We start from the raw sequence: 57,671 nt of genomic DNA on the forward strand, positions 1-57,671 counted from the left end.
GGCTCACCGGAATCACCGGATACGACGCGGTGTCACTGCAACCCAACGCCGGATCGCAGGGGGAGTACGCGGGCCTGCTCGCGATCCAGGCCTACCACGCGGCGCGCGGGGACACCGGTCGCGACGTCTGCCTCATCCCGTCCAGCGCGCACGGCACCAACGCCGCGTCGGCCGCCCTGGCGGGCATGAAGGTCGTCGTCGTCGGGTGCCGCGCGAACGGCGATGTCGACCTCGACGATCTGCGCGCCAAGGTGGCCGAACACGCCGATCGCCTGTCGGCGTTGATGATCACCTATCCCTCCACGCACGGCGTGTACGAGCACGACGTCGCCGACATCTGCGCGGCCGTGCACGATGCCGGCGGACAGGTCTATGTCGACGGCGCCAACCTCAACGCGCTGGTCGGTCTCGCGCGCCCTGGCCGGTTCGGCGGCGATGTCAGCCACCTGAACCTGCACAAGACGTTCTGCATCCCGCACGGCGGCGGTGGTCCCGGCGTCGGACCGGTCGCCGTCCGCGAGCACCTGGCGCCGTATCTGCCGGGCCACCCGCTGGCCGACGAACTGTCCGACACGCTCACCGTGTCGGCCGCGCCGTACGGTTCGGCGTCGATCCTGCCGATCACGTGGGCCTACATTCGCATGATGGGGGCGCCGGGCCTGCGCGCGGCGTCGCTGGTGGCCATCGCGTCGGCCAACTACATCGCCCGCCGGCTCGACGAGTACTACCCGGTGCTCTACACCGGCGAGAACGGCATGGTGGCCCACGAGTGCATCCTCGATCTGCGGGGCATCACCAAGGCCACCGGCGTCACCGTCGACGACGTGGCCAAGCGCCTGGCCGATTACGGCTTCCACGCCCCGACGATGAGCTTCCCCGTCGCGGGCACGTTGATGGTCGAGCCCACCGAGAGCGAGTCACTGACCGAGGTCGACGCGTTCTGCGAGGCGATGATCGCGATCCGCGCCGAGATCGACCAGGTCGGCTCCGGGGCCTGGCCCGCCGACGACAACCCGCTTCGCGGTGCGCCGCACACCGCGGAGTGCCTCGTGGTCGGCGACTGGAACCACCCGTACACCCGGGAGCAGGCGGCCTACCCGCTCGGCACGTCCTTCCGGCCGAAGGTCTGGCCTCCAGTGCGTCGGATCGACGGCGCGTACGGCGACCGCAACCTGGTCTGCTCGTGCCCACCGGTCGAGGCCTTCGCCTAGCGGCCGGTACCCTGACCCGCATGACAGAAGGGGCTTCGGGCGCCACGCCGCGGTTGTTCATCTTCCCGCACGCCGGCGGATCGCCGCAGTACTACGTCCCGTTCGCGAAGACCTTCGCCACCGACATCAAGAGGGTCGCGGTGCAGTACCCCGGGCAGCGGGGCAAGCAGGACTTCGCGTCGTTCACCAGCCTGCCCGCGCTGGCCGACGAGGTCTGCAAGATGGTCTCTCCCGACAAGAACCACGGCGGGCCCGTCAGCTTCTTCGGGCACAGCATGGGCGGGTTGCTGGCGTTCGAGGTCGCCCGCCGCTTCGAGGAGGCCGGGAATCCGATCACGGCTCTGTTCGTCTCGGCGTGTGCGGCGCCCGGCCGGGTCGGTTACCAGGACATCCCGGAGACCGACGACGGCCTGCTGGCCGCGGTCAGCACGATGACCGGCGCCAGCCCGGAGTTCATGCAGAACCCGGAGTTCGCCGCGGCGATCCTGCCCACGCTGCGGGGGCTCAAGGCGATCGCGAACTACGACTGCCCGCCCGAGGTCACACTGTCGTGCCCGATCCACGTCTTCTACGGAGACGACGACGAGATCGCCACCGCCGACAAGGTGAGCGGGTGGGCGCAGCGGACGACCGCGGGCGCCACGTTGCGGGAGTTCAAGGGCCACCACTTCTATCTCAATGACCATCTGGGCGACCTGGTGCCCGACCTCGAGCAGAAGATTTGGGCGCGCTGCGGCGTCTGACCGGGTCAGACGGTGTGGTGTTCGCCACACCTGCGAACGTCGCTGTGGGCGGCTCGGAGCACACCTGCGCACACCGAATAAGGCCCGTGGGCGAGCCCGCGTCAACGCCATACGACCTGGTTCTTACCGGGGAGTCAGAAAAAAACTCGACACGGTGCTGCGATCTCGGCAAACCGTTTACGCACGCGTCAAGGCGAGACGAGCACTGTTTTAAGCCCCCGTGCCCGCGTACTCGCGCACCCGGCACTTGCAGGGTGGAGCAACTAAAAACCCCGGGACTAGGTGGGCCGTTACAGTACGTGGCAAAACTGTGAACGCGCTGTCGGGAATAAATTGCACACCCGCGTTGTCACTCTGCCGGCGAAATATGGCGGAAACTGCCCGCTTCCCTCTGGCAAGCAATTCGTGGTCTAATCCTTCCTCGGATTAGCCAACATTATTGACGGGGCGGTGCTAGCCTTCGGGGCGAGCGGGGGATGCGTGGCCATGAGCTGCAAGTCGGTTTGCCACCACGGCAACGAGGCCGAGGCGCAGAGACATTTGATGAAAGGACGTCGCCATGCCGTTGCTTGAGTCGACCATTCCTGGCCTGCTTGCCGATCGAGCGCGGCAGCAGCCCGATGATGTGGCCTATACCTTCATCGACTACGACGTCGATCCCGCCGGCTACGCGGAGAGCCTGACCTGGTCTCAGATGTATCACCGCGTCCAGGTCGTCGCAGAGGAACTTCTGCGCCACGGATCCAAGGGCGACCGCGCGGCGATCCTCGCGCCCCAGGGCCTCGAGTACATCATCGCCTTCTACGGCGCGATGACGGCCGGCTTCATCGCCGTGCCGCTGCCCGTGCCCGCCATGGGCCAGCTCGACGAGCGGGTGAACGGCGCGCTGCGCGACTGCCAGCCGGTGGCTGTGCTGACGACCTCCGCCGCCGTCGGAGAGATCATGACCTACGTCGGGGCGCAACCGGGCAGTGCGGCACCCGCGGTGATCGAGGTCGACGCGCTCGACTTCGACTCGCCGCGCACCGTCGAGGTCAACGTCGGGCCGCTGCCCAAGACGGCCTACCTGCAGTACACCTCGGGGTCGACGCGTGCGCCCGCCGGCGTGATCATGACCCACAAGAACGTGATCAGGAACCTCGACCAGATCTTCACTGACTACATGGAACACCGCGGCGGTGTGCCGCCGCAGGACACCACGATGGTCTCCTGGCTGCCCTTCTACCACGACATGGGCCTCATCCAGGGTGTGTTCGCGACCCTGCTGTGCCCGCCGGACGGCCCGGACGGAACCTGGGGCCGACCCGCGGTGCTGATGAGCCCGGTGGCGTTCCTGCAGAAGCCGGCCCGCTGGATCCAGCAGCTCGCGATCAACACCCATGCGTGGTCGGCTGCGCCGAACTTCGCGTTCGAGCTCTCCGTGCGCCGGACGTCCGACGCCGACCTGGAGGGCATGGATCTCGGCGGCGTGCTGGGGATCATCAGCGGCAGCGAGCGGATCCACTCCGCCACCATCAGGCGGTTCAACGAGCGCTTCGCGCCGTTCAACATGCCCAGCACCACCGTGCACCCCTCCTACGGCCTGGCCGAGGCCACGCTGTACGTCATCTCGGCGCCCACCGGCCACTCGCCGGCGACGGTGCGGTTCGACTACGAGAAGCTCTCGGCGGGTCACGCCAAGCGATGCGGTGCTGAAGGCGGCTCGGAGCTGGTGAGCTACGGCGCCCCGCGTTCCTCGACGGTGCGCATCGTCGATCCTGAGACGCGCCTGGAGAACCCGGACGGCAAGATCGGTGAGATCTGGGTTCACGGTGACCAGGTGGCGATGGGGTACTGGCGCAACCCGCAGGCGACCGAGCGCACCTTCGGCGGCGAGATCGTCGACCCGTCCCCGGGGACCCCGCCGAACACCTGGCTGCGCACCGGCGACCTCGGCGTAATGTCCGAGGGCGAGATGTTCATCATCGGCCGCATCAAGGATCTGCTGATCGTCGACGGGCGCAACCATTACCCGGACGACATCGAGGCGACCATCCAGGAGATCACCGGCGGGCGCGTCGCCGCGATCTCGATCCTCGACGAGACCAGCGAGCAGCTGGTCGCGGTCGTCGAGATGAAGAAGCGCGGCAGCTCCGAGGCCGAGGCGCTCGACACGCTTCGCGCCGTCAAGCGTGAGGTCGCCTCGGCGATCAAGAAGTCCCACAGCGTCCGGGTGTCCGATCTGGTCATGGTGGCACCCGGCTCGATCCCGATCACCACCAGCGGAAAGATACGGCGCTCGGCCTGCGTAGATCGCTACAGGCAGGACGAGTTCAGCCGACTGGACGTCACTACATGACCTCTGCTTTCGACGAGGACGCTCTTCGGCATTGGTTGGTCGACTATCTGGTCACCAACATCGGTTGCAGCCCCGACGAAATCGATCTCGATGCACCACTGAACGATCTGGCCGTCGGCTCGAGCGATGCGGTGGTGCTGACCGGCGAGCTGTCGGAGTTGCTGGGCCGCACGGTCTCGCCGGTGGAGTTCTGGCAGTACCCGACGATCAACGCGCTGGCCAAATTCCTCACCGGCGGTGAAGTCGAACCGGTGGCGGAGGCGGTCGTGAGTCGCGACTACAACACCGACGACGAGCCGATCGCGGTGATCGGTCTCGGCTGCCGGTTCCCGGGCGATGACGGCAACATCGAGGGCCCGGAGGCGTTCTGGGAGTTTCTGTCCGAGGGCCGCTCCGCGGTCCGCGAGGTCCCGGCGGAGCGCTGGGAGTCCTTCCAGGTGGATTCCCCGGAGGCTTCGGCCGCACTGGCGGGCACCACCCGATGGGGTTCGTTCCTGCGCGACATCGACGCCTTCGACGCGGAGTTCTTCGAGATCTCGCCCAGCGAGGCCGACAAGATGGACCCGCAGCAGCGGCTGCTTCTCGAGGTCACCCAGGAGGCGCTGGAGAACGCCGGCATTCAGGCCCACACGCTGCGGCATTCGCAGACCGGGGTGTTCGCGGGCGCATGCCTCGGCGAGTACGGGTACCTGTCGACCGTCGATCTCGGCGACGTGGACTCCTGGTCGGGCACCGGGGGTGCGCTGAGCATCATCGCCAATCGGGTGTCGTACTACTTCGATCTGCGCGGACCGTCGGTGACGATCGACACCGCGTGCTCGTCGTCGCTGGTGACCATCCACCTGGCTTGCCAGAGCCTGCGAGCGGGCGATTCCAACCTCGCGCTGGCCGCCGGGGTGAACCTGCTGCTGTCACCCGCGGTGACGCGCAGCTTCGATCAACTCGAAGCGATGTCAAAGACGGGCCAGTGCCACTCCTTCGACGCGAGCGCCGACGGGTTCGTCCGCGGCGAGGGCTGCGGCGTGACCGTTCTGAAGCGGCTATCGGACGCCCAGCGCGACGGCGACCGGATCCTGGCGGTGATCCGCGGTTCGGCGGTCAACCAGGACGGTCGCTCCAACGGCCTGATGGCGCCCAACCCCGCCGCCCAGATGGCGGTGCTGCGCGCGGCCTACGCGACCGCGGGCATCGAGCCGCGCGACGTGGACTACGTCGAGACCCACGGCACCGGCACGCTGCTGGGTGATCCGATCGAGGCGCGCGCGCTGGGCACCGTGCTGGGCCGCGGCCGTGCCGCCGACGCCCCGCTGCTGATCGGGGCGGTCAAGTCGAACCTCGGGCATCTGGAAGCCGCGGCGGGTATCGCCGGGTTCACCAAGGCCGTGCTGGCGATGCAGCACGACACGATCCCGGCCAACCTGGGCTACGAGAAACCCAACCCGCACATCCCGTTCGACAACCTGAGGCTGAAGGTCGTCGCCGAGCACACCGACTGGGCACAGGCTGGGCGCCCGCGCCGCGCCGGGGTGTCGTCGTTCGGGTTCGGCGGCACCAACGCTCACGTGGTGATCGAACAGGCACCCTTCACGCCATTGCCTGCCGAGGTGCCCGCACCGGCGGTCACGACGTTGGTGGTGTCGGGCAAGACGCCCGAGCGCATCGCCTCCCAGGCCGGCATGCTGGCAGACTGGATGGCCGGCGAAGAGGGGTCCCTGACGTCGTTGTCACAGGTGGCCCACACCCTCAACCACCACCGCTCCCAGCACTCCCGGTTCGCGACCGTCGCTGCCCGCGACAAGGCGCAGGCCATCGCCGGGCTGCGCGCCCTGGCCGCCGGCCAATCCGCGCCCGGCGTCGTCGCCCCCCACACCGGGTCGCGCAAGCGGGGCGTCGTGTTCGTGTACTCCGGACAGGGCTCGCAGTGGCCGGGCATGGCGCAGCGTCTGCTCGCCGACGAATCCGCGTTCGTGGCGGCGCTGGCCGAGATCGAGCCGGTGTTCGTCGAACAGGTCGGCTTCTCGCTATACGACATCATCGCCAACGGCGAATCCATCAGCGGTGACGCGCAGGTCCAGCCGGTCCTGATGGGTCTGCAGCTGGCCCTGACCGAGCTGTGGCGCTCCTACGGTGTGCACCCCGACGCCGTCATCGGCCACTCCATGGGCGAGGTCACCGCCGCCGTCGTCGCCGGCGCGCTCGGCCTCGCCGACGGTCTCAAGGTCATCGCCCAACGCTCGGCCATCATGTCCCGGCTCGCCGGCCAGGGCGCCGTCGCGCTCGTCGAGCTAGACCCCGATGCGGCGGAGGCGTTCGTCGCCGGCTATCCCAGCGTCGAGGTGGCGGGGTACGTCTCCCCGCGCCAGACCGTGATCGCAGGCCTGCCCGAACAGGTCGACGCCGCCATCGCCGCAGTCACCGCGCAGGACAAGTTCGCGCGCCAAGTGAACATGGAGGTGGCCTCGCACACCGCGCTGATGGACCCCGTGCTGCCCGATCTGCGCGAGGCCCTGGCGGACGTGACACCCAGGGCGCCGAGCATCCCGTTCCTGTCGACCGTCACCGACCCGGACGGCGAGCCCGCGCTGGACGCCGACTACTGGGTGGCCAACGTGCGCCAGCCGGTCCAATTCAGCCGCGCGATCACAGCCGCGGCCCAGGAGATCGGCACGTTCATCGAGGTGAGTGCCAACCCGATCCTGACGTACGCCATCAACGACACGGTGGACGCGGATCAGCACCACAGCTCGGGCACGCTGATCCGCGACACCGACGACACGCTGACGTTCCACACCGCTCTGAACGCGACGTTCACCAGCCATGCGCCCGAGACCCTGCATCTCGACGAGCCGCACACCCCGCTGCCGACCACGCCGTGGCACCGCACCCGGCACTGGGCGATCAAGAAGCGCGCACCGTCGTCGGGTGCGTCGGCGCCGCGTCCCGGCACCGTCCTGGGCTCCCACACCGCGGTCGCCGGTCCCCGCGCGGGACATCTGTGGCAGGCGCGGCTGGTGCCGCAGGCCAAGCCGTATCCGCACTCCCATCGGTTCGCCGGGGCGGAGATCGTCCCGCTGTCGGTGTTGCTCCAGACACTGTCGCTGGCCGCGGCGGAGTGCGGGGCGTCCGCGCTCAGCGATGTGCGGTTCGACTTCCCGATCTCCGTCGACCAGCCGCGCGTGGTGCAGGTCTTCACCGAGGGCGACGTCATCACCGTGTCCTCGTCGTCCCACGCGGGGGAGACGTCCCACAGCGCGCGTGATCCGCACTGGGTCCGCCATGTCTCGGCTCGCGTCTCCTACGAGCCGCTCCCCGAAGCCGGCGGCGGGGCCGCCGGTGATCAGGAGGACGTGGCCGGCTACGACCCGTCGGCGCTGTCGGAACTGCACACCGCCTGGGGCATCGACGGGCTCGCCTACCCGTGGTCGGTCAGTTCCCACGAGTCATCGCCGGGACGGCTGCGCGCCGTCGTCGACCTGCCGGACGAATCCCCGGTGGCGCTGCTCGATGCCGCGGTGAACCTCGGCCGTCTGGTCGACGCGTCCGGCCCCGGGCTGAAGGTGCCGTCCTCGGCAGAGGCCGTCGTCTTCGGCACCGGATCGCCGGTGGCGCAGGGAGTCGTCGACGCGCGCCTGCGCGCTCGGGACGGGGACGACCTGCTGGTCGACCTCGAGATCAGCGCCGCGGACGGCACGCCGTATGCGGAGATCCGCGCGTTGCGCTACACGGCAGTGGAAGCGGGAGCCGTCGCGGCGGTCGACGCCGAGCCCAAGCGCGTCGCCCACGTCCTGGACTGGCAGCAGTGGAGCGCCGACGCCGCGTCAGCACCGTCCGACGCCGCGTCCATCGCGGTTCTCGGTGACAGTGACCTCGCGGGGACGGTCAGGGACGGGTTGCTCGGTGCGGGCCACCGCAGCGCCGACGTCGCCGACGCCCGCCATGTCGTCTACGTCGCCGATCCGGGCTCCGGCGGCCCGGAGTCCGATCTCGACGTCTCCGTCCGCCTCACCACCGAGGTGTCCGACCTCGTCGGCCGCCTCACCGACCGGGACGCACGCGACCCGGTGACACTGTGGGTCCTCACCCGCGGGGTCCACGAAGCGGCCTCCGACGCGGCCGTGCGCCAGAGCAGCCTGTGGGGCCTGGCCGGGGTCATCGGCGCGGAGCAGCCACAACTGTGGGGTGGCCTGATCGACCTGGCCGCCGACGACGACGTGGCCGACGCTGCGGCCGCGCTCGCCGCAGTGCTGTCGACGCCCATCAAGACCATCGCGGTGCTTCGGGACGGACGGTTCCTCACCTCGACGCTGGCCGAGATCACGGCCGAACCGGTCCGGGAGACACTGCGCTGCCATCCCGACGCCGCCTACCTGATCACCGGCGGTATGGGTGTGCTCGGCCTGCTCATGGCGGACTGGATCGCCGACCGGGGCGCGCGGCGCATCATCCTGGTGGGCCGCACGGCCTTGCCGCCACGCAGGCAGTGGTCCGCTCTCCTGGGGTCGGAAGCCGCCGGCACCGACGCCGACACCGCGCGCAGGATCGCCGCGATCCGCGCGCTCGAGCGGCGCGGGGTGTCGGTCGAGACCGTTGCGCTCGACATCGGCTCCTGCGACGCATTGGGTGCTCTGCTCGACAAGCGCGACGGCGAGGGCGCACCGCCGATCCGCGGTGTCCTGCATGCCGCAGGCGTGACGGAGGCGCAGCTGCTCACCGAGATCGACGAGCAACGGGTGCACCGCACCCTGTTGCCGAAGGTCGCGGGCGCGCAGGCACTGCACCGGGTCTTCCCCCCGGGCAGCCTCGACTTCCTCTATCTGGCCGCCTCGGCGGGCGCGGTCTTCGGTATCCCCGGGCAGGGTGCCTACGCCGCTGCCAACGCCTATCTCGACGGTCTGGCGCGCGCCCGCCACCGGCAGGGGTGCAACACCGTCAGCCTGGACTGGGTGGCCTGGCAAGGCCTCGGGTTCGGAGCCGAGGCGCAGATCGTGATCTCCGAGCTCGAACGCGTGGGGTCACGACCGGTCGTCGCCTCCGAGGCGTTCGCGGCCTGGGACTTCGTCAGCCGCTTCGACGTCGATCAGGTCGTGATGGCCCCGATGCGGTCCGCCGAGGATGCCGCGGCAGTCACCTCCGACGCCCATCGCCCATCGGCACCCACCCGCGCGTGGGCGTCGATGGCCCCGGAGGAACTGCTGGCCGAACTGCAGAGCGGGCTGCGCGCCATTCTGGCGGCCGAGCTTCGGCTGCCCGAGAGCGACGTGCACACCGATCGCCCGTTCGCCGAGATGGGGCTCAACTCGGTGATGGCGATGTCCATTCGCCGCGAGGTCGAGCGGTTGGTGGGGCTGGAGCTGTCGGCGACGATGCTGTTCAACCACCCCACCATCGCCACGTTCGCGACCTACCTCGCCAACCTGCTGGTACCCGGCACCGACATCGACGACGCGGCGGCCGAGGATCCAGGAGACAGCCTTCTCGACTCGCTGTTCGACAGTGTCGAGTCGACCTGAGGCGGTGCGACGAATTGCCCTCGATTTCTCGGATTCACCCGATGCGCGAGACCATGTCGGGAGTCTGTTCAGAAAGGACCACTGATGCCAGCACTGACGGCGCCGTCCGTGGCGACCATTCCCGCGCTGCTCGCTGAGCGCGCGCAGCAGCAGGCCGAGGACACCGCCTTCACGTTCGTCGACTACGAATCCGACCCGGCCGGCGTCTCCGAGAGCCTCACCTGGTCCGAACTTCGTGACCGCGTGCTGGTGGTCGCCGAGAAGCTCGCGAAGCTCGGCTCGCCCGGCGATCGCGCCGTGATCCTCGCCCCGCAGAGCCTCGAGTACATCATCGGGTTCCTCGGTGCCATCGAGGCCGGCTTCATCGCCGTGCCGTTGACGATGCCGCAGCTGCGCCAGCACGACGAACGCGTCACCGGAGCGATGAAGGATGCCGAGCCGGTCGTCGTGCTGACGACGTCGGCCGTGGTCGACGACATCCGCAGGTACGGGGCCGACGCGCGGCAGCGGGCGCCGAAGTTCCTCGAGGTCGACACGCTGGACTTCGATTCACCCGCCAAGCCCGCGGCGCCGGTCGCGCTGCCCAAGACCGCCTACCTGCAGTACACGTCGGGCTCGACCCGGACGCCCGCCGGTGTGGTCATCAGCCACAAGAACGTGCTGATCAACGTCCACGAGTTGCTCACCGATTACTACGAGAGCTTTCCGGACGGGCCTCCCGAGGACAGTACGGTCGTCTCGTGGCTGCCCTTCTATCACGACATGGGGCTGATCGTCGGGGTGTTCATGCCGATCATGCTGGGCTGTCCCGGCGTGTTCATGAGCCCGATCGCGTTCATGCAGAAGCCGGCGCGCTGGATGCAACTGCTGGGGTCGAACCCCAACGCGTTCACCGCGGCCCCCAACTTCGCGTTCGAGTTGGCGGTCAAGCGCACCACCGACGAGGACATGGCGGGCAAGGACCTGAGCACGGTGGCCGTGTTGATCAACGGCGCCGAGCGGGTGCACGGGACGACGGTGCGCCGCTTCAACGAGCGGTTCGCCGCGTTCGGTCTGGCCGACCATGCGATGCGCCCGTCCTACGGTCTGGCCGAAGCGACGGTGTACGTGGTGGCCTCGGCGGGGGGGGCGTCCGCCCACCTCGGTGCGGTTCGACTACGAGAAGCTCGCCGCCGGGCACGCCGAACGCTGCGACGACGACGAGAGCTTGCGCGCCGAGAATTCGCCCGACAGCGGCGCCGAGCAGATCGGTCTCGGCGCGCCGCGGTCGACCACGGTCCGGGTCGTCGATCCGGACACCTGCGTGGAGAACCCCGCGGGAAAGATCGGTGAGGTGTGGCTGCACGGTGAGCATGTGGCCGGCGGTTACTACCGGAACCCGGAGCTGACGGCAAAGCTGTTCTCCGGGCAGCTCGCGGAGCCGACCGCGGACACACCGAAGGGTCCGTGGCTGCGCACCGGCGACCTGGGCGTGATGTTCGACGACGAGCTGTACATCATCGGCCGCATCAAGGACCTGCTCATCGTCGACGGACGCAACCACTACCCGGACGACATCGAGGGCACCGTCGCCGAATTCACCGGCGGCCGGGTCGCGGCGATCTCGGTGCCCGACGACGCCAGCGAGCGCCTGGTGGTGATCGCCGAGCTGAAGAAGCAGATCGACCACGCCGCGGCGAGCCGCGACTACCACGCCGAACTGGAGTCGGTGAAACAGCAAGTCACAGCGGCGATTTCGATGACACACAGCGTGCGGCTGTCCGATTTCGTGTTGGTCGCCCCCAGCTCGCTGCCCCTGACCACCAGCGGCAAGGTGCGTCGCGCCGTGAGCGCGGACATGTACCGCGACGGCGCGTTCAACCGGTTGGACGCCATGAGATGACCTCCGCTTTCGACGAGGCTGCTGTTCGTCGGTGGTTGGTCGACTACCTGGTCACGAATAACGGTTGCAGTCCCGAGCACATCGATCGCGGGGCCTCGATGCACGACCTCGGCGTGGGCTCCCGCGACGCCGTGGTCCTCACCGGGGTGCTGTCGGAGTACCTCGGCCGCACCGTGTCACCGGTCGACTTCTGGCAGTACCCCACCGTCGATTCCCTGGCGAAGTTCCTGACCGGCGGCGAGGTCGAGCCCGCGTCCGGCTCCGAGGACGCCAGGCCCGCCTCGACCGACGAGCCCATCGCGGTGATCGGTCTGGGTCTGCGGTTTCCCGGCGGCCCCGACCTCGACGGCAACATCGAGGGACCGGACGCGTTCTGGGACTTCCTGACCGAGGGCCGGTCGTCGGTGGTGGAGGTGCCCGCCGACCGGTGGGCGTGGTTCGACGACGGCACCGCCGAGGGTTCGGCGGCGCTGGCGGGCACGACGCGCTGGGGCTCGTTCCTGCGTGACATCGACGCGTTCGACGCGGAGTTCTTCGAGATCATCCCGCGTGAGGCGACACGGATGGATCCGCAGCAGCGACTCCTGCTCGAGGTCACCCACGAGGCGCTGGAGCACGCGGGCATCCCGGCCGATTCACTCGCCGAGACCCGTACGGGCGTGTTCGCCGGGGCGAGTGCGGGGGACTACGCCCAGATGGGCTCGACCGACCTGAGCCAGGTGGACGCGTGGTACGGCACCGGCGGTTCGATCAGCATCATCGCCAACCGGGTGTCGTACTTCTTCGACTTCCGGGGACCGTCGGTGACGATCGACACGGCGTGTTCGTCGTCGCTGGTGGCGATCCATCTGGCCTGCCAGAGCCTGCGTTCCGGCGACTCCGAGGTGGCGCTGGCCGCCGGGGTGAACCTGCTGCTCTCGCCCGCGGGCACCCGCAGCCTCGACCAGGCCGAGGCGATGTCGAAGACCGGACGGTGCCATGCGTTCGACGCCGGTGCCGACGGGTTCGTGCGCGGCGAAGGCTGCGGTGCGGCCGTGCTCAAGCGGCTGTCCGACGCGCAGCGTGACGGAGACCGGGTGCTGGCGGTGATCCGCGGTTCGGCGGTCAACCAGGACGGCCGCTCCAACGGCCTGATGGCACCGAATCCGTCGGCGCAGATGGCGGTGCTGCGCGCCGCGTACGCGACCGCAGGGGTGGATCCCCGCGAGGTGGACTACGTCGAGGCGCACGGCACCGGCACGCTGTTGGGCGACCCGATCGAGGCGCGCGCGCTGGGCACCGTGCTCGGCAAGGGGCGTGGCGCCGACAGCCCGCTGCTTCTCGGTGCGGTGAAGTCAAACCTCGGCCACCTCGAGGCCGCCGCCGGGATCGCCGGCTTCGCCAAGGCCGTGCTCGCGTTGCAGCACAACACGATCCCGGCCAACCTCGGCTATCAGAACCCGAACCCGCACATCCCGTTCGAGAAGCTGCGGCTGAAGGTCGTCGCCGAGCACACCGACTGGGCCCCCGCGGGCCGACCCCGTCGCGCGGGCATCTCGTCGTTCGGGTTCGGCGGCACGAACGCCCACATCGTGATCGAGCAGCCCCCCGTGACGGTGCCCGCACAGGCAGACCAGACCGAACCGGCGGTGACGACGCTGGTGGTCTCGGGCAAGACGCCTGAACGCATCGCCTCCCAGGCCGGCATGCTGGCCGACTGGATGGCCGGCTCCGAGGGGTCCCTGGCCTCGTTGTCACAAGTGGCCCACACCCTCAACCACCACCGCTCCCAGCACCACAGGTTCGCCACCGTCGTGGCCCGGGACAGGGAGCAGGCCATGGCCGGGCTGAAGGCCCTGGCCGCCGGCCAGTCCGCACCGGGAGTGGTCACGGCCGCGACCGGCAATCCCAAGCCCGGGACGGTGTTCGTGTACTCGGGCCAGGGTTCGCAGTGGGCCGGCATGGCCCGCCGGCTGCTTGCCGACGAACCCGCCTTCGCCCGAGCGGTGGCCGAGATCGAGCCGGTGTTCGTCGAACAGGTCGGCTTCTCGCTGCACGACATCATCGCCAACGGTGAATCCATCAGCGGTGACGCGCAGGTCCAGCCGGTCCTGATGGGTCTGCAGCTGGCCCTGACCGAGCTGTGGCGCTCCTACGGCGTGCACCCCGACGCCGTCATCGGCCACTCCATGGGCGAGGTCACCGCCGCCGTCGTCGCCGGCGCGCTCGGCCTCGCCGACGGTCTCAGGGTCATCGCCCAACGCTCCGCGATCATGTCCCGGCTCGCCGGCCAGGGCGCCGTCGCGCTGCTCAATCTCGATCCCGAGGCCGCCGCCGAACAGACCGCCGGTCATCCGAGCGTCGAGATCGCGGGATACCTGTCACCGCGCCAGACGGTGGTGGCCGGTCTGCCCGACCAGGTCGACGCCGTCATCGCCGCGGTCACCGCGCAGAACACCTTCGCCCGGCGGGTCAACATGGTGGTCGCGTCCCACACCGCCCTGATGGACCCGGTGCTCCCGGACATCCGCGCGGCGCTGGCCGACGTGGTGCCGAGCGTCCCGACGCTGCCCTTCCTGTCCACGGTCGCCGATCCGGGCTCGTCGCCGGTGCTCGACGCCGACTACTGGGTGGCCAACGTGCGCAGGCCCGTCAAGTTCAGCCAGGCCATCACCGCCGCCGCCGCGGACCACGGCACGTTCATCGAGATCAGCCCGCACTCCACGCTGGGCCAGCCGATCGCCAACACGCTCGCCGCCGAGACGGACGTCCTGACCATCGGCACGCTGGCCCGCGATACCGACGACACGGTCACGTTCCACGCCAACCTCAACGCCACCCACACGACCCGTCCGCCGCACACCGTGCACCACGGCGAGCCGCACGTGGTGTTGCCCGCGACGCCGTGGCACCACACCCGCCATTGGGTCGACGTCCGGCCGGTGCGCCGCGCCGGCGGGCAACGCACAGGCGCCCTGCCCGCCGATAACACGGTGCCCGCCGAGTGGTTCTGTGAGTTGACCTGGCCCGCCAAACCCCTTGCCGGACAGGCGGAATCGACCTCCAGCGGCGACAGCTGGCTGGTGATCGGTGACGCCGCGATTGCGAGCGAGATGGGCCGGCTGCTCGACGGATCGGCGGTGACGGCGCTTCCCGCCGCCGACGCCGGCCTTGCCGAGGCCCTCGCCTCCGCCACCCACGTGCTGTACGCGCCGGGTGCCGATGACGGCGACGAACTGGGCTACGAGTTGTTCGAAGCGGGGCGCACGATCGCCGCCGCGGCGAGCCGCGCAACGGACCCAGCGGCGAGCCGCGCAACGGACCCGCCCAAGGTGTTCCTGCTCACCCGCAACGCCCAACCGGTCAGCGAGGGCGACCGGGCCAACCCGGCGCACGCCGTGCTCTGGGGGCTGGGCCGCACCCTGGCGCTCGAGCACCCCGAGATCTGGGGCGCGGTCATCGACGTCGACACCTCCGTGCCTGCCCCTGTGGTGGCCCGCTGGGTTCTCGCCGAAGCCCATGACGGCGACGGCGAGGATCAGCTGGTCTACCAGGCCGGCACACGCCGGGTGGCCCGCCTGGTGCATCAGTTGCCGCGGACCGCGGCTCCGCCGCCTGCGCTGAACCCCGAGCGGGCCCACCTCGTCATCGGCGCCACCGGAAACATCGGTCCCCGCCTCGTCGAGCAGCTCGCGGCGATGGGCGCGACCACCGTTGTCGCGGTGTCCCGCAATCCCGGTTCGCGCCTGGACGAACTCACCGACCGGCTCGCCACCACCGGCACGACGGTGGTGACCGCCGCCGCTGACGCCGCCGACGAGACCTCGATGCGCGCGGTGTTCGACCGGTTCGGCGCCGACCTGCCGCCGCTGGGTGGCGTCTACCTGGCCGCGATGAGCGGGGGACCGGTGACGCTCGCGGACATGACGCACGACGACGTCGTCGCGATGTTCCGCTCGAAGATGGATGCGGTGGCGCTGCTGCACACGCTGTCGATCGGCCACCCCGTCGAGCAGTTCGTGGTGTTCTCGTCGATCTCGGGAGTGCTCGGTTCCCGCTGGCTGGCGCACTACGCGGCGACGACGACGTTCCTGGACACCTTCGCGTTCGCGCGGCGCGCCGCGGGCCTGCCCGCCTGCGCCATCAACTGGGGCCTGTGGAAATCGCTGGCCGACGTACAGACCGGGTTCGAGCGGCAGGCGACGGAGGAGTCGGGTCTGGAACCGATGGACGACGCCGTCGCCATCTCGGCACTGCGGCTGTTCGTCGGGCCGGACGCGCCTGCGCGCGCCACGGTGGTCGCCGCCGACTGGCCCCGGCTGGCCGCGGCGTACCACACCCGGGCCCGGCTGCACATCCTCGACGACCTCCTCGCCGACGAAACCGAGAGTGCGCACGCGGCGCTCACCGGCGACACGAAGTTCCGAGAAGCGCTGCGCGACACCGACGCGGAAGGCCGCATCGATTTGCTGACCGACCACGTGCGGGCCCAGGTCGCGGCCGCGATGGGCCTGGCCTCGGCCCACACCCTGGAGTCCACGGTCGGGTTCTTCCAATTCGGCATGGATTCGCTGATGAGCGTAACGTTGCAGCGTTCGCTGAGCGAAAGCCTTGGAGAGGTACTGCCGGCCTCGGTGGTCTTCGACTATCCGACGGTGGAAGCGCTCACCGATTATCTGGCGTCGATCCTGCCTGAGATAATCGAGACCGCCGGTAACGACAACGAGGTCGCGGGCGGCGAGGGCACCCCCACGAACGCCGCCGAGGACGCGGACGAAGACGCCTACGACGACCTGGCCGAGGACGAATTGCTTGCCAGACTTTCGGAAAGATTGAGTTGACTGAGATGACTGCTGCATCCCCAGCGTCGCCCGCCACGCCGGACCGGCGGGCGATCATCACCGAGGCACTGCGCAAGATCGACGATCTGACCGCGCGGCTGGCGGAGGCGGAGAAGACCGAGACCGAACCCATCGCGGTGGTGGGCATCGGCGCCCGGCTGCCCGGTGGCGTCGACAACGCGGGCGACTTCTGGCAGTTCCTGGTCGACGGCGGCAACGGCGTGGTCCGGGTGCCCGCCGACCGGTGGGACGCCGACGCGTTCTACTCGCCCGACTACACCGTGCCCGGCACCATCTGCAACCGCGAGGGCGGCTTTCTGACCTCGTGGCAGCCCGACGAGTTCGACGCTGAGTTCTTCTCGATCGCTCCGCGCGAGGCCGCCGGGATGGACCCGCAGCAGCGGCTGCTGCTCGAGGTCGCGTGGGAGGCCCTCGAGGACGCCTGCATCAATCCCAGGACGTTGCGCGGCTCGGCGACCGGTGTGTTCATCGGCCTGACGGCCAACGACTACTACCACTCGGTGGTCGGCAAGCTGCGCCCCGCGGACATCGACCCCTACATCCCGTTCGGCAACGCGTCGAACTTCGCCGCCGGACGGCTGTCCTACTTCCTGGGCGTGCGCGGTCCCGCCGTGGTCAGCGACACCGCGTGCTCGTCGTCGCTGGTGTCCATCCACCTGGCCTGCCAGAGCCTGCGCCGCGGTGAGAGCGACCACGCGCTGGCCGCCGGCGTCAACCTGATCCTGAGCCCGGAGAACAACATCGCGTGCTCACGCTGGGGCATGCTCGCCCCGGACGGAAAGTGCAAGACGTTCGACGCAGGCGCCGACGGCTACGTCCGCAGCGAGGGCTGCGGTGTCGTGGTGCTCAAACGCCTCACCGACGCGCTGCGCGACGGAGACCGGGTGCTGGCCGTCGTGCGCGGCTCGGCGGTCAACCAGGACGGCGCGAGCAGCGGCCAGACCGTGCCCAACGGCCCGGCCCAGCAGGAGCTGATGCGCAAGGCGTTGCAGACGTCGCGGTTGGCACCGTCGGACATCGACTACATCGAGGCGCACGGCACCGGCACCGGGCTGGGTGACCCGATCGAACTCGACGCGCTGGCCGCCGTGTACGGCGATCGCAAGGACTCCGCGCCGCTGGTGCTGGGCTCGGTCAAGACGAACCTGGGCCACCTCGAGTCCGCCGCCGGCGTCACCGGATTCATCAAGACCGTGCTGAGCGTGCACCACGGGTTCATCCCCAAGCAGCTGTACTTCACGAAACTGACCCCGCAGGCCGGTGAGGGGGCATCCCGCTTCAAGATCGCCTCGGAACCTCTCGACTGGCCCGCGGTGAGCAGGCCGCGCCGTGCGGCGGTGTCGTCGTTCGGTGTCAGCGGCACCAACGCCCACATCGTGATCGAGCAGGCCCCTGAGGCGGAAGCCGTTGCGGCCCAACCGGAACCGCCGGTCAGCACGCTGATCGTGACGGGCAAGACCCCGGCCAGGATCGCGTCGCAGGCCGGCAGCCTGGCCGACTGGCTGGAGACGCCCGCCGGGCAGGCCGTCAGCCTCGCCGACTTCGCGGAAACCCTGAACCACCGCCGCGCCCAGCACGCCAAGTTCGCGACCGTCGCCGCGGTCGACCGCGCGCAGGCGATCGCCGGCCTGCGTGCCCTGGCCGGCGGGTATCCCGCGCCGGGCGTCGTGGCCGCGCACGACGGGGCCTGCACGTCGGGGACGGTGTTCCTGTACTCCGGGCAGGGCTCGCAGTGGGCCGGCATGGGCAGACGGCTGCTGGCCGACGAGCCGGCGTTCGCCGCCGCCGTCGATGAGCTGGAGCCGGATTTCGTCGCACAGGTCGGGTTCTCGCTGCGCGACGTGCTGTCCTCGGGCGAGACCGTCGTCGGCATCGACCGCATCCAGCCGGTCCTGGTCGGCGTGCAACTCGCGCTGACCGCGCTGTGGCGTTCCTACGGGGTCAAGCCCGACGCGGTGATCGGACACTCGATGGGCGAGGTGACCGCCGCGGTGGTCGGCGGCGCGTTGAGCCCGGCCGACGGACTGAAGGTGATCGCGACACGCTCGCGGCTGATGAAGCGGCTGTCCGGCCAGGGCGCGATGGCGCTGCTCGAACTCGACGCGAGCGCGGCCGAGGAGCTGATCGCCGGCTACGACGGATTGACCGTCGCGGTGTACGCCTCGGCGCACCAGACCGTCATCGCCGGGCCGCCGGATCAGGTCGACGCCGCGATCGCGGTGGTGGACGCGCAGGATCGGCTGGCCCGCCGGGTCGACGTCGACGTCGCGTCGCACCACCCGATCGTCGATCCGATCCTCGACGACCTGCGTGCCGAACTGGCGACGCTGCAGCCCAGACAGCCGAGCGTGCCCGTCATCGTCACCACCGACCAGCGGCCCACCGACGGCACGTGCGTGTTCGACGCCGACCACTGGGTGGCCAACCTGCGCAACCCGGTGCGATTCGCCAGGGCCGTGGCCACCGCGGGCGCCGACAACGCCGTGTTCGTCGAGGTCAGCCCGCATCCGCTGCTCGGCTACGCGCTCAAGGACACGCTGGCCAGCCCTGTCGGAGACGGGAATCCGGCCAGCCCCGTCGGAGACGGGAATCTGGCCAGCCGCCATCACCACAGCATCGGCACGCTGCAACGCGACGCCAACGACACGCTGACGTTCCGCACCAACCTCAACGCCACGCACACGGTGCGCCCGCCCAAGACACCGAAACGGCCGGGACCGCGGGTGCAGATCCCGGCAACGCCGTGGCACCACACCCGCCACTGGATTCACACCGCTCAGAAGCCGGAACCGTTGCAGCACAACGGCGTTGAGGTCGCCACCGGCAAGCCTGACGGCGGCTACCACGAGTGGTTCCATCAGCTGAGCTGGCCGGTGCGCGAACTCGGCCTCGCCGCACCACAGGGTTCGTGGCTGGTGCTCGCCGACGACTCCGGAACCGACCTCGCACAGCTGCTCGGGCCGAATTCCCGCGCGCTGCCGCTGTCCGCACTCGACGACGCCGCATCGCTTCGCGCCGCACTCGGCGGCGTCGACCACATCGTCTTCGCGCCGCCGTCGCCGTCGGGACGTCTCGACTCCGCGGCGAGTTATCGCGTGTTCGGTGAGTTGCGCCGCCTGGTGGTCGCGTTGGCCGCAGCGGCGACTGCGCCGAAGTTGTTCGTTGTCACCCGCAACGCCCAGCCGATCGCCGAGGGTGACCGGGCCAATCCCGCGCACGCCGTGCTGTGGGGGCAGGGCCGCACGCTGGCGCTCGAGCATCCCGAGTTCTGGGGTGGTCTGCTCGACGTCGACGACATGGTGCCGCCGGAGCTGCTCGCGCAGTACCTGCAGGCCGAGGCCGAGCTCGCCGCGACCACCGACGGCACCGACCGTGACGACCAGGCCGTGTACCGCAGCGGGGTGCGCAGGGTGCCGCGGCTGGAGCCTCGCCCGCTGCCCGCGGTCCCGCTGACACGGTTGGAGAGCGGGACCAGCCACCTGGTGATCGGCGCCACCGGCAACGTCGGCCCGTATCTGATCCGCCAGCTCGCCGAGATGGGCGCCTCGACCGTCGTCGCGGCGTCGCGGCGCGGCACCGGGCTGGCCGACCTCGCCGACGAACTCGCCGCACGCGGGACGACGCTGGTCGAGGTCGCCGCCGACGCCGCCGACGAAGCCTCGATGGCGGCGGTGTTCGACCGTTTCGGCGCCGACCTGCCTCCGCTGGAGGGCATCTACCTCGCCTCCCTGGCCGGCGGTGAGGCGCTGCTGACGGAGATGACCGACGACGATCTGGCGCCGATGTTCCGGTCGAAGATCGACGCCGCGGTGGTGCTGCACAAGCTGTCGCTGACCTGCCCGGCCGCCCAGCCGGTGCGCCGATTCGTGCTGTTCTCGTCGATCACCGGGCTGCTCGGGTCCAGGGCGGTGGCCCACTACACCGCGGCCAACGCCTTCTCCGACACGTTCGCCTACGCGCGCCGGGCGCTCGGCCTGCCCGCGACGGTCGTGGACTGGGGCCTGTGGAAGTCGTGGGCCGACGCGCAACCGCAGATGACGGCGGCCGGGCTGGAACCCATGCCCAACGACGTCGCGATCCGGATGCTGCCCGCCGTGCTCAGCCCCGACGCCGGTGTGCAGTGCGTGGTGGCGGGCGCCGACTGGCCCCGGCTGGCAGACGCATACCGCATGCGCGCGGCGGTGAAGGTGCTCGACGGTCTGGTCGCCGCACCGGGAACCGACAGCGGCGACCTCGACTCGCTGCCCGCGCCCACGTGGGGCACGGTGCTCGGCGATCCGGTCGACGGCAGTGTCCACGATCACCTGTGGCGTGCCCGCCTGCTGCCCGACGAGCGGTCCTACCCTGTCGCGCACCGAGTCCGCGGTGTCGCGGTGGTGCCCGTCTCCGTTCTGCTGCAGACACTTTCGGCGGCGGCGGCGCAGATCGGCGGGACGGGCCCTCTTGACGGTTCGACCGTCGTCGTCGGAGATGTCCGGTTCGAGTACCCGATCGTGGCCGACCAGCCGAAGGCCATCCACGTGGTCGTCGACGGCACCACGCTGACCGTGTGGTCGAGCTCGGGGCCCGACACCCCGGAGCAGCGCTGGACCAGACACGCAAGCGGTGAGCTCAGCGCGGCGCCGACCGGCACCCCGCAGGGCGACCAGAGCCCGGGCGCCGACACGTTCGACGGCGCGTCCATCGCCGCCATGCAGCAGGCGTGGGGAGTCGAGGGCCAGCCGTTCGCGTGGACGGTCACCGGCTGCACCGCCACCGCCGCGGGGGCGCGCGCCGACGTGGAGCTGCCCGAGTCGACGGAGTCGCCCGCGGCGGCGCTGATCGACGCCGCCGTACACGTCGCCCGGCTCGCCGACGCCGCCGACGAGCAGCTGCTGCTGCCCGCGGCGGTCGGGAGCATCGCAGTGGCGGCCGACGCGACGGCAGGTCGCGGTGTGGTCGAGGTGTACCGGCGGGAACACAACACCGACGGGCTCGTCGTGGATGTGCTCGTCACCGGTCCCGACGGGACCACCTGGGTGGACATCCGCGGGCTCACCTACACCCCGGTGGAGTCCGCATCCGCCCCGGCGGCCGACGGAACAGGTTCGGCCACAACGGAGTTCATCGACTGGTCGGCGATGACGCGCAAGGAGACGGTGCACGAGCTGCGGGAGCGGCTGCGTGCGATCCTCGCCCGCGAACTGGGAATGCCGGAAGGCGCCGTCGATTTCGACGCCCCGTTCCCCGAGCTCGGGCTGGACTCGATGATGGCGATGAACCTGCTGCGCGACGCCAAGGCGCTGGTCCGCATCGACCTGTCCGCGACGATGTTGTGGAACCATCCGTCGGTCTCGCAGATGTCGGAGTTCGTGGCCGACCTGCTGGCACCGCAACAGCAGAGCGCCGGTGAACCGGAGGAACCCGAAGAGGACGGCTCCGAGGAGTTCAGTGTGCTCGACGAGCTGTTCGACAGTATTGAATCCGAAGTCGATTCGGCCACGGCCGGTAGTGAGGGCGCTATCTGATGAAGACGACCTTCGACAGGATCTCGGGCATGACCGCCGAGCAGCGCGACAAGCTGGCGGAGCAGTTCGAGAAGGCGTCCCGCGTCGCCGGCGCGGAGCCGATCGCCGTGGTGGGTATCGGCTGCCGCCTGCCCGGGGGAGTGACCGGTCCCGAGAGCTTCTGGGAGCTGCTGGAGAACGGCACCAACGCCGTCACCGAGGTGCCCGCGGACCGCTGGGACGCCGAGGCGTTCTACGACCCGGACCCGATGGCTCCCGGCCGGATGCCCACCAAGTGGGGCGCCTACCTCAACGACATCGCCGGGTTCGACGCCGACTTCTTCGGGATCACGCCGCGCGAGGCCGCTGCGATGGACCCCCAGCAGCGGGTGTTGCTCGAAGTGGCCTGGGAGGCACTGGAGAACGCCGGCCTGGCACCCGATCATCTGGGCGAGACCCGCACCGCGGTGATGATGGGCGTGTACTACACCGAGTACCAGAACTCCTCGGCCGGCGACCCCGACACCATCGACGCCTACTCGGCGACGGGGAACGCGCACAGCGTGACGGTGGGCCGGATCTCCTACCTGCTCGGCCTCAAGGGCCCCGCCGTGGCTGTCGACACCGCCTGCTCGTCGTCGCTGGTCTCGATCCACCTGGCCTGCCAGAGCCTGCGGATGCGGGAGAGCGACCTCGCGCTCGCCGGTGGCGTGAGCCTGAATTTGCGTCCGGAAACCCAACTGGCGCTTGCCAAGTGGGGCATGCTGTCGCCGCACGGCCGGTGTTACGCGTTCGACTCGCGCGCCGACGGCTTCGTGCGCGGCGAGGGTGCGGGCGTCGTCGTGCTCAAGCGACTGACCGACGCGGTCCGCGACGGGGACCGGGTGCTCGGCGTGGTACGTGGTTCGGCGGTCAACCAGGACGGCCGGTCCAACGGCCTGACCGCGCCGAACGCCCCGTCGCAGCGCGACGTGATCACCCGGGCGCTGCGCTCGGCGGACGTTCCGGCGGGGTCGGTGAACTTCATCGAAACCCACGGCACCGGAACGGGTCTGGGCGATCCCATCGAGTTCGACGCGCTGGCCGCGGTGTACGGCCGCGGCGAGGTCCCGTGCGCGCTGGGCGCGGTGAAGACGAACATGGGCCACCTCGAGGCCGCCGCCGGCATCGCAGGTTTCATCAAGACCGTGCTGACGCTGCAGCACGGCAAGATCCCGCCGAACCTCAACTTCGAGAAGTGGAATCCGACGATCGATCCGTCGGCGACGCGGCTGTTCGTGCCCACCAAGGCAGGCGAGTGGCCCGAAAGCGAGCATCCGCGTCGCGGGGCGGTGTCGTCGTTCGGCATGGGCGGCACCAACGCGCACATCGTCGTCGAGCAGGGCCCCGAATACGCCCCCACCGCAGTCGATTCCGCCCCGGCGGTGACGACGCTCGTGGTGTCGGGCAAGACCCCGGCCCGCCTGGCGGCTGCCGCCACGGCGCTGGCCGACTACCTCGACGGCGACGGCGCCACGGCGGCCCTGGCCGACGTCGCCCACACCGTCAACCACCACCGCAGCCGTTACAACACCATCGCCACCGTGTGCGCCCGTGACCACGCCGAGGCGGTCACCGGACTGCGCGCGCTGGCGGCCGGCCAGCTCGCCCCCGGCGTGGTGCCTGCGCACGACGCGAGGAACGGCGTCGGCGCGGGGAGCGGCACGGTGTTCCTGTACTCCGGGCAGGGTGCGCAGTGGGCCGGGATGGGACGCGAACTGCTGGTCTCCGAACCCACGTTCGCCGCAGCCGTCGACGAGCTGGAACCCACCTTCGTCGACAAGGTCGGCTTCTCGCTGCGCCAGGTGCTCGAAGCCGGTGAGCCGGTCGTGGGCATCGACCGCATCCAGCCGGTCCTCGTCGGGATGCAGCTGGCGCTCACGGCGCTGTGGCGGTCCTACGGCGTGGAACCCGACGCGGTGATCGGTCACTCCATGGGTGAGGTGACCGCCGCGGTGGTCGCCGGCGCGCTGACCCCGGCCGAGGGCCTCGATGTCATCGCCACCAGGACGCGGCTGATGAAGCGGCTGTCGGGTCAGGGTGCGATGGCGCTGCTGGAGCTGGACGCCACAGCCGCCGAGAAGCTCATCGCCGACCGTCCCGACATCACGATCGCGGTGTACGCCTCACCGAAGCAGTCGGTGATCGCGGGTCCTCCCGATCAGGTCGACGAGCTCGTGGCGATGGTCGACGCGCAGGGCAAGCTGGCCCGCCGCATCGAGGTGGACGTGGCCTCGCACCATCCCACGATCGACCCGGTCCTGCCCGAGCTGCGCGAAGCCCTTGCCTACCTCGCTCCGGCGGCACCGAAGATCCCGCTGATCTCCACCGTGGGGTATGCCGGATCGTCGCCGCTGTTCAGCGCGGACTACTGGGCGACCAACCTGCGCAACCCGGTCCGATTCAGCCAGGCGGTGCACGAAGCCGGCGCCGAAAACAGCAACTTCATCGAGATCAGCCCGCATCCACTGCTGACGCACGCCATCACCGACACGCTGGCGGCGCAGACCACCAGCCGGAAGTTCCACGTCGGTGCGACGGTGAACCGCGACCATCCCGAGATGCTGGCATTCCACGCACAGCTGGCCGCGGTCCGCCCGCCGGCTGTCGCAGCCCCCGAGGAAATCCACGCCCGGGTGACCGACGCGCCCGGAAACGCTTGGCAGCACACGTCCTACTGGATGGCGGACCGCTCGGCCGGACGCGAGTTCTCCGGTGCGCACCCGCTGCTGGGCCTGCACGTCGAACTGCCGTCGGGTAGCGGTCACGTCTGGCAGTCGGACGTGGGCCTGGAGGCGCACCCGTGGCTCGCCGACCACATCGTGCACGGCCTGCCCGTCATGCCGGGTGCCGGTTTCGCCGAGATCGCGCTGGCCGCGGGATGTGAGGCCCTCGGCCTGCCCGCCACCGGCGTCGAGGTCGCGGTGGAGGTCGAGCAGATGCTGCCGCTGGACCCGCACACCAGGCTGACCACCCAGGTGGTCCGCGACGACAGCACGGGCGAGCAACGCGTCGAGATCCATTCCCGCTCGGATGCGGGCGGCTGGACCCGCCACGCCGTGGGCACGGTCCGGGCCGCCGACGCGGCCGAGTCGGCCCCCGCCAGGCTCACCGCATCATCCGGCGACGGCACCCCGGTTTCACCGGCAGCAGCCGGATCGCCGGTTTCACCGGCAGACTTCTACACCGCGTTGCGCCGCACCGGTGCCCATCACGCGCACGCGTTCGCCGCGCTGACCCGGATCGTGCGCGGCAGCGGCGCGGCCGACACCGAGATCGTGCTGCCCGACGAGGCGACGCCGCACCGCGGCATCGTGCTGCATCCGGTGATGCTGGACGCCGCGCTGCAGGGGCTGGCCGCCGCGATGAGCGATGAAACGCTCTCGGATTCCACCGATGTCACCTATCTGCCGGTCGGGTTCGGCTCGATCCGGGTGTTCGGCGAGATCGGGCGCCGAGCCCGGTGCCGCGCCGAGCTCGTCAGCGTCGTCGAGGACAGCGGCGACGCGGTGGGCCGGGTCACCCTGACCGACGACACCGGCGCGGTGCTGGCCAGGGTCGACGACGTCCACCTCAAGCGCATCCAGCGCCGCACGGTGCCACTGCCGTTGTCGCAGAAGATCTTCGACTCCGTGTGGGTGGAGTCGCCGGTCCCGTCGGGCGCTGCTCCGACCGGGAGCTGGCTGGCGTTGGCCGACACCGCCGCGGCGCTGGCCACGGCCCAGGACTTCGCGTCCGGGTTCGGTGCGCCGGAACGCCGGGTGCTCACCGCCGATCTCGGCGACGAGAACGCCGTGCGGGAGGCGTTCGCCACCGCGACGGCCGATCCGGACCTGCCGCCGGCGGGGGTCGTCGTGTTCGTCGACCATCCCGACTTCGACGGCACCGACGCGGCGGCCGGTCTGGCACATGCGCGCGACGTGATCTGGGGTGTCGCGGGTGCCGTGCGCGCGATCGTCGGTAGCTGGCACGGCAAGGCGCCGCGGCTGTGGCTGGTCAGCAAGGGCGGCCTGGTCGTCGGCGACAGCCGAGAAGATCCGGATGGGGCGGGCAACCCGGGCACCGGCAGCCTCAAGGGCCTGGTGCGGGTGCTGGCCTATGAGCATCCGGACCTCAAGACGACCCTGCTCGATGTCGGCGCCGACGGTGACGCGGCCGCGACGCTGGCGACCGAGATCGAAGGCGGCAATGCCGCCCCGACGGACGACGTCATCGCCTGGCGTGGGTCCACCCGCTTCGTGGAGCGACTCTCCCGCGCCAAGCTGCCTGCGACGCCGGGCGACGTGGTCGTGCGCAAGGACGGCTCCTACGTGGTCACCGGCGCGCTCGGCGGTGTCGGCATGGCGGTGGTCCGCTGGCTGGTGGACAGGGGCGCAGGCCGCGTCGTCGTCAACGGCCGCAGCGAGCCCTCGGAGGAGGTGCAGGCCGAGCTCGATCAGTTGTCGGAGCGCGCCGAGATCGTCGCCGTGCTGGGTGATGTCGCCCGGCCGGGTGTCGCCGAGCGGCTCGTCTCCGCCGCGGCGGAGACGGGCAAGCCGTTGCGTGGCCTGATCCATTCGGCGGCGGTGCTCGAAGACGAGATCTTCGTAGGCCTCACCCGCGAGAGCCTGGACAAGATCTGGGTGCCGAAGGCCGCGGGCGCGCTGCGACTGCACGAGGTGACCGCCGGCCTCGACCTCGACTGGTGGGTCGGGTTCTCCTCTATCGTGTCGCTGCTGGGCTCACCGGGCCAGGCGGCGTACGCCTGCGCGAACGCCTGGCTGGACTCGCTGGTCGCGTGGCGCAGGGCGGCCGGTCTGCCCGCGACCGCGATCAACTGGGGTCAGTGGGCCGACGTCGGCCTGGCCAGCTCGCTGCGGTTCTCGGTGCTCGACCCGATCACCCCGGCCGAGGGCGTCGACGCGCTCGGCGGTGTGCTGGCTGCGGGCTTCTCGCGGGTCGGCATCGCCCGGCTGCGGCTGGACCGGGCCGCGGCGGCGTTCCCGGAGATCCATCAGATCGGCTTCTTCGCCGACCTGGTGGGTGAGCTGGAGACCGACGACGTCGACGAGGACTGGGGCGGACCCGACGCGCTCAAGGAGCTGGACGCGGCCGAGATCAACCGCGTCGTCGTGGCGAGGCTGCGGCGGCGGATCTCGGCGATCATGGGGTACTCGGACGACGGCGCGGTCGACGTCGCGCAGCCGCTGACCGAGCTGGGGCTGGACTCGCTGATGGCGGTGCGGATGCGCAACACCATCCGCGGCGACTTCGGCGTCGAGCCGCCGGTGGCATTGTTGCTGCAGGGCGCCTCGCTCGCCGACCTGGCGCTGGATCTGATCCGGCAGCTCGGCCTGGCCGAGGAGGACACCTCCGAGCGCCCCAACGCATTGCGGGACCGGGCGCAGCAGCGTGCCGCAGCCCGTCAACGTGCCGCATCGCGGCGGAAGGTGGGACCACGATCGTGACGAGCAGTACAGCGGATTCGTTGTCCGGAGACGCTCCGGGAAACGCCATCGCCGTCATCGGCATGGCCGGACGATTCCCGGGAGCGAACTCGGTGTCGGCGTTCTGGCGCAACCTGCGCAACGGCGTCGAGTCGATCGTCGACCTGTCCGAGGAGGATCTGCTCGCCGCCGGTGTCACCGAGCGGGCGCTGGCCAACCGGTCCTATGTGCGGCGTGCGGCGCTGATGTCGGGAATCGAGGAGTTCGACGCGGACTTCTTCGGGCTCACCCCGCACGCTGCCCGGATGCTCGACCCGCAGCACCGGCTGTTCCTGCAGACGACCTTCCACGCGCTCGAGGACGCCGGCTACGACCCGGTCGGCCTCGAGGCCACCGTCGGCGTGTTCGGGACGACGTCGGCCAGTGGATATCTGCTGCACAACCTGATGTCGAACTTCGACCCGATGATGGTCATCGGACAGGGTGCGAGCTTCGACATGGTGAACCTGTCGCTGTCCAACGACAAGGACCATCTGGCCACCCGGGCGGCGCATCACTTCGACTTCCGCGGTCCCGCGCTGTCGGTGGCCACGGCGTGCTCGTCGTCGCTGGTCGCGGTGCACCTGGCCTGCCAGTCAATCCTCAACGGCGAGTGCGACATCGCGCTGGCAGGCGGCTCGTCGCTGCGGGTTCCGCATCGTGTCGGGTACTGGTACGAGCAGGGTGCCATGGTCTCGCCGACCGGGCACTGCAGGCCGTTCGACGTCCGCTCCGACGGCACCATTTTCGGCAGCGGTGTCGGCGTCGTGGTCCTGAAGGCGCTGCAGGACGCGCTCGACGACGGCGACCACATCCACGCCGTCATCCGCGGGTCGGCGCTGAACAACGACGGTGCGACGAAGATGACGTACGCCGCACCCAACGCGATGGGCCAGGCCGAGGTCATCGCCGAGGCCCACGCGGTGGCCGAGGTCGACGCGTCGACGATCGGCTACATCGAGTCACACGGCACCGGCACCCCCCTCGGCGACCCGATCGAGATCGAGGGCCTGCGGCAGGCCTTCGATCTCGCCGAGGAAACCCGAACCGGCCCTTGCTATATCGGGTCGGTCAAATCGAACATCGGCCACCTCGAGACCGCCGCGGGCATCGCGGGGCTGATCAAGGCGATCCTGTGCCTCGAGCACAAGGCGATCCCGGCCACCCTGCACTACACCAGCCCGAACCCGGAGCTGCACATCGACCGCGGACCGTTCCGGGTGCGCAGCGCCGATGGGCCGTGGGAGTCCGACGGTGTCCGGCGCGCCGGGGTCAGCTCGTTCGGCGTGGGCGGCACCAACGCCCACATCGTCCTGGAGGAGGCGCCCACCGCGCAGCGGCAGGCCGAAACCCCCTCCGGGCCGCAGGTGTTGGTGCTCTCGGCGAAAACCCAAGAGGCGCTTGCCCAGTCACGCGCCGCCCTGGCAGACGAACTCGCAGCCGAAGACGTCAACCTGGCCGACGCGGCCTACACGCTCACGCGGCGCCGCAAGGACCCGATCCGGCTGGCCGCGGTCGTGCACGACCGGCAGGATGCCGCCGCGGTGCTCGGCGCCGACGAGACCGACAGCGTCTTCATCGGAACGGGGGAGCCGGACTGGGACAGCTCGGCCACCTCCGGCGAGCGGGTCGCCTTCCTGTTCCCCGGTCAGGGTGCTCAGCACATCGGCATGGCGCGCGGCCTGCACGACAGCGAACCCGTGTTCGCCAGGCACTTCGACGAGTGCGTCGCGGCCTTCAACGAAGAGATGGGCAGCGACTCGAGGGGCTACGACCTGCGCGCCGAGATCTTCGACGGCGTCGGGCGCAACCTCGAGCACACCGACCGCGCCCAGCCCGCGCTGTTCACCGTCGAGTACGCGCTGGCCAAACTCATCCAGTCCTACGGCGTGCAGCCCTCGATCATGGCCGGGCACAGCATCGGTGAATACCCGGCGGCCACCCTCGCCGGGGTGTTCGACCTGGACACCGCCGTCAAGGTGGTGTCGATGCGCGCCCGGCTGATGCACGCCGCACCGCGTGGCGTCATGGTGGCCGTGGCGCTGAGCCCCGAGGCCGTCGCCGAACACCTCACCGCCGACGTCGATCTCGCGACGATCAACGACCCCGGCAGCAGCGTGGTGGCGGGCAGCGAGGAGGCGATCCGCACATTCCAGGCCGGTCTGGCCGAGAAGGGCATCGTGGCCCGGCGGGTTCGCACATCCCACGCGTTCCACTCGCGGCTGATGGACCCGGTGGTCGGCGAGTTCACCGCGTTCCTGTCCCGGATGACGTTGCGGGAACCGCAGATTCCGTTGCTGTCCAACATCACCGGCACCACCATGACGGCGGCCGAGGCGACCAACCCGGGGACCTGGTCCCGCCAGATCCGGGCCACCGTGCGCTTCGCCGACGAACTCGACCTGCTGCTGTCGGACCCGAACCGCGTCCTGATCGAGGTCGGCCCCGGCGGCACGCTGACATCCTCGGCGGGACGTCACCCGCGGTGGTCCGAACGCCACCGCGCCGTGCGGTTGATGCGCCACCAGGCCCAGAACCGCAGTGACCACGACACGTTCCTGCTCGCGCTCGGTCAGTTGTGGGCGGCAGGGGTGGACGTCGACTGGAATCCAGCCTGGACGCGGGGCGCCACCGCGGCGCCGTCGCTGGTGTCGTTGCCGGGCTACCCGTTCGCCAGGCAGCGCCACTGGGTCGAGCACAACGCCAGCGCGGCGTGGCTGGCCGGGGCCGGTGCGCCCGCCGGGGTGCCCGCCGCGGGCACCGGTGCCGCCACCGCTCCCGCCACCGCCGGTGGCAAGTCGCAGGTGGAGGCGGCGTTGCTGCGCATCTGGACGCAGTGCCTCGGTCTGTCCGACATCGACCGCAACGCCAATTTCTTCGAGCTGGGCGGTGACTCGCTGATCGCGATCAGCGTCGCGATGACCTCAGGCCACGAAGGGCTCGATCTCACCCCGCAGGATCTCTACGAGAACCAGACGGTGGCCGCGCTGGCCAAGGTGCTGACCGCCCGCTACGCCGAGGGTGGGCTGGCCCGCCAGTCACTCGACGATGCGACCAACCCGCCGCTGCCACCGAACGTGACGTACTTCCTCGAGCACGGCCTGCGTGACGTGGGCCGCTGGCGGACGCCGGTGATCCTGCACCTGCGCCCCGACGTCGGCGAGGACGACGTCCGTGCGGTGCTCACCGCCGTCACCGACGTCCACGATGCGCTGCGCGTGCACCTCGTGGAACGGGCAGGCACGTGGGACCAGCACATCGCAGATCCGGGCGAGTTCCCCGGGCTGGTCACCCGGCAGCTGCCCGAGGGCGTCGAGGCGGGAAGCCCGCAGGAGCGCGAGACCGTGCAGGCGATCCTGGCCGAGCAGATCCGCGAACACCAGGTCGTGGTGCCGCTGTCGGCGACGTTCGTGCGCGGCTCGGCCGGTGGCCCGTCCTACCTCGCGCTGAGCGTGCACGGTATCGCGGGCGACATCAGTGATCCGGCCTCCCGCGACGTGCTGCTCACCGACATCTTCACCGCGTTCAACCAGCGGATGGCGGGGGAGGAGATCGTGCTGGCTCCGGTGGCCACGTCGTGGCGCGAATGGTCGCAGCGCTGCGCCGGCCTGGCCAGCCATCCCGCGGTCCTCGACAGCCGTGACTACTGGCTCGAAACCGCGAGGAAGGCCACGCTGAGCGTGGCCGGACCGGTTGCCTCGGAACCGCCGGGCGCCGATGACCTGGTGCGGATGTCGTCGACGCTGTCGGCCGCCGACACCGGTGAAGTCGACGACGCCCGGCGCAGGCTGCGGCTGCCGGTCGAGGAGATCCTGCTGGCGGTGCTCGGACGTACCGTCGCGGCCGCCGTCGGGGAGGGCACCGTGGCCGTCGACATGGGAGGACGCGGCCGGTCGGTGCTCAAGCCCGACGTCGACCTGCAGCGCACCGCCGGCTGGTTCACCACCGTCCACCCCGTCGCGCTGACCGCGGCGGCTGCCGGGCAGGCCGGCGCCAGGCAGTTGCTCGACGACGTGCGGGACACGCTGAAAGCCGTGCCGCACTACGGGATCGGCTACGGCCTGCTGCGGTACATGTACGCCCCCACCGCACGTGCCCTGGGCGCCACCCGGCCCGCGGATATCCTGTTCACGCACGTCGGGACCATTCCCGACGCGCCCGTCGACCAGCCGGAGGACGCCGTGGTGCGGTTCGACTCCGACACCGCGATGCCGATCCGCGACGCGCTGCCCGGCCTCGGGCACGCCCTGGAACTGCGCGCCTACCGCACCGCGGGCGTGCTGCATCTGGACTGGTGGTACGACAGTCGGCGACTCGGTCCCACCGATGTGGAATCCTTTGCCCGGCAGTACTCGGCCGCGCTCCTGGATCTCGTGCGGGAGGCGCTGGCCGAGGAGGACGTCGCTTCGGCGGGCGACGAGCTGGCTCTGGTCGATCTGTCGTGATCACGACGGGTCGATTTGCCGTCATCACGACGGGTCGATTTGCCGTGATCGTTACCGGGTAGGAGGAGCGCATGGCCAGCTCTGACAAGGCGGTGATCGTCGCCGGGATCAAGAAGTCCTTCGGTGACGTCGCGGCCCTGCGCGACGTCAGCTTCGAGGTGGAACGCGGCGAGGTGCTCGGCCTGCTCGGACCCAACGGCGCCGGCAAGACCACAACGGTGAACATCCTGTCCACGCTGATCACGCCGGACAGCGGCCGCGCGCTGATCGCCGGGCACGACGTGGTCAGCGATCCCGCAGGCGTCCGGCGTTCGCTGATGTTGACCGGCCAGCACGTCGCACTCGACGAGCTGCTGACCGGACGCGAGAACCTGCTGATGTTCGGCCGGCTGCAGGGCCTGAAGAAGAGGGTGGCCAAGGAGCGGGCACAGGAGCTGCTCGAGCAGTTCGACCTCGTCGACGCGGGCGATCGCGCGGTCGGCACCTACTCCGGCGGCATGAAGCGTCGCATCGACATCGCATGCGGGCTGGTCGTCCGGCCCGAGGTGGTGTTCCTCGACGAGCCGACCACCGGACTCGATCCGCGCAGCCGCCAGGCCATCTGGGAACTGGTCACCGACTTCAAGGAGGCCGGGATCGCCACGCTGCTGACGACGCAGTACCTCGAGGAGGCGGACCTGCTCAGCGATCGCATCATCGTGATCGACAAGGGCACCGTCATCGCCGAGGGCACCGCCGATCAGCTCAAGGAGCGTACCGGCGGCACCTACTGCGAGATCGTCCCGCGACACCTGCGCGACATCCCGGCCATGGCCCAGGCCCTGGGCTCGATGCTGCCGGACAGCAACCGGGCGGCGCTGAGCGAGTCCTCGGACCGGCTCTCGATGCCCGCGCCCGACGGTCCGAAGACGCTGATGGAGGCCCTGCACCGGCTCAGCGAGGCCGACATCGAGCTGATGGACATCGCGTTGCGCAGGCCTTCGCTGGACGAGGTGTTCCTCGCGCTCACCGGTGGCGACAGCCACGGGGGCGATCAGCGCCGGACCGATGTGTTCGAGGCAGCGGACGCGTACGCGTGATCGACCAGTCCGCCGTCCCGCACGCCGCGCGGCCCGCGGTCTCCACCGTCCAGCAGTGGTGGGTGCTGACGGTCCGCATGATCACCCCGACCCTGCGCAACGGTGAGCTGGCCACCCAGATCATCGGGTCAATCGTCTTCACGATCGGCTACTACCTCCCGCTGAAGCAGTTGATGGGTGCGGTGCAGCCGCTGAGCAGCTACGCGCAGTACCTGACCCCGCTGATCGTGCTGCAGGCGATCTGGTTCGCGGCGGTCTCGGCGGCGTTCCGGTCGGCGACCGACTCCGTGCAGGGCATCAACCGGCGGTTCCGGGCCATGCCGATCAACTCGCTGACGCCGTTGGCCTCCCGCATGACCGCCAGCATGTACCGCTGCTGCGTCGCGCTGGCGGTGTCGGTGATCTGCGGCCATGTCATCGGTTTCCGCTTCCACGAAGGACCGCTGTATGCGGTCGGTTTCGTGGGCCTGGCGCTGCTCATCGGCGCGGCGCTGGCGTTCATCGGCGACCTGATCGGCATCGCCACGGAGAACCCGGAGGCGACCGCACCGCTGATGCTGGTGCCCCAGTTGACCTTGGGACTGGCCTCTGTCGGCCTGCAGCCCGTCGAGAACTTTCCCGAGTGGATCCAGGGATTCGTGCGCAACCAGCCGCTGTCGCAATGGGTTTACGGGTTGCAGGCGTTCGCCGGCGACAGCACCGACGCGGCGCCCGAGGTGACCTGGTCGGTGCTCGCCCCCGGTCTGGCGTGGGCGGTGGGCTGCATCGTGGTGGCGGTCGCGCTGCACGCGATGGTGAGCAGGAGACGTCGCTCATGACGGTCGCCGCTCAGCCGTCACCGGCCCGGGCGCCTCACCGTCCCGGTGGCAGGCACCGCATGGACAAAGTGTGGGAGAACTCGCCCAAGCGGCTGATCCCGCAGACGTGGGTGCTGACGGCCCGCATCCTGCGACGCTGGAGCCGCGATCCCGCGACGCTGGTGCAGTCGCTGGTGATGCCCGCGGGCTTCCTGGTGGCGCTCGACATCGTGCTCGGTGACGGCATCGAGAAGGTCACCGGGAACAGCGGCCTGTACGGGCAGGTGCCGCTGGTGGCGTTGGTCGGCGGCATGACCGGTGCCATCATCGGTGCGGTCAACATCATGCGGGAACGCGAAGTCGGTCTGCTGTCACGGTTCTGGGTGGTGCCCGTGCACCGCGGCGCGGGTCTGCTGGCCAGGCTGACGGCCGACGTGGTGCGCATCGTGGTGATCACGCTGGTCGTGCTGTGCGTGGGTCTGGCCCTGGGGTTCCGATTCGAGCAGGGCCTCCCCGCCGCGATCGCCTGGGTGTTCATGCCTGCGCTGTTCGGCGTCGCGCTGTCCGCCGCCGTGCTCACCCTCGCGTTGTACTCGTCGAACACGATCGTGCCGCAGGCCACCGAGATCGTGATCGCGATGCTGATGTTCTTCTCGATCGGTTTCGTCCCGCTCGACCAGTACCCGGGCTGGCTGCAACCGATCGTCGAGCATCAGCCCGTCAGCTATACCATCGAGGCGATGCGGGGCCTGGCCCTCGAGGGGCCGATCGCCGAACCGGTCCTGTGGACGGTGGCGTGGTCGGCGGGCATCGCCCTGGTGTGCGCGGTGCCGCTCGCCATCGGGTACCGCCGGGCCAGCAAACGCGGTTGACCACAGCCACCACCGATCTCTTGCAAGGAGTCTGACACCCATGTTTCCTTCCTCGGGAATCCGGAAGCTGGCGCGCAGCGAGGAGATGTTCGCCGAGACGCACAACTTCGTCGGCCTCGCGGCGCACGCGGAGGGCCCGGTCGACACCGACGCGCTGTCCGAGGCGTTCGACGCGCTGCTGCAGGCGCATCCGGTGCTCAACGGTCACCTCGAGCAGGGACCCGACGGCCGCTGGGAGATCGTGCTCGACGACCTGATGCACCCCGGCATCGAGGTGGTGGAGTTGACCGGCGACGCCGAGGCCCCGCCGCTGATCTTCGATCAGACCGCGTCGCTTGTGCATTTCCGGTTGACCCTGCGGGACGGTAAGGCCCAACCGACGCTCTACATCCATCACAGCCTGGCCGACGGCCACCACCAGTTCAGCCTGATCGAGGAGTTGTTCTCCACCTACACCGATCTGGTCACCACGGGGACGACCCGGCCGGTCACGGTCCATTCTGCTCCGGAACCGCTCGAAGTCATCCTGGCCAGCCGGGGGGTGGAGAAGAAACCGCGGTCGGGGCTCGAGCGTCTTCTGGCTGCGATGTTCGTCTACGACCTGCCCCCGTCGCGGCGGGCGCCGTCCGACGTCAACCCGGTACTGCCACAGCGCGTCCCGATGGAGTACTGCACACTCTCCGAGCAGGACACCGAGAGCATCATCGGGTTCTGCCGCGCCAACAAGCTCGGCTTGAACAGCCTGTTGTCGGCGGCCGTGCTGATGGCCGAATGGCAGCTGCGCCGGACACCGAACATCCCGGTGCCCTACGTCTACCCGGTCGACCTGCGCTACCTGCTCTCACCCCCGGTGTCGGCCACCGAGTCCACCAATCCCGTCGGCATCGCCACCTACCTCGCCGAGATCGGTGAGGGCAGCGACGTCGTCGCCCTTGCCCGAGACATCAACGACACGTTCAAGAAGGACATCGCCGAGGGAGTGATCCAGCAGAGCTTTCTGCATTTCAGCCCGCAGTACGTCGGCAACCCGCCCGGGCTGCCGGATGTCGTGATGTTCACCGACAACGGCATCGTGCCGCCGATGCGGACCCCTCCGGAGATGAAACTGACCGCCAGCCACGGCGAGTTCTACTTCGCGGTGGGCGCAGGCATCGAGATCTACACCAGCAAGATCTTCAACGGCCAGCTGATGATCGAGTACCACTCGCATGGTCCGGAACCCGAGAAATCCGTGGCCGCCATCAAAGCCCAGCTGCGCAGCATCGCCGACAAGCATGCCGCCGCCGTCGGCTAGCGGATCAGCGCTGTGGGGCAGGGGGTCCGAACGCGAAGCGGTGGTACTGCAACGCCGTGCGCAGCGGCGGGATCAACCGCACCGCGCGTTTGAGCGCCTGCAGGCCCTTCGAGCCCCTGCTGTAGGTGCTGGCGCTGAAAAACGTTGCAGCGGCCAGCAATCGGATGTCGGGAAGCTTGGCGAGGATGTCCTGCGGGCTGTTGACGGCCCAGTAGAGCCTCGAACCCGACGTGCGGACGAGCGACTGGGACTTCTGGGATTTGATCGCCAGCCAGTTGAAGAAGTCGATCTGCAGTTCGCCGGTCCCGAAGCGGTCGACGAAACGACGCAGCAGCGCGATGCCTTCGTCCTCGGTAAGGTACATGCTGATGCCCTCGGCGATCAGCAATGTCGGCCGGTCGGCCGGGATCTGGTCCAGCCAGTTCGGCTCGGTCGCGGGCGTGGCGATGAGTTGGTAACCGGGCCGGGACGGGTAGATCTGCTCGCGCAGCGCGATCACCTCCGGGAAATCGACGTCGTACCAACGCACGTCGGCTCCCGGGTTGATCCGGAACACCCGGCAGTCCAGGCCGCATCCCAGATGCACGACGGTGCACTGCTTGTGGGCCGCGAGGAACTCGCGCACCCAGATGTCGTACTGGGCGGTGCGTACGGTGAACAGCGGCGCCCACTTCGGGGTGATCTCGAGCTCACGCCAATCGAAATCGAGCTTGTCGATCGCTTCCTTGGCGAACGTGTCGCCGAGGATCGGGCGGTCGAAGTCGGCGTCGAGTGCTTTGAGATACAAGGTCGACAGCATCGTCTTCGCCGGACCGCTGAGATTGACGGAAACTTTGTTGGCCACGTATGTGAGGCTAAGCGCAACAGTCCCCGCACGGCACGTCGGGGCGAGTTTGACCAGGGTCCGAGGACAGTAGAGGAGAGCGCACCATGACGGAAGCCGCCGACGAGAAGCCGCCGGGCCGGCCGCCACGCGTTCTGCTCCTGTACTACACCTACACCGGGCAGTCGCAGAAGGTCCTCGAGGCCGCTGCGGAAGTGTTCCGCGCGCGCGGGTGCGAGGTGACGAGCGCCCCGATCGAGTTCACCGATCCGCGGTACGCCGAACGGTTCTCCCGGTTCCCGATGCGTAGCGTCTGGCCGGAGTTCCTCGGGATGCTGCCCGCCCAGACGCTGCAGAAGACGGGGGACATCCGGACCCCCGATGCGGTGCGCACCGGGGATTACGACCTGATCTGCATCGGCTCACCCACCTGGTGGGACACGGTGTCGATGCCGCTGCGGTCGTTCCTGAGGTCCCACGAGGCGCGGAACCTGCTGGACGGCAAGCGTTTCGCGGTGTTCGTGGTGTGCCGACGCAAATGGCGGAAGAACCTGGCCGGGGTTCGCAAGCTCGCCGAGAAGAAGGGCGGCCGGTACGTCGACGGCATCCACTTCACCTACCCGGGCGGCCAGCTGCCCTCGATGCTGTCGCTGACGAGCTACCTGGGGTCGGGGGAGTACAAGGACCGCAGCCTCGGCGTCAAACTGCCGCCGACGAACATCAGTGACGAACAACTCGAGGAATCCCGGCGGTTCGCCGCCCGCATCGCCGACAAGGTGTTCGGCAAGCAGGCACAGGACAAGTAGCGGACATGCCCCGCTTTTTCGACGTGACGACCGAAGCGCCCGCCGGTGTGGCCGACGTCCTCGCCGCGTTCAGCGACAAGGACTACTGGTTGGCCCGGCTTGAGGCGTACGGCGGCGACTCGATGACACTGGATTCACTGGTCGTCGTCGCCGACGGCACGGTGGTCGTACGAACCTCACAGGATCTGCGCCAGGACATGCTGCCCGGCGGGATCGCCCGGATGCTGCCGGGTGATACCACGATCATGCGGACCGAGACGTGGCGGGCCGTCGGCGACGACGCAGGCGGCGAGGCCCACGGTGACTTCACGATCTCTGCCCGCGGGGTTCCCAGTTCCGGGGCGGGCACCATGGTGCTCGAGCCCAGCACTGCCGGGTCCTCCCTGCTGCGTATCCGCGGCTCGCTGGAAGTCCGGATCCCAGTGGTGGGCGGACGGATCGAGCGCTACGTCGTCGACCTGATCGCCAAGGAGGTTCCGCAGATGCAGCGGTTCACCGCCGAGTGGATCGCCGGGAAGGCCTGATGGCCGAGCCGATCCCCACCACGGCTGAGGCCCTGGCCCGGCTGAACATGCCGCTGGTCGAGGCGATGATGACCCAGCGTGCGATCCGCCGGGTGCTGCCGGATCCGGTCGACGACGAGATCGTGCTCAAGTGCATCGAGTTGGCGCTGCGCGCACCGACCGGCGCCAACGGGCAGAACTGGGAGTTCATCGTCGTCAAGGACCCCCGCATCAAGAAGAAGCTGGCCCGGCGCTACCGGCTGGCCTGGCGGGTGTTCCATCGCACCTCCATCCGCGACATCGCCTCCTACGACGAGGAGATGGCCAAGAGCGTGCGGGCCATTCAATGGCAGGTCGACCACTTCACCGAGATCCCGGTCCTCGTCGTCGCGTGCCTGCGGTTGACCGCGCGCGAGGGTCGCGTGCCGTACCTACCGATGCCGCACGCGGCGGCGTCGGCATTCTTCGGCTCGATCTATCCGAGTGTGCAGAACCTGTTGCTGGCAGCGCGGTCCATGGGACTGGGCGCCTCCTTGATCACGTTGCCGCTGTGGAACCTGACGTCGGCGAGGCGGGTGCTGAAGCTACCGACCTCGGTCACCCCGTGCGCCGTGGTGCCGCTGGGCTGGCCCCGCGGCCGCTACGGACCGACAACGCGTAGGCCCGTAGACGAAGTCGTGCATCTCGACGGTTACGGCAACCGTGCCTGGTTCGGCCCGAAGTGACACAGATATCTGACGGCACCGTCAGCGAGCGGGGGTGCCGCCGGCAAGGTTCGCGCTTTGCTGGACACCCGAAGAGTTATTGGATACGTTCCTTGCTGTCGGGGACCGTAGACAGCAATTGTGAACCTTTGAGAGGGGCGTCATGCCTGCTGCCATAAGGCCCTATGTGACGGCGGGCGTGGCCCTGGTGGGGGCCGGCGTGATCACCGTGACCCCGATCGAGCCGCCCTCGGTCACCGAGCGCATCTCCAACGACGAGTACAGCCTGACGGCCGCGGCGACCACGGTGTGCGGGCCGGGGTATGCCGCCGAGCCGCTGTGCGGCACCCTCGGCGGACCGAACACCGATCTGACGACGAACGCGGTCCTCGGATCCGGCCCGTCGCTGTTCTACATACCGGTGAACCTGTTCAACGCGATGTTGAGCATCCCGGCGTGGGAGATCCAGGCGATGGACCGCTTCGCCGACGCGATGATCGCCACCGGCAGCTGGCAGGTCTGGGGCCCCACCAACGTCTTCGGGTTCGACGAGCAGGATCCGCCGAAGCTCGAGGCGTTCGTCGACATGCTGATCCCGTTCAAACCGTTCTCGTCGGTGCTCGGCGAGGAGCTCAGCTGGTGGGCGCGGGCCAACCTGCCGATGAACTCCGGTTGCGCGGCGCTGCCCGGCGCGTGCCCGAATCTGGGCGCCCTGTTGGACAGCATGTTCAAAGTGCCGATGTCGCAGCTGTATGCCGGCTACACGTTCCCGGCAGCCGGCGAGGAAGGGTCGACCAACCCCTTCACCGGTGAACCGGTGTCGTGGGCCGGTGAGACCCCGGAACTCGAGCCCTTCGGTCCCTTCAAATCAACGTGGGAGTACCTGACCGCGCCGCCGACCGGCATCGAGACCGTGTCGCTCGGCGAGGTCTTCGCCACCACGGTCAAGTTCGGGAAGGCGATGTTCGACGCGTTCTACCCGTTCGTGCAGAACAGCGAGTGGTACAACGACGACCAGACGAGCCTTGCGCCGCTGTTCCGGGCGCTGGCGCCGCTGCTGTGTCCGTCGTGCGATCCCGACAACCCGTACGACAATCCGTGGCTCTACGAGAACTATCCGCCGAACCAGCACGCCGCTGACGAGGCGGCCGCGGAATCGACGGACACCAGCGGACTCTCGCTGTTGACGGCTGACCCCGAGATCCCCGCAAACACCGAAAGCCCCACCGGCGGTGACGAGATCTCCGAGACGCCGGATTCCGTGACGGCCGCCGTGACCAACCTGAAGAAGAAGTTCGGGTTTGCCGGTGCGGCCGAGGAGCCCGCTACTGAGACCGTGACCGAGGTTGCCGAGGACGTTGCTGAGACGGTGGCTGATCCGGTCGCCGTCGACCCGGCGGAGGCCGCCGGAGAAAGCGGTGAGGAGAGCACCGAAACCGAGGGCTCCGAGACGGTCGAGACCGACGCGACTTCCGAAGAGGCTTCCGAAGAGGCTGCGGCCTCTGAAGAAGCCGGGGCCACCGGCAGGCACCACAAGTCCGACGGCGACGACTCCAACTCGGTCGAGTCGATCCGGGACAAGGTGAGCTCGGCGGCATCCGGCACCGACGGCGGGTCCACCACGGACTCCAGGAAGACCGACTCCGGGTCCTCGGACAAGGGGTCGTCGGACAAGTCCGGCGGCACGAGCGGCGAGTAGCACCGGCGCTGCCGCGCGCCGCTAACGGCGGCGTGCGGCAGCCTTGCGAAGGGCAGGCAGCAGCAGTGCCCTCGGGGTGAAGCGGCCGCCCAGTCCGGTCAGCTTCGGCACCAGCCCGGGCACCACGAGGCGCTTGCCACCGAGCATGCCCTCGATGCCGGCTTCGGCGACGTCCTGCGCCGAGACCTGGACCATTCCGCCGGGAGGCTTCTCGCCTGCCACGTCCCACCACTCGGTCGGCACCGGGCCGGGACACAGCGCCGTGCACGACACCCCGGTGCCCCGCAGGCCCTCGTGGACGGCTTCGGAGAAGGTCTGGACGTAGGCCTTGGTGGCCGAGTACACAGCGGCGCCGGGGAGCGGCTGGAATCCGGCGATCGACCCGATGTTGAGTACGGCTCCGGACGCGCGGTCGACCATCGCGGGCAGTGCGGCGTGGGTGAGTTCGGTCAGCGCAAGGACATTGAGGACGATCTGGTCGCGCTCGCGGTCCAGTGGCATCGTGTGGAACAGGCCGTTGGTCCCGAATCCCGCGCTGTTGACCAGGCCGGCCACCTGACCGCCGCGCAGCAGGTCGGTGACGCTCCCTCTGGCGGAGGCGTCGTTCAGGTCGACGGCCACGACATCGACCGAAATCGAACGCCCGGTGCGCAATTCGTCGGCCAGCGCGTCGAGGCGGTCACGCCTGCGCGCCATCAGGGTGAGGGAGTAGCCGCGCCGGGCCAGTCCGCGCGCGATCTCCTGGCCGATGCCCGAGGAGGCACCGGTGATGACGACGGTGCTACCCGCACTCGGACTGGGAAGGCTCATGGACGGCGATAGTACCCACGCACCCGTATACGCTGAGCCCGATGCTCGAGGTTATCGACAGGGGCGCCGAAAGCGAATCCCACCCTGTCCCATTGCTCTTCGTCCACGGCGCCTGGCATGCCGCATGGTGCTGGGACGAACACTTCCTCGGCTACTTCGCCGGCCGCGGCTACCGGGCGCTGGCGGTGAGCCTGCGTGGGCACGGTGGCAGCCCCACGGACAAGAGGTTGCGGGACCTGTCGTTCGCCGACTTCGTCGAGGATGTCACGACCGCTGCTGACGCGCTGCCGGTCCGTCCCGTGATCATCGGGCACTCGATGGGCGGGGTGTTGGTGCAGAGGTACCTGGAGACGCGCGAGGCGCCGGCAGGTGTGCTGATGGCATCGATGCCGCCCCAGGGGTATCTGCGATCCGGCGTGCGCTGGATCAGGCGCCACCCGTGGCACTTCGCCAAGCTGACGGCGACCGGGCGGTCGTTGCCCTACGTGAGCACGCCCGAACTGGCACGGGAGCGGTTCTTCTCCGAGCACACTCCCGACGCCGTGGTGGCGCGCTACGCCGCCCGCCTGCAGGAGGAGAGCGCCCGGGCCGGACTCGACGGGCTGGTGAGGTTGCCACATCCGGCGAAGGTCCATACGCCGCTCCTCGTTCTCGGCGCGGCGGACGACGGCGCGGTCACGCAGGACGAGGTGCGGGCCACCGCGCGGGCCTATGGCACGCAGGCGCAGTTCTTCCCGCGGATGGGTCACAACATGATGCTGGAGGCGGGCTGGGAGGACGTTGCGCACCGCATCGATTCATGGCTGATCCAGCGGGGGCTCTGAGCAGCGCCGCGGCCAGCGCGCCACCGGTGGGTGGCCGTCCGTGGCAAACCCGACCAACCGTGGCTGGCGGTGTGACGCGGCACGCCGCGGATTCGCTGGACAGTGGCGCCGCCCACGACAAAGGGTAGTGCTCTAGGATAGCGGGAGCCTTGGCTGCCGATGCCGTCAGCAAATTCAGAGAATCGTGTGAAACGCATCGATTTGCTAGACACATGATCACTTTTTGGATACCTTCTTCGCTGTCGCAGAGTTCGATCAGCAACTCAGAAAGGGGCGTCATGCCTGCTGCCGTACGTCCGTATGTCACGGCGGGCGTGGCGCTGGTGGGGGCCAGCGTCATCTCCGTAACCCCCATCCAGCCGGTCGAGCCCCAGGCCAGGGCCGCCTATGACGCCTACAGCCTGACCGCGTCGGCTTTCGGTCCGCTGCCCGGCGGCGCCTACGACGGCTCCGGCGACGGCGTCGCGTGCTCCGGGTACCACACCGACCAGTGCGACATCAACGCGCCGCAGACCTACACGCCGATCGTGGTCGACACGAACGACTGGGCGTTCAGGAACGTCCTGCCCAACCTCGTCAATGCGGTCATCAGCGTGCCGCGGGCGTATCTGGACGCCCTCAACGACGTGGCGTACTCCATGGAGGTCACCGGCAGCTGGTGGGTGTACACGCCGACCAACGTGCTGGGTTACGACCCCGCTGACCCGCCGAAGATCACCTCGATCACCAACCTGCTGATCCCGTTCCAGGCGCTGTCCAATCCGCTGGGCGAGCACCTCTCGTGGTGGGCCAAGGCGAACCTGCCGATGAATGCGGGCTGCACCGGCACCGCCCCGCCGGTGTGCCAGGACGCCGATGAGATCCTCGGGCACATGTTCACGGCACCGATCTGGACTCTGATCGCCGGCTACATATTCCCAGCTCTCAACAACCCCGTGAGCGGGGAGGAGGGCGAGGCCGGCGAGGAGATCCCCGGCTCCGAGGGCACACCGGTGCCGTGGTCGGGTGAGCACATCCAGATCAACCCGTACGACCCGGTGTACAACGTCATCAACTACCTGTTCCGGGATCCCGAGTTGAACCGTCCGGAACGGATCACGTTCAGCGAGGTGGCCGAGACGCTGGGCCGGCTCGTCAGGGGGGTGGTGCAGAACTTCTACCCGTTCGTTCCCGGCAGCTTCCTGTGGAAGGGCTACCCGTACACGCTGGTGACGCCGTTCATCAAGCCGTTCGTCAAGATTCTGTGCCCGAACTGCGATCCCGAACACCCCGAGGATCCGACGCCGTTCGATGGTGAGTTGCCGCCGAGCAGCGAGGACGACGAGGCCGACACGACGGTGACCTCGTTGCTGGCGTCGGCGAAGCTGGCCCCGGAGGCGACCGCCGAAGCCGCCACCGAAGCGGAGGCGGCCACCGCCGAGGTCGCGCCCGCCGAGACCGCGCCGATCGAGGTGGCCCCGGTCGAGGAAGCACCGGTCGAGGAAGCACCGGTCGAGGAGACGGTCGGACAGAAGCCCGACGTCGTCTCGACCGCTGTCGCGAACCTGCTGCAGAAGTTCGACAAGGCCCCTGCCGAAGCCCCCGTCGAGGAATCTCCGGTCACCGAGGTCGAGTCCGACAAGCCCACCGGCGAGGACACCGAGAAGGGTGCCGACGAGGAATCCGGCGACACGAAGGACGCCGACACCGACTCGGAGACCGAGTCGGACACGGAGAAGAAGGCGACCATCGGCGGCAAGGACGACGACAGCGAGTCGAAGAAATCGACGTCGCAGGACAAGTCCAATGACTCCGGTTCCGACGGGGCCAAGAGCAGCGCGGGTGCCAGCAGCGGCGGCAGTGCCGGCGGCGCCGATGACTAGGAACCCCCGTAGTATCGCCCCGTGAGTAGTACGGAGCAGTTGGACGCCGTCATCGTCGGTGCGGGATTCGGCGGCATGGGCGCCGCCATCCAGCTCAACCGGCTGGGTTACCAGAAGATCGTCATCCTGGACCGTGAGGACGACCTGGGCGGCACTTGGCACGTCAACCGGTACCCGGGGTTGACCGTCGACGTCCCGTCCACCACGTACTCCTACTGGTTCGAGCCGAATCCGTACTGGTCGCGGCTCTATGCGCCGGGCACCGAGCTCAAGACCTACGCCGAGCACGTCGCCGACAAGTACGACCTGCGCCGCTACATGCGCTTCAACACCACGGTGGAGGGCGCCCGTTGGGACGAGGAGTCCCAGGTGTGGCTCGTGTCGCTTGCCGGTGGTGAAACGCTGAGCACGCGGTTCCTGATCCTGGCGACGGGTTATCTTTGCCAGCCCAAGAAGCCCGACATCCCCGGAATCGACGACTTCGCGGGCACCGTGCTGCACGCGCAGGAATGGGACGACGACTATTCGCTACGCGGCAAGAGAGCGGCGATCATCGGCACCGGGTCGACCGGCGTGCAGCTGATCCCGAAGCTGGCCGAGGACGTCGCCGAGCTCACCGTGTACCAGCGGACTCCGATCTGGGTGATGCCGAAGTTCGACCTCGCGTTCGGCCCGGCCGCCCAGCGTCTTTTCGCGAGATTCCCTGTGACACAACGGCTTCTGCGCATGTCCAGTGATCTGTTCATGGACGTCATGGTGACGATCGCGATGTGGAAGTTCCGGCAGTTCAAACCCGTGAACACCGCGGCGGCCCGGATCGGGGCCATGCACCGGTTCCTGGCGATCCGCGACAAGGAGCTGCGGCGCAAGCTGACGCCGGATTACGACTTCGGCTGCAAGCGCCCGACGCTGTCAAACGTGTACTACCGCACGTTCAACAAGCCGCACGTGCACCTGGAAACGGCGGGCATCGAGCGGATCGATGCCGACGGCATCGTCGGCACGGACGGCACCAAGCGCGTGATCGACACCCTGGTGCTGGCCACCGGGTTCGACGTGTGGGAGTCCAACCTTCCTGCCATCCCGGTGATCGGCCGCGAAGGCCGTGACCTCGGAAAGTGGTGGCGGGAGAACCGGTTCCAGGCCTACGAAGGCATGACTGTGCCGATGTTCCCGAACATGGTGACCCAGGCGAGCCCGTACGCGTGGGTGGGCATGTCCTGGTTCGACACCGTCGAGTACCAGATGCGCCACATGAACCGGCTGTTCGGTGAGCTACAGCGCCGGGGTGCCCGCACCTTCGAGGTCACCGAAGAGGCCAACGCCCGGTTCCTGGACCGGATGCTGACGCTGCTCGACGACTCGGTGTTCCGCCTCGGGGACTGCACCAACTCGCGGTCGTACTGGTTCAACAGCTCAGGGGAGGCCCCGTTGTTCCGGCCGACGTCGATACGTCAGGCCGTCAAGGAGCAGGAGCACTTCCCGCTGAGCGACTACGCGATAGCCTGACGTTCCAGCACCATTGATTCAAGGGGTGACAACATGACAGCGGCCACCACAGAGCCGGTGAAGCTGCCACCGGGCCCGCGGATACCGAAACTCATCCAGGGTGCGGCCGTGCTGACCGCGCGCTACGGCGCGATCGCCGCGCTCGGCCGTCGGTACGGCTCCACGTTCACGCTCAACATCCCGGTGTTCGGCGAGACCGTCGTGATCAGCGACCCCGCACTGGTCAAGGAACTTTTCAGCTCCAGCCGGGAGCTCATCGGCCGGCCCCAGAACAACCTGGGCGGCGACGTGCTCGGGCCTGGTTCGATCTTCAACCTCGAGGGCGACGAACTGCTCGCCCGCCGCAAGCTCCTGTTGCCGCCGTTCAGCGGCAAGAACATGCGCGCCTACGAGAGCATCACCGAGGAAGAGGCGATCCGCGAGATCCGGACATGGCCGGAAGGCACCGAGTTCGCGACGCTCGAGCCGATGATGCGGATCACGCTCAACACCATCCTGCGCGCCGTGTTCGGCGCCGAGGGCGCCGAACTCGACGAGCTGCGTGTGCTGATGCCCAAAGCCGTGGAGTTCGGCTCCAAGATCGCGTTGATGCCGTCGATCGTGCGCAAGGACGTCGGGCCGTGGAGCCCGGGCGGGAAGTTCGCGCAGTACCGACGCCGGATGGATGAGCTGCTCAAATCCCTGATGGCGCAGGCCCGTTCCGATCCGAAGTTCACCGAGCGCGGCGACGTGCTGTCGCTGCTGCTGCAGGCGCGCTACGACAACGGCGAGCCGATCTCGGACAGCTACATCGTCGACGAGCTGCTGACGATGCTGGTGGCCGGGCACGAGACGACGTCGACGCAGCTGGCGTGGACCATCGAGAGGATCCGGCGCCACCCCGACCTGCTGACCCGGCTGACCGAGGAGGTCGACGCGGGCGGCAACGAACTCCTGTTGGCGACCATCGCCGAGTCACAGCGCACCAGGCCGGTGCTGACCGCCGCACTCCGACGGACGAAGGCTCGAATTCGCCTGGGGGAGTGGGTCATTCCCGAGGGTGACACGATCCTGGCGAGCACCCAGTTGGCCATGGCCGCCGAGCAGAGCTTCCCCGATGCGGAAAAGTTCAACCCGGACCGATTCGTCGGCAACCCGCCGAATCCCTTCGCGTGGATTCCGTTCGGCGGGGGCATGATGCGCTGCATCGGTGCGTCGTTCGCGACGATGGAGATGGAGGTGACATTGCGCGCCATGCTGCGCGAGTTCCGCCTCGAGCCGACCACAGAGCCCGACGAGAAGCCGCACAGCCGTGGTGTCACGGTGACACCCGCGCGGGGCGGACGTGTCGTCGTGTACCGCCGCAAGGATGTCGTGCCCCGTGACGCCGACTCGGTGTCGGTGGCCGACCGCACCGGTTAGGCGCGGTCAGAAGCGGTACTGCAGTATCCGGGCCTTCCGGGCGATGGCGGGCAACCGGTAGGACAGCCGGCTCGCCAGGCGCAGGCCGGGCGGAAACATCTCGGCCTCCGGCCGCTGCATCACGCTGGCCTCTTCGAACAGATCCAGGGCCGGGTTCCAGGTCTCGGGATGGTGGGCATCGGAGAATCCGGGAAAGTTCCACTGGCTGTGCGGTGAGTTCGTCTTGCGCGACGTGGCGAGCCGGCCCATCAGCCGGTTCGCTCTGCCGACCGGGCCGTAGTCGTTGAACGCGATCATGCCCGAGGCGAAATGGCTTGTGATGCGGCGCAATATCGCCCTCACGGACGGCTCGTCGAGGAAGGCGACCAAACCGTCGGCGAACACCATGGCGGGCCGGTCAGACGGAATGCCGTCCACCCAGTTCGGTTCGAGCAGCGACGCGGCGACCGTTTGCTCGCCGGAGCGGGGTGGAACCAGGGCTTCGCGTATCGCGATGACGGCAGGCAGGTCCACGCTGTACCACCCGACGCCGGGCGGAGGGTCGACCCGGTGGATGGCGCTGCTGAAGCCGGCACCGAGGTCGACCACGACGGCGTCGTGATGGTCGCGGATGAAGCCGCCGATGCGCTCGTCCAGCATCTTGGCGCGCAGGGCGACCAGCGGTACCACGCTGGGCGTCGCGGCGAGGGCGGTGAAGTCGTAGTCGATCTTCGCGACCGTCGGGCCGGCCCACGCGTCCCCGAGGATCGGTCGGGAAGCCCGGCTGTCGAGCGCTCGGCAGTACTCGGTCAGCAGGGCGGTCTGTTCGATGGGTTCCAGGCCGCTGACATCCATGGAGTCAGCCAAGCACACTCGCCCCCAGGCTGTACACCGCGGTGCAATGCGCCTGCGCAACAACCGGAATCAGCTGCGGGCGGCTACTCGTCGCTGTCCGAGGAGTCTCCAACCTCCGATGAGGAAGCACTGCTCGGTGAGTCCACACCGGCGGACTCTTGCTGGTCGGTCGCCTCGTCGTCGGCCGGGTCTTCGGCCTCCGCGTCCACGTCCTCGGCGTCCACATCCGTGTCCTCGCCGTCCACGTCCTCGCCGTCCACGTCTTCGCCGTCCACGTCGGCGTCGCCGGTGTCCTCGTCCGCGTCGTCGGCCGGCTGTCCGTCCACCTCGTCGATCCGGGCTCCGAGCTCGTCGTCGGAGCTCAGGCTGCCGACGTCCAGATCAGGATCGGACTCCTGCCGGGCCGTCGGCTCCTCGGCACTGATCGTCTGCACCGACCGCGCGGACGTCAGGAAGGTCTGTTTGGACTCGGCGGGTGGATCCACCGGCGGCTCTTCGGGCTCCGGCTCCACCTCGGCCGGCCAGCCGGACTCAGCCGGCAGGTAGGAACGGTCGTAGGCCTTCTCGATCTTCTCTTTCAGCGGGCCCTGGAGCTGGTCGGCGAGCTCGTCGAGCCCGAGCCTGCGCAACCCGTTCAGAATCGGCAGGTCCTCCGTCGGCACGAAGACGTAGGTCGTATTGCCTTCCTTCCACACGTAGTTCGCCGGGTCGTAGATGTCGACGTCCTCGTAGTGGCCGTGGAGCTGGACGAGCCCCGCGTAGGCGTTCGCCATCGCCAGCAGGCTGAAGCGGTCTGGGCGGTCTGCGGTCAGATCGTACTGCCGTGCCACGTCGAGCACCTGGTACTGGGTGTCGGGAGTCACATGGTGCCAGATCACGTGCGCACCACCGTATTTGCGGCCGGGGTTGCCGATCAGCACAAAGCTGAGGTCATCCGCTGACGGCGCATCTTCGGCCGCGGCGAACTCCTCGAGCCAGTCCGTGGCCACGCGTGCGCCCTGGCTGTATCCGAAGACGATCTGCCGTTGACCGAAGGTGTCTCCGTGTATCGCCTCGTCGAGGTCGTCGACCCCGATCGACCGTTGTAGGTACGGAAACGGGACCGACACACAGGTCCGCGGGCTCTCACACAGCAGACCCTGGAGCTCGTCCTGGTCGCCGCCGTTGCGGAACAAGGCCATCGTGAGCACTGTCGCCGGCTCGGGGCCGAAATAGTCGATCTCGGCCGCTGCGGCCGTCGGCGCCGACCCCCCCGCGGACAGAGCCGCGATGAACGGCAGCGTCGTGACGGCGGCGACCATCAGTGCGCCGCGGCACTTCTTGTGCGCCGTGCCCTTGTTCGAAGTTGTCATGAAACCCCCAGCGTTTACTCACGTGCTATTTGCTCCCCGGCCAATAGCGTACCCCCCGACACTCCGTGTTCTGCGCATTTGCGCGGACATTTCCGATTGATAGGAACTGGCGTTCCGCACTTCTGGGCGTTACACGACCACACCTGCCCGTGCCGAGACGCGGACCCGTGAGGAGTTTGCTAGGTGGGGCGCGGGAGTGCGCTACCCCAGACGACCCGCGACGAAGTCCGCCGCCTGGTCGACCATGCCGTTCTCGACGTAGGCGAAGTGCGCCAGCATGCTCTTGCCCGGAGTGCAGAAGAGATCGTCGAGCGCGCACATGTCGATCGACTTGGGGCCGTAGGTGCCGCTCATCTGCGGCAGCGGCCCGCCGCCGCTGATGTTGCGCAGTGGATTTCCAAAGACGGCGACGGCGGCGACATGGTCGGCGAGATGTGGCGGCAACGGCGTGGGATGGAACCTCCCGAGAGGACGTGGGTCGACCGTGATCAGGTCGATGACGCCCGCGCCCTGCGACATGCCGCCGAGCACCAGCTTGGTGTCCGGGCAGTTGTCGGCCATCCACTGAACCCTCGCGGAGGCGTCGGCGGCGCCGGCCGGGGCCGACGTGTCGAAGTCGAAGCCCGCCGGGTAGTTCACCGCGTAGGTTCCCACCGAACGGCCGCCGACCTTGGAACGCAACGAGTTGACGAAGGCCTCACCAACCCAACCCACGCCGGGAGCCGCACCCGTGCCCCTGGCGAAGATCACCTCGATGTCCGGACACGGTTCAGCAGCGGCAGACGGTATTCCGATGGCGGTGGTCAGGACCGCGGCCGGCGCCAGCACCGCCGAACCAAGGAATGCCAGAAGGCGCCTCATGAGCATGTATCCATGCTGACATATCGCTGCTAGTACCCGAGCGTTACAGCTTCTGAGCTGCGGATTCAGGCGAAGGCGTAGTCGGTGAGCGGGAAGTTGTCGTTCTCGCGGTTCGTCTCGTTCGTCGATGCGGGCCGCACCAGGGTCTCACCGGTGGGGCTGAAGTAGTACGACCGGGAGCGGGCGCAATCGCCCTGGCGGAACACCGTCTTGCCCAATTTCGCCGCCATGCGCTCGCGGAACCGGGTGTTGGCCTGCTCGGTCACCTCGAACGTGGTCGCTTCGCGCCTGCGCAGCTCACCGAACAACCGGTCCATGTGCCGCATCTGATACTCCATCGTGTTGAAGTACGACAGACCGCTGGACGCATAGGGACCCGCGAGGCTCAGGAAGTTCGGGAACGCCGGGATCGTGACGCCCTGGTAGGCCTGGAAACCGTTGTCGCGCCACCACTTGCCGAGGTTGCGCGCGTCACGGCCGATGACCTCGATCGCAGGAATGTTGGCTTCCCAGATGTCGAATCCGGTGCACAGCACCAAGGTGTCGATCTCGGTCTTCGTTCCATCGCACGCGACGATGCCGTCGGCCTCGATACGCTCGATACCCGAGGACTGAAGGTGCACATTCGGCTTGGCCAGAGTGCGGTAGTAGGAGTTGGAATACGTCGGGCGCTTGCAGCCGAAGTCGTAGTCGGGCGTCAGCTCGGCACGCAGTTCCTTGTCGCGGATCGAAACGAACCGAAGCGCCTGTGACAGATACGAGGCTCCCACGTTGAGCATGCGGAAGTACTTGAAGTTCACCACCGACAGAATCATCATCACCTCGAGATTGATGTCGGTGGTGGCCCTGAATGCCCGCTGCAGCAAAGGAATGCGGGCAAAAAGCCCGCGCAGGAACACCGGGATCGGGAAGTCGAGTTTGGGTACCACGTGGATCGGGGTGCGCTGGTACACGGTGAGCTGGGCAGCTGTCTTGCTCAGCTCCGGAATGAGCTGGACCGCGGTCGCCCCGGTGCCGATCAACCCGAGCCGCTCCCCATCGGGGGAGTAGCCGTTGTCCCAGTCCGTGCTGTGGATGACCCGGCCGGTGAAGTCCTCGACCCCCGGGATGTCGGGCTTGCGTGGCTGCGACAGGTAACCGGTCGCGGTGATGAGGAACCGCGAGGTCAGCGTTTCCCCGTTCGACAGCGTCACCTGCCAGAACTGCGCTTCGTCGTCCCAGCGCGCTCCGTCGACAGGCGCGTTGAAGCGCATGTGCCGACGCACGTCGTACTTGTCGGCGACGTGGTCGGCGTAGTCCTTGAGTTCGGATCCCGGTGCGTACAGCCGTGACCAGCGGGGGTTGGGTTCGAACCAGTACGAGTACGTCGGCGACGGGATGTCGACGGCCAGACCCGGGTAGTGGTTGACGTACCACGTCCCGCCGAGATCGTCCTCGCGATCCAGGATCAGGATGTTGTCGTACCCCATCTTCTTGAGCTGGATCGAAGCACCCATTCCGCCGAAACCGGCACCCACCACGATCGCGTCGTACTGCGGCACATCCATGGGCATCAACGCTACCTCACAGCAAATCGGGGATCGGCGATTGGATTTTAGGACGCCTGCCGCCGGGGCGCTCGTCGCCGGATCCGGGGCCAGACACCACGAAGCCCCGGCGCCAGGCCGGGGCTTCGGGCGGGTGTCCGAGACTTCAGGCAAGCCTCCAGTCCGGGGAGGGCTACTCCGAGGCGCCCGCGGCGTCAGACGACCCAGTCTCATCTGCCGGCGAGTCGACATCGGAGTCGGCGTCTGCCCTGGCTGCCTTCCTGGCCTCGCGGGCGGCGGCCCTTTCCGCCTTGGCCGCTGCTCTGGCCTCGGCCGCTTCCGCCTTAGCCGCTTCCCTGGCCTCGGCCCTGGCCGCCTTTGCTTCCGCGCGGGCTTCCTTTGCTTCCGCCCGAGCTTCCGCCCTGGCCTCGCGGCGGGTGGCGGCTTCGGTCTTCGTCACGGGCTCGGCCTCTGTCGCCGAAACCGCATCAGCAGCGGCGTCGGCTGTGGCGGAGACCGGGGTCGCCTCGACGTCCAGCGTCACCGTCTCCGCCGCCGCGGTGGGCGCCTCGGCCACCAGGGAGGTCGCACTGGCGGTGGTGACCGGGTCGTTGCGCTTGTAGCCCTTGTCGATCTTGGCCTTGAGCGCGGCCTCCTGCGACTTCAGGAACGGGAGCACCTGCACCAGCGGCAGCACCTTGGCCGGCACCAGGTAGTGGGTCGTGGTGCCCCCCTTGATGTTGACGTCCACCGTGATGTTCTCCTCCGGGACCTCGTCCAGGTCGGCGAACATCACCGGGACGTGCACGACGATCGCGCCGGCCATCGCGTTGGCGACCGCGAGGAAGTTCCACCAGCGGTCGGGCATGTCGGCCAGGCCGTCGTACTCGCCCGTGACGGCGACGACGTCATAACGGGTGACCGGTGGCAGACGGTAGGTGTAATCGAACCTCGAGTTGTAGGTGGCATCCTTGATCAGCTCTTGGCGGCTGGAATCCTCCACCACGATGAAGCTGATCTCGTCCGGATCGGTCAACTCGCCCGCGAGGACCATGTTGCGCAGCACCTCGTTGACCACCAGCGAGCCGGCCGACAAACCGACCACGGTGACCTGCTCTCCATTGAGCACGTTGCCGTCGGAGTCCCGGGACAGCCTTGCGAGGGCGTCGCTGATCTCCTGGGTGAGGCTGTCGATACCGATGTTGATCGACGCTCCGAGGGTCAGGTCGTCTTTGCCGGTCATCGGGCCGGCCTCGGCAGGCCATTCGACGCTGTAGATCTGGCCCTCGAGGGTTCCCCCGAGCAGACCGTTGTACAGCCTGGGGTCCAGGCTGCCGGCCCCGATCCCGCCGACGACGAGCGACGAACTGCTGGCCCACCCTCCTGCGGCCATGGTCAGCGCAATGGCAATAGAAGCAAATGCGGTGCCGCAAACAACCCCGGCTTTGCGAAAGGTGGTGCTCATGAGATCTCCCCGTTTAGACGCATTGAAATGGCTTGCCGTTTCCGGCGCGACATGAGCATATTGCGCCCTCGTCAGCGCGTGCGTAGCAAAAACACAAGATTCTCATCATTGAAAAGATAGCAATCGGATTGTATATTGCTGTACTCCATTCTTTATACATTCTCTACATTAGTAGAGAATGTATCTCGGTAAAACTAGTGAATTTTTCCACCTCCAATCCGAAAAGCATCAATGCACTTCATCTGGCTTAAATAAGCCTAAGAAGAACCGCCGGTGGGAAAATCGGCAATAATTACATCGATGTAGTTCTGGTGGCCCTTTTTCCAGACGAGACTGAGTGGTGATGTTGCTGATATACAGCCAGCTAAAAAAAGATTTTGGTATGGACCATCGACTCCAGCACACCTTTACCGACAGGCAACGAGCAGCTGAACAATGGGGCATGACTGGTGGGCCGTATGGCTCGGGGCGGAATATCGCGCTCCAGACAAACTGACTCTCCAGTAAGAAGACAAGATGCTTGGGGCAAACCCGCTCGCCACCGGCGAGCGGGGCAGCGGAACATCGCGGACTCGCCCGTTGATCCGGACATGAGCAAACGGTCTGGGGCGCGCCACGAGACGGGTCGATCCCCTGTTTGCAAACATGTTGCGGGCCAACGGTTCTGAAGGCGTTTGGTAACCGGGGGCGCCCCCTCGGCCGGGCCGCTTTCGGGCCACTCCCGGGTGATACTGAGGTGTGCTCGATAGCCGAGACGTCCCATTGTCCCGGCGCGCTATGGATTTCGGTTACCTGGAGTTTGCTATGGAAGCGCCCACGAGATACTTGCCTACGGTAATATCCGCCGCAGTCGGGAAACTGACAGTCTCGAAAATACCGGAACAGCGCGCCGCGCCGGGGTGTCGAACCCGCGCCGGCAACCTGCTTCGCGGGCTCGACCAACGGGTTGGCCAGCGAAGACCGGCGCCACACCGCATACTTCGTGCTGTACCGCGGTCGAAGCGAGAGCAGTCGCCCGGTCACCGGACGCCCCAAGGTGGGGTGTCTCCTCACGAAGGGATGTTGTGTGAAGCGAGCGACAAAGGCTGCGATGACTGTGGCTACGCTGCCGTTTGCGGCGGCGCTACCGCTGGTCTTGGGTGGCCCGTTGCCCACCGCCGCGGCTTCCGGACTCATCCTGGACGGGCCGGCGACCGTGCTCCACCACGGCCCCACCCCGTGGAGCATGCCCAGCACCCTCGACGGCGCGCTGTGTGAGGCGCCCAAGGTGTGCCGCGAGGTCTATTACGACTGGATCCAGCCCTATGGCCCGATCGAGATCGGCATGGCCGAGAACGTCAGACGGCTCAACACCTACATCAAATACGTCGGCACCGACCCGAAGATCGTCTACGGGTTCAGCGGCGGCGCCCGGGTGGCCTCCGTGTGGCTCCAAGACAAGGCCGACGACTCGGGCGCCCCGGAACCCGAGGACCTGTCGTTCGTCCTCATCGGCAACGGCGGCCGCGACTACGGCGGCGTCAACGGCTGGTTTTGGGGCAACCTGCTGGAGACCCCGACCGACACCCAATACGAAATCGTGGATATTGCCCGGGAATACGACCCCATCGCGGACTTTCCGACCAACCCGTTCAACCTGCTCGCGCTTGCCAACGGAATTGCGGCGTTCTCATACGTTCACCTGAGGTACGACGAGGTGAATCTCGACGATCCGGACAACATCGTCTGGAAAGAGGGCAAGACCACCTACGTCCACGTCCCGACCGACCATCTTCCGCTGCTACAGGGCTTCTACGACCTGGGCCTGGGGTGGATGGTCGAGGACCTCGAGCCCGAGCTGAGGGTAGCGATCGACAAGGCCTACAACCGCACCTGGCTGGAGGGCAAGGAGCCGCAGGGCGAGGTGAGCACCCCGACCGCGATCCAAGAGGTCTCCCGCAGTGCCGCGACGGTCAGCGACGAGGACGCGAGTGCCGACGGATCCATCGGCACCGCTGACGCCACCGAAACCACGGGCGGCGGTTCGTCCGACGAACTCGCCGAGGACTCGACAGAAACCGCAGACTCCACCGCGCCCGTGGATGACGACCCCGTGCCGGCAGGCGAAGTGACGCCGACTGCCGAGGCGGATGGCGACATCGATGACACTCCATCGGTCGACGACGACGAGGCCGCCGAGGACGGTGACGACACGGGCACCCCGGACGACACCGAAGCAGACGACACCGGCACCTCGGACGACGGGGGCACCTCGGACGACGCGGAAGCCGACGACGCTCCCACCGGAGGCAAGCACCGCGCACCTCTCAACGGCACCGCGAAGGCCGAGAAATCCGGCGACTCCGCGTCCCGCGGTGCCGACGCCGGTGCCGGTGGCGACGGTTCGAGCTCGACCAGCTCGTCGAGCTCGTCGTCGGGTGGTGACAGCGAAAGCTGATCCTGGACTGAAATCCGCTGCGGCGCCGACGCTTCGAGCCGGTGCCGGCCCGTCGGCGGGAGGAGGTACGCGCCGGAGACAGCGGACGGCTATCCTTCCCGGGTGGCAACCAAAGACAAGCCTGGCCTGTCCGGCAAGGTCGCCTTCATCACCGGCGGCGCATCGGGGATAGGGGCAGCGCTGACGTCGAAACTGACCGACGCGGGTGCCGAGGTCTGGATCGCCGACCGCCAGTTCGAGGTCGCCGAACGACTCGCGCAGCAACTCGGCGCGGGCGGCGCCACGGTGCGCGCCGTCGAACTCGATGTGCGCGACCCCGCCGCGTTCGAGAGGGCGGTTGCCCAGACCGTGCAGACGTCGGGCCGCATCGACTTCCTGTTCAACAACGCCGGCATCGGGATCGGCGGCGAGGTCGACACCCTCACACTCGATGACTGGAACGACATCATCGACGTGAACCTGCGCGGGGTGATCCACGGCGTCCAGGCCGCCTACCCGGTGATGATCAGGCAGGGCAGCGGCCACATCGTCAACACCGCGTCGATGGCGGGTCTGATCACCACCTCGGCGCAGGCCGGCTACTCCGCGACCAAGCACGCCGTCGTCGCCCTGTCCAAGACCATGCGGGTCGAGGCGGCGACCCACGGCGTGCACGTGTCGGTGCTGTGCCCGGGCGTGGTTCGCACCCCGATCCTGTCCGGGGGGGAGTACGGCCGCAACAAGACCGTCAGCCGGGAGGACCTTCTCAAGCTCGGTGAGGCGCTGCGTCCGATCGAACCCGAGGCCTTCGCCGAGCAGGCGTTACGTGCCGTACTGCGAAATCGGGCGATCATCGTCGTGCCCCGGTGGTGGAAAGCACTGTGGTACCTCGAGCGGCTTTCGCCGACGCTGTCCATGCGCACGGCCGGGGCCGCGCTCCGACGCACCCGTCAGGTTCAGTCAGCCGTACCGCGTCAGTAACCGCTGCTTTTTGCGCCGACTCAGCGCGGCCCGGCGGACGTCGCCGCCGTAGTGGGCGAGCACCCGCCGGTCCATGACGCGCCGCCACACCGGCGGGAACAGCGCCACCACCACCATCGTCGCGTAACCCGCCGGCAGCTGCGGGGCCTCGTCGGCATGACACAGCGCCTGATACCGCCGCTGCGGGTTCGCGTGATGGTCGGAATGGCGCTGCAGGTGGAACAGGAACACGTTGGAGATCACCGAGTTGCTGTTCCAGCTGTGCGAGGGACGGACCTGCTCGTATCTGCCACCGGGTCGCTGCTGCCTGCGCAGCCCGTAGTGCTCGAGGTAGTTGATGGTCTCCAACAGGAAGATCCCGATGACGGCCTGGCCGATCAGCCAGGGCAGCACCTCGACGCCGAACGCCGCGACCAGAGCCGCGAACAGTGCCAGCGTCATGAGCCAGGCATTGAGCACGTCGTTTCGCAGCGTCCAGGCAGACTTACCGCGCCGTGCCAGACGGTTGCGCTCGAGCCTCCATGCGGAGCGCAGGCTGCCGAATATGGACCGGTAGTGGAAGAGGTAGACGTTCTCGCCCAAGCGGGCGCTGGCGGGATCCTCCGGCGTGGCGACACGGGCGTGGTGGCCGCGGTTGTGCTCGACGAAGAAATGCCCGTACCCGGTCTGCGCCAGGGCCACCTTGCTGAGCCACCGCTCGGACTGCGCCCTCTGGTGACCCATCTCGTGGGCGGCGTTGATCGCGACGCCGGCGATTCCGCCGACGGTCAGCATCAGGCCCAGCTTGTCGATGTCGGTCAGCGTGACTCCACCGCCGCCGCTCCAGAACCAGCAGGCGAGCACCAACGTCACGTACTGGGCGGGGAGATAGAGGTAGACGGCCCATCGGTAGTACCGATCATCCTCCAGGCGGGCCAGAGCGCTGTCGGGAGGATTCTCGGTGTCGGGGCCGACGAGATAGTCCAGGGAAGGAATGACGATGAACATCAACATCGGACCGGACCACCAGAAAACACCCCAGCCCGTGGTCGCCACGGCCAGCCACGACATGGGGACGAGGATGGGGATGACCAGCCCGAGTAACCAGACATAGCGCTTGCGGTCGCGCCAGCCGCGAGCAACCGCGAATTCGTGCCCGCTACGTGTGCGTCTGTACTGAGTCGGCATCGTGCGCCCTGCTACCCCCTCTTAGCCGAACGGTATCCCGATCCTCGCACCCCGAAGCGACGGTTCGGTAACGTCGTCATACCATTGCAGCTCCTTGTGAGCAATATCCCAGGCGAAGCAAGCGAC

At 68.5% G+C, this 57,671-nt stretch carries 30 protein-coding genes and 1 pseudogene (1 of these 31 only partly in view); 23 read left to right on the forward strand and 8 right to left on the reverse strand.

The features are described from left to right. The 13 genes and pseudogenes from gcvP to H7I57_RS12355 form a co-directional block, all read left to right on the forward strand. A protein-coding gene (gcvP, locus tag H7I57_RS12295; protein WP_264023776.1) for an aminomethyl-transferring glycine dehydrogenase crosses the window boundary here: on the forward strand, positions 1 to 1,211 show its final stretch. 1,666 nt of this gene lie to the left of the window's left edge; the window shows 1,211 of its 2,877 coding nt (coding positions 1,667-2,877); its start codon lies beyond the left edge, outside the window; it ends in the stop codon at positions 1,209 to 1,211. A gap of 20 nt (positions 1,212 to 1,231) precedes the next feature. Further along, a complete protein-coding gene (locus H7I57_RS12300; RefSeq protein WP_264023778.1) occupies positions 1,232 to 1,954 on the forward strand; it encodes a thioesterase II family protein in 723 nt (240 codons plus the stop codon). A gap of 559 nt (positions 1,955 to 2,513) precedes the next feature. Continuing rightward, positions 2,514 to 4,292 carry an AMP-binding protein gene (locus H7I57_RS12305; protein WP_264023779.1) on the forward strand — a complete coding sequence of 593 codons (1,779 nt, stop codon included), beginning with the start codon at positions 2,514 to 2,516 and terminating at the stop codon, positions 4,290 to 4,292. Next, the gene (locus H7I57_RS12310; RefSeq protein ID WP_264023780.1) at positions 4,289 to 9,802 is read left to right on the forward strand and encodes a type I polyketide synthase; all 5,514 of its coding nucleotides are present in this window, start codon (positions 4,289 to 4,291) and stop codon (positions 9,800 to 9,802) included. Before H7I57_RS12305 ends, H7I57_RS12310 begins: the two co-directional genes overlap by 4 nt. A gap of 84 nt (positions 9,803 to 9,886) precedes the next feature. Further along, a pseudogene (locus H7I57_RS12315) lies at positions 9,887 to 11,684 on the forward strand (AMP-binding protein). Beyond that, entirely contained in the window at positions 11,681 to 16,504 is a 4,824-nt protein-coding gene (locus H7I57_RS12320) for a type I polyketide synthase (RefSeq protein ID WP_264023781.1), read from the forward strand. The pseudogene H7I57_RS12315 and the gene H7I57_RS12320 overlap by 4 nt, the downstream one beginning before the upstream one ends. Positions 16,505 to 16,509: 5 nt before the next feature. After that, complete coding sequence (locus H7I57_RS12325; protein WP_264023782.1) at positions 16,510 to 22,032, forward strand: type I polyketide synthase; 5,523 nt, start codon at positions 16,510 to 16,512, stop codon at positions 22,030 to 22,032. Beyond that, positions 22,032 to 27,497, forward strand: a complete 5,466-nt coding sequence (locus H7I57_RS12330; RefSeq protein WP_264023784.1) for a type I polyketide synthase — start codon at positions 22,032 to 22,034, stop codon at positions 27,495 to 27,497. Before H7I57_RS12325 ends, H7I57_RS12330 begins: the two co-directional genes overlap by 1 nt. Then, entirely contained in the window at positions 27,494 to 31,960 is a 4,467-nt protein-coding gene (locus tag H7I57_RS12335) for a type I polyketide synthase (protein WP_264023786.1), read from the forward strand. The genes H7I57_RS12330 and H7I57_RS12335 overlap by 4 nt, the downstream gene beginning before the upstream one ends. Before the next feature lie 71 nt (positions 31,961 to 32,031). Beyond that, on the forward strand, positions 32,032 to 33,039 hold the full coding sequence (locus H7I57_RS12340) for an efflux ABC transporter ATPase subunit, DrrA-related (protein WP_264023787.1): 1,008 nt from the start codon (positions 32,032 to 32,034) through the stop codon (positions 33,037 to 33,039). Next, complete coding sequence (locus H7I57_RS12345; RefSeq protein ID WP_264023788.1) at positions 33,036 to 33,857, forward strand: ABC transporter permease; 822 nt, start codon at positions 33,036 to 33,038, stop codon at positions 33,855 to 33,857. Before H7I57_RS12340 ends, H7I57_RS12345 begins: the two co-directional genes overlap by 4 nt. A 59-nt stretch (positions 33,858 to 33,916) precedes the next feature. Then, entirely contained in the window at positions 33,917 to 34,708 is a 792-nt protein-coding gene (locus tag H7I57_RS12350; RefSeq protein WP_372510207.1) for an ABC transporter permease, read from the forward strand. A 40-nt stretch (positions 34,709 to 34,748) separates the two neighbouring features. After that, entirely contained in the window at positions 34,749 to 36,002 is a 1,254-nt protein-coding gene (locus tag H7I57_RS12355) for a phthiocerol/phthiodiolone dimycocerosyl transferase (protein WP_264023790.1), read from the forward strand. Between the two features lie 4 nt (positions 36,003 to 36,006). On the opposite strand, the gene H7I57_RS12360 is transcribed toward H7I57_RS12355, so the two are convergent. After that, the gene (locus H7I57_RS12360; RefSeq protein WP_264023792.1) at positions 36,007 to 36,846 is read right to left on the reverse strand and encodes a class I SAM-dependent methyltransferase; all 840 of its coding nucleotides are present in this window, start codon (positions 36,844 to 36,846) and stop codon (positions 36,007 to 36,009) included. Between the two features lie 86 nt (positions 36,847 to 36,932). Between H7I57_RS12360 and H7I57_RS12365 the strand changes: the two genes are divergently transcribed. From H7I57_RS12365 to H7I57_RS12380, 4 genes are all read left to right on the forward strand, one after another. Beyond that, positions 36,933 to 37,631 (forward strand): flavodoxin family protein, encoded by a 699-nt coding sequence (locus H7I57_RS12365; RefSeq protein WP_264023793.1) that lies wholly within the window; start codon positions 36,933 to 36,935, stop codon positions 37,629 to 37,631. A 5-nt stretch (positions 37,632 to 37,636) separates the two neighbouring features. Continuing rightward, positions 37,637 to 38,155 (forward strand): DUF2505 domain-containing protein, encoded by a 519-nt coding sequence (locus H7I57_RS12370; RefSeq protein WP_264023794.1) that lies wholly within the window; start codon positions 37,637 to 37,639, stop codon positions 38,153 to 38,155. After that, entirely contained in the window at positions 38,155 to 38,859 is a 705-nt protein-coding gene (locus H7I57_RS12375) for a nitroreductase family protein (protein WP_264023795.1), read from the forward strand. Before H7I57_RS12370 ends, H7I57_RS12375 begins: the two co-directional genes overlap by 1 nt. Before the next feature lie 142 nt (positions 38,860 to 39,001). Further along, positions 39,002 to 40,537: a hypothetical protein gene (locus tag H7I57_RS12380; RefSeq protein ID WP_264023796.1), complete on the forward strand. Its 1,536-nt coding sequence runs from the start codon at positions 39,002 to 39,004 to the stop codon at positions 40,535 to 40,537. A 21-nt stretch (positions 40,538 to 40,558) separates the two neighbouring features. Here the strand turns inward: H7I57_RS12380 and H7I57_RS12385 are convergent, their stop codons facing one another. Beyond that, complete coding sequence (locus H7I57_RS12385) at positions 40,559 to 41,347, reverse strand: SDR family NAD(P)-dependent oxidoreductase (protein ID WP_264023797.1); 789 nt, start codon at positions 41,345 to 41,347, stop codon at positions 40,559 to 40,561. Positions 41,348 to 41,388: 41 nt separating this feature from the next. Here H7I57_RS12385 and H7I57_RS12390 point away from each other — a divergent pair, with 41 nt between their 5' ends. The 4 genes from H7I57_RS12390 (at position 41,389) to H7I57_RS12405 (ending at position 46,943) form a co-directional block, all read left to right on the forward strand. Continuing rightward, complete coding sequence (locus H7I57_RS12390) at positions 41,389 to 42,171, forward strand: alpha/beta hydrolase (RefSeq protein ID WP_264023798.1); 783 nt, start codon at positions 41,389 to 41,391, stop codon at positions 42,169 to 42,171. A 278-nt stretch (positions 42,172 to 42,449) separates the two neighbouring features. Then, positions 42,450 to 44,033 carry a hypothetical protein gene (locus tag H7I57_RS12395; protein WP_264023799.1) on the forward strand — a complete coding sequence of 528 codons (1,584 nt, stop codon included), beginning with the start codon at positions 42,450 to 42,452 and terminating at the stop codon, positions 44,031 to 44,033. Between the two features lie 75 nt (positions 44,034 to 44,108). Continuing rightward, complete coding sequence (locus H7I57_RS12400) at positions 44,109 to 45,542, forward strand: flavin-containing monooxygenase (RefSeq protein WP_372510208.1); 1,434 nt, start codon at positions 44,109 to 44,111, stop codon at positions 45,540 to 45,542. A gap of 33 nt (positions 45,543 to 45,575) precedes the next feature. Continuing rightward, positions 45,576 to 46,943: a cytochrome P450 gene (locus tag H7I57_RS12405; RefSeq protein ID WP_264023801.1), complete on the forward strand. Its 1,368-nt coding sequence runs from the start codon at positions 45,576 to 45,578 to the stop codon at positions 46,941 to 46,943. 6 nt (positions 46,944 to 46,949) lie between these two features. On the opposite strand, the gene H7I57_RS12410 is transcribed toward H7I57_RS12405, so the two are convergent. From H7I57_RS12410 to H7I57_RS12430, 5 genes are all read right to left on the reverse strand, one after another. Beyond that, positions 46,950 to 47,777, reverse strand: a complete 828-nt coding sequence (locus H7I57_RS12410; protein WP_264023802.1) for a class I SAM-dependent methyltransferase — start codon at positions 47,775 to 47,777, stop codon at positions 46,950 to 46,952. Between the two features lie 83 nt (positions 47,778 to 47,860). Further along, on the reverse strand, positions 47,861 to 49,129 hold the full coding sequence (locus H7I57_RS12415) for a PE-PPE domain-containing protein (protein ID WP_264023804.1): 1,269 nt from the start codon (positions 49,127 to 49,129) through the stop codon (positions 47,861 to 47,863). Positions 49,130 to 49,330: 201 nt separating this feature from the next. After that, positions 49,331 to 49,996 carry a cutinase family protein gene (locus H7I57_RS12420; RefSeq protein WP_264023805.1) on the reverse strand — a complete coding sequence of 222 codons (666 nt, stop codon included), beginning with the start codon at positions 49,994 to 49,996 and terminating at the stop codon, positions 49,331 to 49,333. 59 nt (positions 49,997 to 50,055) lie between these two features. Continuing rightward, positions 50,056 to 51,537, reverse strand: coding sequence for a flavin-containing monooxygenase (locus tag H7I57_RS12425; RefSeq protein WP_264023806.1), 1,482 nt, complete (start codon positions 51,535 to 51,537; stop codon positions 50,056 to 50,058). 172 nt (positions 51,538 to 51,709) lie between these two features. Next, positions 51,710 to 52,981, reverse strand: coding sequence for a PE-PPE domain-containing protein (locus H7I57_RS12430; protein WP_264023807.1), 1,272 nt, complete (start codon positions 52,979 to 52,981; stop codon positions 51,710 to 51,712). 1,090 nt (positions 52,982 to 54,071) lie between these two features. Between H7I57_RS12430 and H7I57_RS12435 the strand changes: the two genes are divergently transcribed. Together H7I57_RS12435 and H7I57_RS12440 are read left to right on the forward strand one after the other, a co-directional pair. Continuing rightward, entirely contained in the window at positions 54,072 to 55,418 is a 1,347-nt protein-coding gene (locus H7I57_RS12435) for a PE-PPE domain-containing protein (RefSeq protein WP_264023808.1), read from the forward strand. A 102-nt stretch (positions 55,419 to 55,520) separates the two neighbouring features. Then, positions 55,521 to 56,378: an SDR family NAD(P)-dependent oxidoreductase gene (locus H7I57_RS12440; RefSeq protein ID WP_264023809.1), complete on the forward strand. Its 858-nt coding sequence runs from the start codon at positions 55,521 to 55,523 to the stop codon at positions 56,376 to 56,378. On the opposite strand, the gene H7I57_RS12445 is transcribed toward H7I57_RS12440, so the two are convergent. After that, complete coding sequence (locus tag H7I57_RS12445; RefSeq protein WP_264023810.1) at positions 56,358 to 57,545, reverse strand: alkane 1-monooxygenase; 1,188 nt, start codon at positions 57,543 to 57,545, stop codon at positions 56,358 to 56,360. The two genes, H7I57_RS12440 and H7I57_RS12445, sit on opposite strands and share 21 nt — an antisense overlap. Between the last annotated feature and the right edge of the window lie 126 nt (positions 57,546 to 57,671).

Source organism: Mycolicibacterium pyrenivorans, assembly GCF_025821625.1.
In the GTDB taxonomy this organism is placed as follows: Bacteria; Actinomycetota; Actinomycetes; order Mycobacteriales; family Mycobacteriaceae; genus Mycobacterium; species Mycobacterium pyrenivorans.

Coding starts and splice junctions, on each gene's coding strand:
- H7I57_RS12300 (WP_264023778.1), top strand. CDS start 1,232: ATGACAGAAGGGGCTTCGGGCGCCACGCCGCGGTTGTTCATCTTCCCG.
- H7I57_RS12305 (WP_264023779.1), top strand. CDS start 2,514: ATGCCGTTGCTTGAGTCGACCATTCCTGGCCTGCTTGCCGATCGAGCG.
- H7I57_RS12310 (WP_264023780.1), top strand. CDS start 4,289: ATGACCTCTGCTTTCGACGAGGACGCTCTTCGGCATTGGTTGGTCGAC.
- H7I57_RS12320 (WP_264023781.1), top strand. CDS start 11,681: ATGACCTCCGCTTTCGACGAGGCTGCTGTTCGTCGGTGGTTGGTCGAC.
- H7I57_RS12325 (WP_264023782.1), top strand. CDS start 16,510: ATGACTGCTGCATCCCCAGCGTCGCCCGCCACGCCGGACCGGCGGGCG.
- H7I57_RS12330 (WP_264023784.1), top strand. CDS start 22,032: ATGAAGACGACCTTCGACAGGATCTCGGGCATGACCGCCGAGCAGCGC.
- H7I57_RS12340 (WP_264023787.1), top strand. CDS start 32,032: ATGGCCAGCTCTGACAAGGCGGTGATCGTCGCCGGGATCAAGAAGTCC.
- H7I57_RS12350 (WP_372510207.1), top strand. CDS start 33,917: ATGGACAAAGTGTGGGAGAACTCGCCCAAGCGGCTGATCCCGCAGACG.
- H7I57_RS12355 (WP_264023790.1), top strand. CDS start 34,749: ATGTTTCCTTCCTCGGGAATCCGGAAGCTGGCGCGCAGCGAGGAGATG.
- H7I57_RS12365 (WP_264023793.1), top strand. CDS start 36,933: ATGACGGAAGCCGCCGACGAGAAGCCGCCGGGCCGGCCGCCACGCGTT.
- H7I57_RS12370 (WP_264023794.1), top strand. CDS start 37,637: ATGCCCCGCTTTTTCGACGTGACGACCGAAGCGCCCGCCGGTGTGGCC.
- H7I57_RS12375 (WP_264023795.1), top strand. CDS start 38,155: ATGGCCGAGCCGATCCCCACCACGGCTGAGGCCCTGGCCCGGCTGAAC.
- H7I57_RS12380 (WP_264023796.1), top strand. CDS start 39,002: ATGCCTGCTGCCATAAGGCCCTATGTGACGGCGGGCGTGGCCCTGGTG.
- H7I57_RS12385 (WP_264023797.1), bottom strand. CDS start 41,347: ATGAGCCTTCCCAGTCCGAGTGCGGGTAGCACCGTCGTCATCACCGGT.
- H7I57_RS12390 (WP_264023798.1), top strand. CDS start 41,389: ATGCTCGAGGTTATCGACAGGGGCGCCGAAAGCGAATCCCACCCTGTC.
- H7I57_RS12395 (WP_264023799.1), top strand. CDS start 42,450: ATGCCTGCTGCCGTACGTCCGTATGTCACGGCGGGCGTGGCGCTGGTG.
- H7I57_RS12400 (WP_372510208.1), top strand. CDS start 44,109: ATGGGCGCCGCCATCCAGCTCAACCGGCTGGGTTACCAGAAGATCGTC.
- H7I57_RS12405 (WP_264023801.1), top strand. CDS start 45,576: ATGACAGCGGCCACCACAGAGCCGGTGAAGCTGCCACCGGGCCCGCGG.
- H7I57_RS12410 (WP_264023802.1), bottom strand. CDS start 47,777: ATGGATGTCAGCGGCCTGGAACCCATCGAACAGACCGCCCTGCTGACC.
- H7I57_RS12415 (WP_264023804.1), bottom strand. CDS start 49,129: ATGACAACTTCGAACAAGGGCACGGCGCACAAGAAGTGCCGCGGCGCA.
- H7I57_RS12420 (WP_264023805.1), bottom strand. CDS start 49,996: ATGCTCATGAGGCGCCTTCTGGCATTCCTTGGTTCGGCGGTGCTGGCG.
- H7I57_RS12425 (WP_264023806.1), bottom strand. CDS start 51,537: ATGGATGTGCCGCAGTACGACGCGATCGTGGTGGGTGCCGGTTTCGGC.
- H7I57_RS12430 (WP_264023807.1), bottom strand. CDS start 52,981: ATGAGCACCACCTTTCGCAAAGCCGGGGTTGTTTGCGGCACCGCATTT.
- H7I57_RS12435 (WP_264023808.1), top strand. CDS start 54,072: ATGACTGTGGCTACGCTGCCGTTTGCGGCGGCGCTACCGCTGGTCTTG.
- H7I57_RS12445 (WP_264023810.1), bottom strand. CDS start 57,545: ATGCCGACTCAGTACAGACGCACACGTAGCGGGCACGAATTCGCGGTT.